Source organism: Actinoplanes rectilineatus (assembly GCF_000962825.1).
GTDB lineage: Bacteria > Actinomycetota > Actinomycetes > Mycobacteriales > Micromonosporaceae > Actinoplanes > Actinoplanes rectilineatus.
In genome coordinates, this window is sequence record NZ_JZKF01000073.1 from 1 (window position 1) to 46,703 (window position 46,703).

At 70.9% G+C, this 46,703-nt stretch carries 42 protein-coding genes and 1 pseudogene; 27 read left to right on the top strand and 16 right to left on the bottom strand.

What is annotated here, in order from left to right; translation table 11 throughout:
• Positions 1–112: 112 nt before the first annotated feature.
• From WH85_RS35650 to WH85_RS35660, 3 genes are read right to left on the bottom strand one after another with little or no spacing between them, the layout of a single operon-like run.
• A complete protein-coding gene (locus WH85_RS35650) occupies positions 113–1,357 on the bottom strand; it encodes an acetyl-CoA C-acetyltransferase (protein WP_045746524.1) in 1,245 nt (414 codons plus the stop codon).
• A 43-nt stretch (positions 1,358–1,400) separates the two neighbouring features.
• Positions 1,401–2,189 (bottom strand): SGNH/GDSL hydrolase family protein, encoded by a 789-nt coding sequence (locus WH85_RS35655; RefSeq protein ID WP_045746525.1) that lies wholly within the window; start codon positions 2,187–2,189, stop codon positions 1,401–1,403.
• Between the two features lie 23 nt (positions 2,190–2,212).
• A complete protein-coding gene (locus WH85_RS35660; RefSeq protein ID WP_052721034.1) occupies positions 2,213–3,286 on the bottom strand; it encodes an SGNH/GDSL hydrolase family protein in 1,074 nt (357 codons plus the stop codon).
• 109 nt (positions 3,287–3,395) lie between these two features.
• On the opposite strand from WH85_RS35660, the gene WH85_RS35665 reads away from it, so the two are divergent.
• Positions 3,396–3,740 (top strand): YkvA family protein, encoded by a 345-nt coding sequence (locus WH85_RS35665; RefSeq protein WP_045746526.1) that lies wholly within the window; start codon positions 3,396–3,398, stop codon positions 3,738–3,740.
• Positions 3,741–3,743: 3 nt separating this feature from the next.
• Complete coding sequence (locus tag WH85_RS35670; protein WP_045746527.1) at positions 3,744–5,102, top strand: cystathionine beta-synthase; 1,359 nt, start codon at positions 3,744–3,746, stop codon at positions 5,100–5,102.
• Between the two features lie 3 nt (positions 5,103–5,105).
• On the opposite strand, the gene WH85_RS35675 is transcribed toward WH85_RS35670, so the two are convergent.
• On the bottom strand, positions 5,106–6,125 hold the full coding sequence (locus WH85_RS35675) for a DUF695 domain-containing protein (RefSeq protein ID WP_157411429.1): 1,020 nt from the start codon (positions 6,123–6,125) through the stop codon (positions 5,106–5,108).
• Between the two features lie 145 nt (positions 6,126–6,270).
• On the opposite strand from WH85_RS35675, the gene WH85_RS35680 reads away from it, so the two are divergent.
• Together WH85_RS35680 and WH85_RS35685 are read left to right on the top strand one after the other, a co-directional pair.
• Positions 6,271–6,555, top strand: a complete 285-nt coding sequence (locus WH85_RS35680; RefSeq protein WP_045746528.1) for a hypothetical protein — start codon at positions 6,271–6,273, stop codon at positions 6,553–6,555.
• A 467-nt stretch (positions 6,556–7,022) separates the two neighbouring features.
• The gene (locus WH85_RS35685) at positions 7,023–7,334 is read left to right on the top strand and encodes a hypothetical protein (protein WP_045746558.1); all 312 of its coding nucleotides are present in this window, start codon (positions 7,023–7,025) and stop codon (positions 7,332–7,334) included.
• Positions 7,335–7,443: 109 nt separating this feature from the next.
• On the opposite strand, the gene WH85_RS51850 is transcribed toward WH85_RS35685, so the two are convergent.
• Positions 7,444–7,620, bottom strand: coding sequence for a hypothetical protein (locus WH85_RS51850; protein ID WP_169792529.1), 177 nt, complete (start codon positions 7,618–7,620; stop codon positions 7,444–7,446).
• Positions 7,621–7,713: 93 nt separating this feature from the next.
• Here WH85_RS51850 and WH85_RS35690 point away from each other — a divergent pair, with 93 nt between their 5' ends.
• The 4 genes from WH85_RS35690 to WH85_RS35705 all read left to right on the top strand — a co-directional run bounded on the left by WH85_RS35690 (position 7,714) and on the right by WH85_RS35705 (position 11,809).
• Positions 7,714–9,150, top strand: coding sequence for a CYTH and CHAD domain-containing protein (locus WH85_RS35690; RefSeq protein WP_045746529.1), 1,437 nt, complete (start codon positions 7,714–7,716; stop codon positions 9,148–9,150).
• Positions 9,132–10,100, top strand: coding sequence for a polyphosphate kinase 2 (gene ppk2 / locus WH85_RS35695; RefSeq protein ID WP_425394683.1), 969 nt, complete (start codon positions 9,132–9,134; stop codon positions 10,098–10,100). The genes WH85_RS35690 and ppk2 overlap by 19 nt, the downstream gene beginning before the upstream one ends.
• 291 nt (positions 10,101–10,391) lie before the next feature.
• Entirely contained in the window at positions 10,392–11,303 is a 912-nt protein-coding gene (locus WH85_RS35700) for a ribonuclease Z (protein WP_045746531.1), read from the top strand.
• A complete protein-coding gene (locus tag WH85_RS35705; RefSeq protein ID WP_045746532.1) occupies positions 11,300–11,809 on the top strand; it encodes a GNAT family N-acetyltransferase in 510 nt (169 codons plus the stop codon). The genes WH85_RS35700 and WH85_RS35705 overlap by 4 nt, the downstream gene beginning before the upstream one ends.
• Here the strand turns inward: WH85_RS35705 and WH85_RS52495 are convergent.
• Positions 11,799–12,158 carry a PIN domain-containing protein gene (locus tag WH85_RS52495; RefSeq protein WP_211275551.1) on the bottom strand — a complete coding sequence of 120 codons (360 nt, stop codon included), beginning with the start codon at positions 12,156–12,158 and terminating at the stop codon, positions 11,799–11,801. The two genes, WH85_RS35705 and WH85_RS52495, sit on opposite strands and share 11 nt — an antisense overlap.
• A 173-nt stretch (positions 12,159–12,331) precedes the next feature.
• Here WH85_RS52495 and WH85_RS49300 point away from each other — a divergent pair, with 173 nt between their 5' ends.
• From WH85_RS49300 to WH85_RS35725, 4 genes are all read left to right on the top strand, one after another.
• Complete coding sequence (locus tag WH85_RS49300) at positions 12,332–13,072, top strand: NAD-dependent epimerase/dehydratase family protein (RefSeq protein ID WP_245674224.1); 741 nt, start codon at positions 12,332–12,334, stop codon at positions 13,070–13,072.
• Positions 13,005–13,301, top strand: a complete 297-nt coding sequence (locus WH85_RS53370) for a hypothetical protein (RefSeq protein ID WP_245674225.1) — start codon at positions 13,005–13,007, stop codon at positions 13,299–13,301. The genes WH85_RS49300 and WH85_RS53370 overlap by 68 nt, the downstream gene beginning before the upstream one ends.
• Positions 13,302–13,520: 219 nt before the next feature.
• Entirely contained in the window at positions 13,521–13,736 is a 216-nt protein-coding gene (locus WH85_RS35720) for a winged helix-turn-helix domain-containing protein (RefSeq protein WP_045746534.1), read from the top strand.
• Between the two features lie 148 nt (positions 13,737–13,884).
• A complete protein-coding gene (locus WH85_RS35725) occupies positions 13,885–14,568 on the top strand; it encodes a hypothetical protein (protein WP_157411430.1) in 684 nt (227 codons plus the stop codon).
• Positions 14,569–14,610: 42 nt separating this feature from the next.
• Here the strand turns inward: WH85_RS35725 and WH85_RS35730 are convergent, their stop codons facing one another.
• The 3 genes from WH85_RS35730 to WH85_RS35740 are packed head-to-tail and all read right to left on the bottom strand — an operon-like array spanning position 14,611 to position 16,055.
• On the bottom strand, positions 14,611–15,264 hold the full coding sequence (locus tag WH85_RS35730; protein ID WP_045746536.1) for a nucleotidyl transferase AbiEii/AbiGii toxin family protein: 654 nt from the start codon (positions 15,262–15,264) through the stop codon (positions 14,611–14,613).
• A gap of 11 nt (positions 15,265–15,275) precedes the next feature.
• The gene (locus WH85_RS35735) at positions 15,276–15,599 is read right to left on the bottom strand and encodes a hypothetical protein (RefSeq protein WP_045746537.1); all 324 of its coding nucleotides are present in this window, start codon (positions 15,597–15,599) and stop codon (positions 15,276–15,278) included.
• Between the two features lie 36 nt (positions 15,600–15,635).
• Positions 15,636–16,055 carry an HIT family protein gene (locus WH85_RS35740; RefSeq protein ID WP_045746538.1) on the bottom strand — a complete coding sequence of 140 codons (420 nt, stop codon included), beginning with the start codon at positions 16,053–16,055 and terminating at the stop codon, positions 15,636–15,638.
• A gap of 24 nt (positions 16,056–16,079) precedes the next feature.
• Here WH85_RS35740 and WH85_RS35745 point away from each other — a divergent pair, with 24 nt between their 5' ends.
• From WH85_RS35745 to WH85_RS35760, 4 genes are read left to right on the top strand one after another with little or no spacing between them, the layout of a single operon-like run.
• Entirely contained in the window at positions 16,080–17,231 is a 1,152-nt protein-coding gene (locus WH85_RS35745; protein WP_045746539.1) for a cystathionine gamma-synthase, read from the top strand.
• Between the two features lie 27 nt (positions 17,232–17,258).
• Positions 17,259–18,614, top strand: a complete 1,356-nt coding sequence (locus WH85_RS35750; RefSeq protein WP_045746540.1) for an amidase — start codon at positions 17,259–17,261, stop codon at positions 18,612–18,614.
• A gap of 49 nt (positions 18,615–18,663) precedes the next feature.
• A complete protein-coding gene (gene ilvA, locus WH85_RS35755; protein ID WP_045746541.1) occupies positions 18,664–19,911 on the top strand; it encodes a threonine ammonia-lyase in 1,248 nt (415 codons plus the stop codon).
• A gap of 56 nt (positions 19,912–19,967) precedes the next feature.
• Positions 19,968–21,209 carry a M48 family metallopeptidase gene (locus WH85_RS35760; protein WP_045746542.1) on the top strand — a complete coding sequence of 414 codons (1,242 nt, stop codon included), beginning with the start codon at positions 19,968–19,970 and terminating at the stop codon, positions 21,207–21,209.
• Between the two features lies 1 nt (position 21,210).
• Here WH85_RS35760 and greA read toward each other — a convergent pair whose 3' ends face one another.
• On the bottom strand, positions 21,211–21,705 hold the full coding sequence (greA, locus tag WH85_RS35765; protein WP_045746543.1) for a transcription elongation factor GreA: 495 nt from the start codon (positions 21,703–21,705) through the stop codon (positions 21,211–21,213).
• Between the two features lie 211 nt (positions 21,706–21,916).
• Entirely contained in the window at positions 21,917–22,336 is a 420-nt protein-coding gene (locus WH85_RS35770; protein ID WP_045746560.1) for a DUF4307 domain-containing protein, read from the bottom strand.
• A gap of 112 nt (positions 22,337–22,448) precedes the next feature.
• On the opposite strand from WH85_RS35770, the gene mca reads away from it, so the two are divergent.
• The 7 genes and pseudogenes from mca to purE all read left to right on the top strand — a co-directional run bounded on the left by mca (position 22,449) and on the right by purE (position 31,029).
• Positions 22,449–23,330 carry a mycothiol conjugate amidase Mca gene (gene mca / locus WH85_RS35775; protein WP_045746544.1) on the top strand — a complete coding sequence of 294 codons (882 nt, stop codon included), beginning with the start codon at positions 22,449–22,451 and terminating at the stop codon, positions 23,328–23,330.
• Between the two features lie 16 nt (positions 23,331–23,346).
• Positions 23,347–23,697, top strand: a complete 351-nt coding sequence (locus WH85_RS35780) for a hypothetical protein (RefSeq protein ID WP_045746545.1) — start codon at positions 23,347–23,349, stop codon at positions 23,695–23,697.
• Positions 23,698–23,935: 238 nt separating this feature from the next.
• On the top strand, positions 23,936–26,422 hold the full coding sequence (locus WH85_RS35785; protein ID WP_045746546.1) for a putative bifunctional diguanylate cyclase/phosphodiesterase: 2,487 nt from the start codon (positions 23,936–23,938) through the stop codon (positions 26,420–26,422).
• Between the two features lie 132 nt (positions 26,423–26,554).
• Positions 26,555–27,160: pseudogene (locus tag WH85_RS35790) on the top strand (DedA family protein); the annotation flags it as partial.
• A gap of 93 nt (positions 27,161–27,253) precedes the next feature.
• Complete coding sequence (locus tag WH85_RS35795; protein ID WP_045746561.1) at positions 27,254–29,257, top strand: thioredoxin domain-containing protein; 2,004 nt, start codon at positions 27,254–27,256, stop codon at positions 29,255–29,257.
• A 131-nt stretch (positions 29,258–29,388) separates the two neighbouring features.
• Positions 29,389–30,531, top strand: a complete 1,143-nt coding sequence (locus WH85_RS35800) for a 5-(carboxyamino)imidazole ribonucleotide synthase (RefSeq protein WP_045746548.1) — start codon at positions 29,389–29,391, stop codon at positions 30,529–30,531.
• Positions 30,532–31,029, top strand: coding sequence for a 5-(carboxyamino)imidazole ribonucleotide mutase (gene purE / locus WH85_RS35805; protein ID WP_045746549.1), 498 nt, complete (start codon positions 30,532–30,534; stop codon positions 31,027–31,029).
• Between the two features lie 6 nt (positions 31,030–31,035).
• Here the strand turns inward: purE and WH85_RS35810 are convergent, their stop codons facing one another.
• Entirely contained in the window at positions 31,036–36,027 is a 4,992-nt protein-coding gene (locus WH85_RS35810) for an SCO7613 C-terminal domain-containing membrane protein (protein ID WP_045746550.1), read from the bottom strand.
• Between the two features lie 179 nt (positions 36,028–36,206).
• Between WH85_RS35810 and WH85_RS35815 the strand changes: the two genes are divergently transcribed.
• Positions 36,207–37,361, top strand: coding sequence for an acyl-CoA dehydrogenase family protein (locus tag WH85_RS35815; RefSeq protein WP_045746551.1), 1,155 nt, complete (start codon positions 36,207–36,209; stop codon positions 37,359–37,361).
• Between the two features lie 252 nt (positions 37,362–37,613).
• Positions 37,614–39,797 (top strand): NB-ARC domain-containing protein, encoded by a 2,184-nt coding sequence (locus WH85_RS35820; RefSeq protein ID WP_045746552.1) that lies wholly within the window; start codon positions 37,614–37,616, stop codon positions 39,795–39,797.
• Here WH85_RS35820 and WH85_RS35825 read toward each other — a convergent pair.
• From WH85_RS35825 to WH85_RS35835, 4 genes are all read right to left on the bottom strand, one after another.
• Positions 39,772–41,271, bottom strand: a complete 1,500-nt coding sequence (locus WH85_RS35825) for a hypothetical protein (RefSeq protein WP_052721037.1) — start codon at positions 41,269–41,271, stop codon at positions 39,772–39,774. The two genes, WH85_RS35820 and WH85_RS35825, sit on opposite strands and share 26 nt — an antisense overlap.
• A gap of 311 nt (positions 41,272–41,582) precedes the next feature.
• Positions 41,583–41,726 (bottom strand): hypothetical protein, encoded by a 144-nt coding sequence (locus WH85_RS51010; protein ID WP_157411431.1) that lies wholly within the window; start codon positions 41,724–41,726, stop codon positions 41,583–41,585.
• Between the two features lie 88 nt (positions 41,727–41,814).
• Positions 41,815–43,353 (bottom strand): multicopper oxidase family protein, encoded by a 1,539-nt coding sequence (locus WH85_RS35830; RefSeq protein WP_045746553.1) that lies wholly within the window; start codon positions 43,351–43,353, stop codon positions 41,815–41,817.
• Between the two features lie 455 nt (positions 43,354–43,808).
• Positions 43,809–44,474, bottom strand: coding sequence for a TetR/AcrR family transcriptional regulator (locus tag WH85_RS35835; RefSeq protein ID WP_045746563.1), 666 nt, complete (start codon positions 44,472–44,474; stop codon positions 43,809–43,811).
• A gap of 106 nt (positions 44,475–44,580) precedes the next feature.
• Between WH85_RS35835 and WH85_RS35840 the strand changes: the two genes are divergently transcribed.
• The gene (locus WH85_RS35840) at positions 44,581–45,501 is read left to right on the top strand and encodes an SDR family NAD(P)-dependent oxidoreductase (RefSeq protein WP_045746554.1); all 921 of its coding nucleotides are present in this window, start codon (positions 44,581–44,583) and stop codon (positions 45,499–45,501) included.
• Positions 45,502–45,884: 383 nt separating this feature from the next.
• Complete coding sequence (locus tag WH85_RS35845; RefSeq protein WP_045746555.1) at positions 45,885–46,529, top strand: Rossmann-fold NAD(P)-binding domain-containing protein; 645 nt, start codon at positions 45,885–45,887, stop codon at positions 46,527–46,529.
• Positions 46,530–46,703: the final 174 nt, after the last annotated feature.

The window sequence follows — 46,703 nt, forward strand, 5'->3', positions numbered from 1 at the left end:
TCTCGCGGGTTGGACGCGTAGCGGCCAGCGGGAGTCGCCGGGCCCTCGGCGGGAGCGACGGTCCGCACCACCCACCCCGCTACGACATCGATCCTCCGATTGTGATTCTGATCTAGGAGAGGCGCTCCACCACCAGCGCCATGCCCTGGCCGCCGCCGACGCACATGGTCTCCAGGCCGATGGTCTTGTCGTGCCAGGAGAGGGAGTTCAGCAGGGTGCCGGTGATGCGGGCGCCGGTCATGCCGAAGGGGTGGCCGATGGCGATGGCGCCGCCGTTGACGTTGAGCTTGTCGAGGGGGATGCCGAGGTCCTGGTAGGAGGGGATGACCTGGGCCGCGAACGCCTCGTTGATCTCGACCAGGTCGACGTCGCCGATGGACAGGCCGGCGCGGCGCAGGGCCTGCCGGGAGGCCTCGACCGGGCCCAGGCCCATGATCTCGGGGGAGAGGGCGGTGACGCCGGTGGCGAGGATCCGGGCCAGCGGGGTGATGCCGAGCTCGCGGGCCTTGGTGTCGCTCATGACGACGACCGCGGCGGCGCCGTCGTTGAGCGGGCAGCAGTTGCCGGCGGTGACCCGGCCGTCGGGGCGGAAGACCGGTTTGAGCTGGGAGACGGCGTCGAGGCTGACGCCGGGGCGGGGGCCGTCGTCGGTGGACACGACGGTGCCGTCGGGGAGGGTGACCGGGGTGATCTCCCGCTCCCAGAAGCCGTCGGCGATGGCCTTCTCGGCGAGGTTCTGGCTGCGGACGCCGAACTCGTCCATCTCCGCCCGGGAGATGTTCTTGATCTGGGCGAGGTTCTCGGCGGTCTGACCCATCGAGATGTAGATGTCCGGAATCTCGCCATAAGAGCGTGGATCGGTCCAGGTCTCACCGCCTTCAGCGAATCGGGCGGTACGGGCCTCGGCGCCGGAGAAATACGGATTCTGCCAGCTGCCGCCCACCAGCGCGGCCGCCTCGGACGGCAGACCGTCGGAGCTGCCGCGGGCGAAGCGCGACACCGTCTCGACGCCCGCGGAGACGAAGATGTCGCCCTCGCCGGCCTTGATCGCGTGGAACGCCATCCGCGTCGTCTGCAGCGACGACGAGCAGTAGCGGGTGACCGTCGCGCCGGGCAGGCCGTCCAGCCCCAGCTTGGTGGCGACCACACGGGCCATGTTGAAGCCCTGCTCGCCGCCGGGCAGCCCGCACCCGAGGTAGAGGTCCTCGATGAGCGTGCGGTCGAGCTGCGGCACCTTGGACAGGGCGGCGTCGACGATCGTGGTGGCGAGGTCGTCGGGACGCAGCTCCCTCAGGGAGCCCTTGTGGGCGCGGCCGATCGGGGAGCGGGCGGTGGCGACGATGACAGCTTCCGGCATCCCGCCAGTTTACTCATCGGTAACATGGTCGCCAGCCCCTCTTTCACACCCCGGCGCGCGCCGCCCGGTGCACGGCCGGATAGAGCGCGTGCGCCCACACCCGATAGCCGTCGGCCGATGGGTGGAAACCGTCGTAGCAGAGGGTGCCGGCGTCGGCGCGGAACACCGCGCCCGTCTCGGAGGCCAGATCGACCACCACGCCGCCGGCGTCGGTGACCGCCTTGGCCTGCGCGCGGGCCATCCGGCGGCCGAACAGCCCGGCGATCTGCCGCAGCGGCGGCGCCATCGAACGGGCCGCACCCAGATCGGGGCAGGTGCCGACGACGACCTGCACGCCCGCCGAACGCAACCGGCGGACCGCCTGGCCGAGATGACCGGAGGCGTCCTCGGGACTGCGGCCGGACGCCGCGTCGTAGGCGCCGATCAGCACCACCGCCACGTCCGGGCGCTCGCCGAGCAGCGCCCGGGCCACCTGGGTGGCCAGATCACTCGAACGGGACCCGGCGACACCCACGCTGGAGAGCAGCACGTGCCGCTTGCCGGACTGGGTGGTGCCGTCGGCGAGCAGACGGGCCAGCTGGCCGCCCACGGTGTCGGCCAGCCACTCCACACCCACGCCCACCGCCGCCGAGTCACCGAGCAGCACCAGGCGCAGCGGCGGCGCGTTCAGCGGGCCCATCGACGTGCGCAGCGCCAGACCCATGGTGGGTTTCGCGTAGCGCCGTGCCTTGGCGGCCAGCATCTCGCCGGCCAGCAGGGCGGCCCCGCCCACCGCACCGGCCAGCAGGCTGGTGGCTGCGGCCCTGCTCAGTCGTTCCGGCAGTCCGGCCATCGTCTCGCCTCCCTGCTGCGCGTTCAGCCGACCTGATGATCCTCTGGGGTATACCTTACGGCCCCGTCGCCGGTCGACCTCGAGCCGAACCAGTGCCGGGGTTCACCGAACCAGGGATGCCGCCGCAACTGGGCCCATCGGCCGGCCGGACCACGGTCGCGCCCGTTCACCCGGGTCGGGCTGACCTCGGTGCCCGGCGCGCGGACCGCCTCGTCGGCCGCCTCCGGCAGGGTGCGCACACCCTCCGCGAGCAGGCCCGGAACCCCGGCCACCCGGTCGTCCTCGCCGAGCGCCGCGAGCACCGTCGGCATCATCACGGCCGCTGCCCGGGCGTACCCCTCGGCGGACGGGTGGAAACGATCGGAGCTGTACATCCGGCCCGGATCGGCCTCGAACATCGGGCCCAGCAGGTTGCCCAGCGAGACCGTCCGCCCACCGGCCTCGACCACGGCGACCGTCTGCAGGGCCGCGAGCTGACGGCTCCAGCGCCGGGCCAGCCACCGCAGCGGCGGCTTGATCGGCTTGATCGCACCCAGGTCGGGGCAGGTGCCGACGACCACCTTGCAGTCGCTCTCCCGCAGTCGGCGGACCGCGTCGGCCAGGTGGCGCACCGCGGCCGGGCGCCCGGAGGCGTGCGTCACGTCGTTGCCGCCGATGAAGATGACCGCCAGGTCGGGCCGGTGCTCCAGGGCGGCGTCCACCTGCCAGGGCAGCCCGGCGGAGATCGAGCCGACCACGGCCAGCCGGTGCAGCCGGACCGGCCGGTGCAGACGCCGGGAGATACCGGTGGCGAACAGTGCCCCGGGGGTCTCCCGGGGGCGGTGCACGCCGTACCCGGCGGCCGTCGAATCACCCAGGATGCACAGGCTGAGCGGCTTGCCGGGGAACTTCGCGCCATACACCCCGTCGCCACGCGGCGGGGGCGCCTCGGCCATCGGGATCACCCGGCGGGCGTCGGCGGCCTGACGCAGCAGGATCCACGCGGAAACGGCGGTCAGACCCGCCACGGCTCCGCCGACCTGGCCGGTGATCCGGCCGGCCAGCTTGATCCGGCGGAGTTGCTCGGCGGAGAGGCTGGGTATATCGAGGCTGCTCACGGTCTCCCTCGCGGTCACAAGGCGGGTGGAATTCGAGGCTAACTCGCGACGGCGAGAGGCAATCATGGCGTGCCCAGGTCATGCTGGAGTGGCGGAGAGAGGAACAGAGATGGCCAAAACGTTGAAACGTGCTGCGGCGTTCAGTGCACTCGCCAAGGCGCTGAGCGCGAGCAACCGGGGTGGACCGTCACTCGGGCGGAGGATCGGCGCGATCCCCCGGATGATGAGTGCCAGTGCCCGGGGGCAGTACGACGGTGGCCTGCGCCTGGCCCTGATGGCCGCCGCCACGGCCTATGTGGTGTCGCCGGTCGACGCGGTCCCGGAGATGTTCTTCTGGGTGTTCGGCCTGGTCGACGACGCTGTCGTGGTCACCTGGCTGGCGGGCACGGTGCTCAGTGAGACCGAACGCTTCCTGGAGTGGGAACAGGCGGGCAAGCCCCTGGTCGTAAAGTAGGGCGTGCACTTTTACGACAACGTGGTCGAGATGATCGGCAACACCCCGCTGGTCAAGCTCAACAGTGTGACCGAGGGCATCAGTGCCACCGTGCTCGCCAAGGTCGAATATCTGAACCCCGGTGGTTCGGTCAAGGACCGGATCGCGCTACGGATGGTTCAGGACGCCGAGGCGGCCGGCCTGCTCAAGCCAGGCGGCACGATCGTGGAGCCGACCAGCGGCAACACCGGTGTCGGCTTGGCCCTGGTGGCCCAGCGGCGCGGCTACAAGTGCGTCTTCGTCTGCCCCGACAAGGTCAGCGAGGACAAGCAGAACGTGCTCCGGGCGTACGGCGCCGAGGTGGTGGTCTGCCCGACCGCCGTCGCCCCCGAGGATCCCCGTTCCTACTACAACGTCTCCAACCGCCTCGCCGCGGAGATCCCCGGCGCGTGGAAACCGGACCAGTACAGCAATCCGGCCAACCCGCGGTCGCACTACGAGGACACCGGCCCCGAGCTGTGGAAGCAGACCGAGGGCAAGATCACCCATTTCGTCGCGGGTGTCGGCACCGGCGGCACGATCAGCGGTGTCGGGCGCTATCTGAAGGAACAGGGTTCGGTCCGGGTGATCGGCGCCGACCCGGAGGGCAGTGTCTACTCCGGTGGCACCGGCCGGCCGTACCTCGTGGAGGGTGTCGGTGAGGACTTCTGGCCGTCGGCGTACGACCGGGACGTCACCGACGAGGTCATCGAGGTCAGTGACTCCGACTCGTTCGAGATGACCCGCCGGCTGGCCCGCGAGGAGGGCCTGCTCGTCGGCGGCTCGTGCGGGATGGCCGTGGTGGCGGCGCTCGAGGTGGCCCGCCGGGCCGGCCCGGACGACGTGATCGTGGTGCTGCTGCCGGACGGTGGCCGCGGCTACCTGTCGAAGATCTTCAACGACCGCTGGATGGCCCGGTACGGGTTCCTGAGGTCCCAGGAGGGCACCCCGACGGTGGCCGACGCCCTGGCCGGCAAGGGCGACGGGATCCCGCCGCTGGTGCACGTCCACCCGACCGAGACGGTCCGGGACGCCATCGACTACATGCGGGAGTACGGCGTCAGCCAGCTCCCGGTGCTGAAGGCCGAGCCGCCCGTGGTCACCGGCGAGGTGGCCGGCTCGATCTCGGAGAAGGCGCTGCTGGACGCGCTCTTCACCGGCCAGGCGCACCTGCACGACACGATCGAACGGCACATGGGGGAGTCCCTGCCGATGATCGGCGGCGGTGAGGCGGTGGCCGAGGCGGTCGCCCTGCTGGAGAAGGCGGACGCCGCGCTGGTGCTGGTGGACGGCAAGCCCGCCGGGGTGCTCACCCGGCAGGACCTGCTGGCGCACCTGTCCTAGACGCTAGGGGTTCAGGTGGGCGACCTCGTCCCACCGCGGGTCGGGCGTGACCGTCATCCGGACACGCCCGTCCTGCCATCCCGCGATCAGCGGCTCCAGCGCGTGTGAGGCTGCCGGGCGGTCCGCGTACAGGTGGGTGGTCCGGGTCCCGTCGGAGGTCTCGTGGGCGACCACGATGGCCCCGTCGGCGTGCGCGGAGATGTGGTCCTCCAAGGCGTACAGGGCGGGGAACGCCTCCGCCGAGGGGAACCCGTTCTCGTCCGCGTCCGAATACGGCACCTCGAGCCGGATGTGCAGGTCGTGGCCGGGCCAGCGGGCCGGCTTGAGCGGTGTCTGCGCCATCGCGACCAGCGGCTTGCCGGAGCGCATCCCGGTCAGGTTGCGCCAGCGTTCGGTGCCGTCCTCGGGGCGCATCCCGGCGGTCAGCGCGGCCAGTTCCACCGCGGTCAGTTCCGGTCCGGGGCCGGTGGCGGTGGCGATCTCGCCGACCCAGATCTCCACGGTGTCCTCGCCGAGCACCCAGTCGAGCGCCAGGAAGGTGATCTGGCCGCGGGCGTCCTCCGGCATGGCCGGGAACGCCGGATGCCACACCCGGACGTCGACGCAGTCGCGGTCCTCGTCCACGTCGGCGGCGAACCGCAGCTCGGACAGGTCCAGTTCGTGCCCGGCGATGGACAGGCGGGCGTCGGCCAGCGCGGCGGGGTCGCCGCGGCGCGACGAGGCGTACCCGAACACGTCGTCCGGGGCCGGACCGGCCCGGCGCCAGCGTTCGGCCAGCGAGCGCAGGGCGGGGTCGCCGCCGGCGCTGACCACGAGCAGGTGCCGTGACGTGTCCCCGGCGGTGAACTCCCAGTGCAGGTCGGGGTGGACGGCCTCGACGGCGTCGCCGAGTTCCTTGACCAGGTGGTCGTCCGGCGTCCCCGCGATCAGCTTCTCGACGCGCGGCCGCGCGGTGGCCCACCACTGCCAGAAGGCGTCGATCGCCGCCGATGGGTCGTTCTTCCTCCGCCGTTTGAAGATCACCAGCGGACGGTACCGCAGAACGGCCACCTCCAATGACCGTCACTGATAGTCGCCGCAATCGCACAGACAGTCCGACCGGCCGATGGGTGGTCGCGGTTGTATAGGTCGTGACGGAGCTATGAGCCACTCCCGGAAGGGGTAGGGAATGGTCGACGTCGACCAGGCAGCGCCCGCCGACATCGTTGATCGGCTGTTGTGGCGCGACGCGCAGCAGATGCTCGGCCGCCACTCGGCGGCCCGGGACGGAAACTGCGTCTGGTGTGGATGCCGCTGGCCCTGTTCGGCCCGCCGCCTCGCCGAACGCGCCGAGATCGTGGCGCGGCGCCCGTGGCGCGAGGCATGGACCCTGCGGCACGACATCAACAGCATGCGGACGGGCTACCGGTCCGACCACGGGTACAACGACAGCAGCCGGAGGTACACCGCCTGACCCAGAGCATCGACGTCGCCGACGAGCTTCGCCGTCCCCCGGCAAAGCGACGGCATTCCGGCCCGGTCGACGTCGCCCCAGCGGTGACGCCGTGGCACCCCGCCAGTGCCGCGGTATCCCGCGCCCAGACCCGCCCTTGAACCAGATCAAGGATCGGCACGCCTCCGTCGATCCGCGTCTCCGGCCAGACGCATCGGGTTCGGGCGGGGAGGTGGGCGGGAGCACGTGACTACAGGTTCCCCCGCATTCACTCGGTCACGTGTTCCCGCCCTACCGGTTCCTCTCCGTCTCACGCGCGATCACCTGCCCGGTTCGAGCCGCTGCGCGGCCGCCGGGCCGTATTGCATGGTCGCCCTCTTCGTTGGCAAGTACCCCGCCGTACTTTCACGCGCTCGGTCGAAAAAGATCGACATGTCGGGACATCGCGCCACAAAATCATAGGCAACCGCATGTGGAGGTGGGCCATGATGCCGGACTACCGGAACGACGACGAGCGAGCCGCCTGGGCGACCGCCGAGAACCTCGTGCAGAAGGCCCGGGCCATGCTGCTGGAAGCCGAGAAGGCCATGGAACAGTGGCGGACCGGCAAGGAGATGAACAAGCAGCGCTGCGCCCGCAAGGGCATCAGCGCCAGCGACGCCGAGATCCGCTGGTCGGCGTCATCGGTCGCGAAGGCCGCGATCAGCGGCAACACCTTTCACGTGGGCCTCGCCACGATGTACTACACCGCGGCGAACGCCCATTACGCCCGGGCGCTCTATCTCCGCGAGCGGGACTGACTCATTCCCGAGAGCGAGCGGGACTGACTCATTCCCGAGAGCGGGCGGGAATGACTCATTCCCGAGAGCGGGCGGGACTGACTCATTCCCGAGAGCGAGCGGGACTGACTCACTCCTCCGAGGCGTCGTGCTCGGCGACCGGTGACGGCGGGATGCGGGGTGTGTCGGCCTGAGCCGGAGCGGCGGGGACGGTGAGGGCCAGGCCGAGGACCGCGCCCGCTCCGATCAGGCGCAGGCCGTTGACGGCCGCGGCGAGGGACACGGGACGACGTTCCTGCTTCTCCATGCGATCACTCCAAACGCGCAAGGGCCACCCACGATGACAGTCGAACCTGAGACGGCGCTGTGTAGGTGAGGCGAACCCGGGCAGAATCAAAGGGTGGAGATCACCACCGAGACCGAGCGCAAGTACGACGTCCCCGAGAACTTCGAGCTTCCGGATCTGATCGGTGCGGCCGGTATCGCCGGCGTCGACGGCGCCGAGACACACGATCTCGACGCGACGTATTTCGACACCGACGACCTGCGGTTGATGAGAAACCGCCGTACCCTGCGTCACCGCACCGGCGGCCACGACGCGGGCTGGCACCTGAAGACGCCCGGTGACGGCACCGGGCGCAAGGAACACCGGCTCGCCGGCCAGGCGGCCGAGGTGGTGCCGGACGAACTGGTGGGCCTGGTGCGCGGCATCGTGCGCCGGCGCCCGCTGCTGCCGGTCGCCCGGCTGCAGACGCACCGGGTGGAGACCCCGCTGCGCGACAGGTCGGGGCGGGTCCTCGCCCTCGTCGCCCAGGACCAGGTCCGGGCCACCGACGAGAACGGCGTCCAGACCGCCTGGCAGGAGATCGAGGTCGAGCTGGTCGACGGCGACACCGCGGTCCTCGACGCCGTGCAGAGGAGACTGGCCAAGAAGGGCGCGCGCCCGGCGTCCGGCCCGTCGAAGGTGTCCCGCGCGCTTGCCGGCCGGCTGGCCGCCGCCACCACGACGGCCACGGTCAAAGGCAAGGTCAACCCCGTTTTCCGGTACGCGCGTGAGCAGCGCGACGCCATCCTCGAGCACGACCCGGCCGCCCGTCACGGCGAGGAGACGGCCGTGCACAAGATGCGGGTCGCCACCCGGCGGCTGCGCAGCACGCTGAAGACGTACCGGAAATGGTTCCCGGCCTCGCCGGTCCGTGACGAGCTGCGCTGGCTGGCGCGGCTGCTCGGCGCGGTCCGTGACCCGCAGGTACTGGAGGCGAGGCTGCTGGCCGGCGTCGAGGAGTCCGGGCCGGAGTTCGTGCCGGTGGCGCAGCGGATCCGGGAGAGCCTCGACGGCAAGGCCGCGGCCGGCAGGGCGGAGCTCGCCGCCGCCCTGGACTCGGACCGCTACCTCGACCTGCTGGACGCGATCGACGCCCTCGTCGACCGTCCCTCCAGGCCCGGCCCCGACCCGGCGAAGCGGGCCCGCAAGGTGCTCGACAAGGCCGACGGCGAGCTGAACGCGGCCCGCGAGTCCGGTGTCGACGAGAAGTTGCACGAGTCCCGGAAGACCTTCAAACAGGCCCGGTACGCGATCGAACTGATCGCCCCGGAACACGGCAAGCGGGCCGAGCGGCTGGTCGACGCGCTCACCGGTCTGCAGGACGGGCTGGGCGCACACCAGGATTCGGTGATCGCCCGCGAAACACTTCGTGAAATCGGTTCGGACAGTTTTCATTTCGGGGTTCTGTACGGCCGTCAGGAGCAAGTGGGTAAGGAGACTCTTGCGGAGGTGCCCGCTCTGGTGCGGGCGGCGCGGCGTAAGAGGGTGCGGCGGTGGCTGAAGAAGACATGAGCGAACAGGGCAGGGCGGGATACGAGGAGACCTCCACCCCGCCCTACGACGGGCCGGTCGCGGAGCTGAACGGCTACCGCGTGATGGACGACGAGGACGACGATCCGCGACTGCTGAAGGCCGACGGCAGTTCGGTCGACACGTGGCGGGAGGACTACCCGTACGACGAGCGGCTGCCCCGTCCCGACTACGACCACCACAAGCGGCTGCTGCAGATCGAACTGTTGAAGCTGCAGAACTGGTGCAAGGACACCGGCGAGCGGCTGGTGATCCTCTTCGAGGGCCGGGACGCGGCCGGCAAGGGCGGCACGATCAAGCGGTTCATGGAGCATCTGAATCCGCGCGGCGCCTCGGTGGTGGCCCTGGAGAAGCCGAACCCGCGTGAGGACTCCCAGTGGTACTACCAGCGTTACATCAAGCACCTGCCGGCCGCCGGTGAGATCGTGCTCTTCGACCGGTCCTGGTACAACCGGGCCGGCGTCGAACGGGTGATGGGTTTCTGCACCCGCCAGGAGTACCTGGAGTTCCTGCGGCAGACCCCGGAGCTGGAACGGATGCTGGTCCGTTCCGGGATCCGGCTGGTCAAGTTCTGGTTCTCGGTGACTCAGGGCGAGCAGCACACCCGGTTCGCGATCCGGCAGGTCGACCCGGTCCGCCAGTGGAAGCTCTCTCCGATGGACCTGGAGTCGCTGGACAAGTGGGGCGACTACACCGAGGCGAAGGAGGCGATGTTCTTCTACACCGACACCGCCGACGCGCCGTGGACCGTGGTGAAGAGCAACGACAAGAAGCGCGCCCGGCTGGAGGCGATGCGGCATGTGCTGCACCGTTTCGAGTACGCCGGCAAGGACCCCGAGGTGGTCGGAGTCCCCGATCCGAAGATCGTGGGCGGCGCCTCGCTCGTCGTCGAGGGAACCGAGATGTCCCCCCGGGTATTCCCGCGGCTGTAGTGATTCAAAAAGCGTTGGCGGGACCCGCTTCCGGTGGTTAACGTGGCCGTACACGTGAAGGGAGGTGGTCCGAAGTTGTATAGCAACGGGACTCGTGAGGTGGCTGTCCGCTAGCCGCTGTCCTCGACAGCTTCGAGATTGACGTCGAGACCGTGTGGCAGCGGCTAGGCGAATACCGAACAGCCACCCGACCCCAGGGGATCCGGCCTTGTCCGACCGGACCATGACCGTTCGCGGTCGTGGAAGTCCCCTGGGGTCGCTTCATGTCCGGCCTCGATTCCGGGGGAGATCATGCGGGAGCTGATCGTGCTCGGCACGGCCAGCCAGGTGCCCACCCGGCACCGCAACCACAACGGCTACCTGCTGCGCTGGGACGACGAGGTGATCCTCTTCGATCCGGGTGAGGGCACCCAGCGGCAGATGCTGATGGCCGGGCAGCCGGTCACCCCGATCCGGCGGATCTGCATCACGCACTTCCACGGCGACCACAGCCTCGGCCTGCCGGGCATCCTGCAGCGCATCTCGCTCGACAGGGTGCCGCACCCGGTGGCCGTGCACTATCCGGCCGGTGGGCAGGAGTTCTACGACCGTCTCCGGCACGCCACCAGCTACTGGGACAACGCCGAGATCGTGCCGGGGCCGGTGGGCGAGGGCTTCGTCGCGGAGACGTCCGCCGGGCGACTCACGGCGCTGCCGCTCCGGCACCCCATCGAGACGTACGGGTACCGCCTGGTCGAACCGGATTCCCGGCGGATCGTCCCCGCCCTGCTGGCCGAACACGGGATCGGCGGGCCGGCCGTCGGCGAGCTGCAGAAGACCGGGCGCCTCGGTGACGTGACCCTGGAGCAGGTGAGCGTGCCCCGCCCCGGCCAGGTCTTCGCCTTCGTGATGGACACCGGCCTGTGCGACGACGTCTACGCCCTGGCGGAGAACGCCGACATGCTCGTCATCGAGTCGACGTTCCTGGCCGCCGACGCCGACCTGGCCGCCCAGGTCGGCCATCTGACCGCCGGTCAGGCCGCCCGGGTGGCCCGCGAGTCGAACGTGCAGACCCTGGTCCTGACCCACTTCTCCCAGCGCTACCCCGACTCGTCGCAGTTCCTCGACGAGGCGCGCGCCGAGTTCGCCGGCACGATCGTCGCCGCCGAGGACCTGGCGCGGGTCCTCGTCCCGCCCCGCCGCCCGGCTACCGTCGACCGATGACCGTGCTGTTGCGCCCGGCCGACGACGCCGACATGGCCTCGATCGGCGCCCTGCACCACCGTTCCCGCGCCGACGCCTACGCCGGCCTGATCCCCGCCGAGACATTCGAGGTGTGGAGCGCGGACGGCCTCTCCCAGTGGTGGGTCGAACGCTGGACCTGGGAGAAGGACACCCACCGGATGACCGTCGCCGAGGACGGCGGCACCCTGATCGGCTTCTCTTACGTGGGCCCGAGCGAGACGGAGGGCGCGGTCGAGCTGTACGGCCTGCACGTGGCCCCGGAACGGGTCGGCACCGGCGCGGGCCGGCAGCTGATGATCGAAGCACTGCGGCAGATGGCCGATTTTGCCCAGCCCCTAGCGGTCCTGTGGGTGCTCGAGGAGAACCCGGTGGCCCGGCGCTTCTACGAACGCGGAGGCTGGACCCCCGACGGCGCCACCCGCACCGAGCCGGTCAACGGCCACCCGCTGCCGCAGCTGCGGTACGCGTACCCACTCAGCAATTGATCTTTTGTTTCCGGCGGAAACGGAGATCTTTTCCGGCGCCGAAAGATCGAAAAAGAAAACCCGGCTCCGCGAGGGAACCGGGTGGTGTATGCCGCAACAATACCACGATCAGGATCGCAGCGCTGCTCAGAGCCTTGAGGTAGATGTCTTGGTCGGTATATCCGGACGGGTTCGTGGCGGCGTCGATCAGAGCCGTGCAGTACACGACCCGGTGGATCGTGGAGCCCTGCCAGTTGGTGCGAGCGGCGACGAGGGATGTCGCCAGCGCGCGTATGTCGAGCCAGCGCCACCCGGGAGTTCCGCGGCCGCAGAGTCCTCGAGCGCCGTAATAAAGGTTGTAGCCGTCCACGTAAATACCCACTCGCACGGGGAGGCCCTTAGCAATACGCCGAGTTGAATATGTGAATTTTGTGGGCGCATTTTCAAGGATCATCTCGAAGGAGTGATAGCAGGTCGCGTTGATTCACCGGGGTGCCCTGTCAGGGTGTCTTTCGGAGCGGCCGCGATGGTTAGCGTGGCGGCATGCGCATCGTGGTGATCGGCGGTAGTGGGCATATCGGCACCTTCCTCGTTCCGCGTCTGGTCCGGGCCGGCCACGAGGTGATCAGCATCAGTCGCGGGCGGCATGCCGGTTACGGCGACGACCCGGCGTGGCGGCAGGTTCGGCAGGAGACCGCGGACCGGGCCGCCGAGGACCGGGACGGCGTGTTCGGCGACCGGGTGGCCGCGCTGCGACCGGACGCGGTCGTCGACCTGATCTGTTTCACCCCGGAGTCGGCGGCCGCCCTCGTGGAGCGGCTGCGCGGCGCGACCGGACACCTGCTGCACTGCGGTTCGATCTGGCGGGCCGGGCCCAGCCACCGCCTGCCGACCACCGAGGAGAACGCCGAGCCGCCGGTGGGTGGATACGGCATCGCCAAGGACGCCATCGCCCGCCTGCTGAAGGACGAGACCCGGTCGGGTGGGATGCCCACCACGACGCTGCACCCCGGCCACATCGTCGGCCCCGGCTGGCATCCGATCGGCCCGCTCGGCAACCTCGACCCCGAAGTGTGGCGCAAGCTGTCAGCGGGCGAGCCTCTGGAGATTCCGGGTCTGGGCGCCGAGTTCCTGCATCACGTCCACGCCGACGACGTGGCCCGCCTTCGAGGCCGCCGTCGAGCGCCCCGAAGCGGCGGCCGGCGAGGACTTCACCGTGACGGCGGCGTCGGCGTTGAACGTCCGCGGCTACGCGCACACCGCGGCCGGCTGGTTCGGCCGTGAGGCGGACCTGCGGTCGGTGGCGTGGGAGCAGTTCCGCGCCGCGACGGATCCCGAGGCGGCCGAGGCGAGTTGGGAACATCTGTCCCGCAGCCATTACTTCAGCGTGGCGAAGGCGCAGGCGCTGCTCGGGTACGCACCCCGGCACACCCCGGAGCAGGCGATCCTGGAGTCCGTCCGCTGGCTCGTCGACCACGGCGAACTCACCGTCCCCACTCCGCTGAAGGCCTGACCGCTAGTGCAGGATCTGTAGGTGATGGCCCGGAGCATCAAGGTTGCTCCGGGCCATCACCTTGACCACGGGCGGGACCAGCATGCGTCCGGCCACGCTGTCGAGGGCTTCCCAAGTGTCAACCGAGGCCGCCCTGACACCAAGCTCCCACAGGTACCGTTGGGTAGTCAATGGCTAGTCGTAGGTGGTCTACTCGGAAGTGTCAACCGAGGGGATGCCGTGCCGCCGCGTTACCGATATGAAGAGATCGCCGACGACCTGCAGAAGCGGATCACCGCCGGTGAGTTCCCGCCCGGAGCCAAGCTGCCGAGTCGCCGCGAGCTGATCGCCCACTACGAGGTCACGGAGCCGGTCATCGACCGCGCGATGCAGATCCTGCGGGTCAAGGAGATCATCGAAACGCTTCCGGGCGTAGGCGTCTTCGTCCGCGGCTGAACAGCCGGCCGCGCTTATCGCTGGCGCCTTTGCTGGATGGCGGTCGGGCCGATGCCGCAACCAGCGGATGCGGCGAGGGTCATCGTTTTCCCGGGAAGCCTGTGTGGGAGGCCGGTTCGATGCCGTCGAACGATCGACGGTGACGATAATGGGCGGAATGCTGGAGGAGTTGCGGAGCAGGGTCGAGCGGTGCCGGGCCGTCGCGGCGGAGTCGGAGCTGCCGGTGGAGATCGGGTCACCGGTCGCGTTGCCGGCGGCGCCCGCGGAGGCGCCGACGGCAGCTGTGGCGGTGTTCCGGCTGTTCGAGTGGGTGGAGGGGCCGCTGTTCCGGTTCGACTGTCCGGACGAGTTGCGGTCGGCCGAGGCGTGGCGGGACCTGCCCGACCTCGACACGTTGCGGCCCATGCCGATCGTTCTCGGCTGGGAGATGTGGTCGTGGCGGTCCACCGTCGAGGGGCGTCTCGGGGTGTGCGGCGGTGAGCAGATCGCCCTCGACCCGGTCGAGGGCGACGTCTACTACGTCGACGACTGGGCGTGGTTCCAGCGCAACATCGAGTGGGAGGCCGTCGCCGACGTGTACCACCCGATCGCGCCGGACGCGGTCACCTTCTTCACCGAGTGGGTGTTCGGCCCGCGTTATCCGGAGCTGGTGTCCCTCGTGCTCGGCCCCGGTCTCCTGGAGCAGCGCATCGGCAAGGGCCGGCACAAGGGCGAACTCAGCGACGCCTGGCTGCGGCTGCTCCAGCGTGCGGAGCTCGTCCAGGACCCGCTGCCGGTCATCCCGGAGGACCCGGTTCCGCTCGTCTCCGGCGACCGGGACCGCCCCGACTGAGACGAGGACGGACGGGATCATCGGCTGAACAGCCGACTGTGCTTATTGCTGGCGCAGCTCACTCTGCCACTGGGCGAACCGCCGGCGCATGTGCTGGACGGCGGTCGGGCCGGTGCCGTACGCCGCGAAGGCGGCATCGCTGATCTGGCCGATTGCTCCCAGCACGTCCGCGAAGGTCGCACGGTCGAAGCCGGGATCAGCGCTCTCCGCCAGGCGGATGAGATTCTCGGCGGAGTAGCGTCCGCTGGTGAGTACGGCGTCGATGTCGAGGAAGTCGCGAGCGACCGCACGGCCGTACAGCGCTGCCATCTTGTTGCCGACCGCGTCGTCCGGATGCAGGACCGGCCCGATGCTCATGATGACCGGCGGATGGGCGCGCCAGTCGGCGGCCAGCTCGACCTTCTGGGGTTCCGTGTCATGTTCGTCGGCCCGGGTCACCAGGAGCCGAGCGAAGGTTTCAGCTCGGGCGTCGATCTCCACCTGGAAGCCGTTGTCGGCCAGGGCCTGGATGACGAGATCCGCGACGGCGGGGAAGTCTGCTCGGCGCTGCCAGTCGGTGAACAGGTCGACGTCGCCGCTCGGCCGGTCGCCCATGCCGTGTTCCCGAACGGCATAGCCGTCGGCGAGCGCCAGGCCGTAGCCGGTTCCCGCAGCCCGTAGGGCGATCTCAGCCAGCTCTCGATGCCGTGGATCCACGCCCGTGAAGGTTACGCGGCGGCCGTCTCGGAATCGGGCCGTTGGAGAGTCGGGAATCGGTCTTCCCACGCCTTGCGGATGGCTGGCGGCAGCCACAGGGCGGGCCACAGCCGAGTGAGGACCGTCCGGTTGAGGAACGTGTGCAGATCGTCCGGCTTGGTGGCCTCGATCAGGACGGTGCGATACAGATCGACGATGCGGCCGGCCGCCTCCAGGTCGTAGTCGGCCGACCCCGACCAGTCCAGGTGCCGTGGCAGGGTGACCACACCGGTGGTCGGTCCGTTCAGCAGCGTGAGGTCGTCGGCGACGACGACGGGTTTGGCGTATCGGCGCATGACGGTCCCCTTCCTCAGACTCCATCGTTGCACGGTCTATTCCTCGCCGAGGGCCTTGGTGATGGTCTCGGCGAAGGTGGTGGCCTCCTCGTCGGAGGCGTACTTCGTGCGGGGCCAGAAGAAGCCTCGCAGGCCGTCGCCCTTGGTGCGCGGGACCACGTGGGTGTGCAGGTGCGGCACCGACTGGGAGACGATGTTGTTCATCGCGACGAAGGTGCCGGTGCAGCCCAGCGCCACCGGCACGGCGGCGGCAATTTGCTGGACAAAACCGAAATATCCTGGCAAATCGGCGACTGGTAACTCGGTGAGTTCGACGATGTGCGGACGTGGCACCACCAGCACATGACCCTTGAAGACCGGCCTCGTGTCGAGGAACGCCACACCGGCGGGGGTGGATGCCACCAGGAAAGCCGGGATCGATCCCGCCACGATGCCGCAGAACACACAGTCGGCCATCCCGTGAGACTAGCCTTGCCAACCATGACGGCTAATGCTTACGGGTTCGACACCCTCGCCATCCACGCCGGCCAGGAGCCGGATCCGCGGACCGGCGCGGTGGTGCCGCCCATCTACCAGACGAGCACCTATGCCCAGGACGCCGTCGGCGCCCCTCGCCTGGGCTACGAGTACAGCCGGTCCGGCAACCCCACCCGCGACGCGCTCCAGGAGTGCCTGGCCGCGATCGAGGGCGGCCGGCGTGGGCTGGCCTTCGCGTCCGGCCTGTCGGCCGAGGACACCCTTCTGCGTACGGTCTGCCGCCCCGGCGATCACGTGGTCATCCCGAACGACGCGTACGGCGGCACCTTCCGTCTCTTCTCCAAGGTCGCGGAGCGGTGGGGCCTGGACTGGACGGCCGCCCCGCTGGACGACCTGGACGCCGTGCGGGCCGCGTTCCGTCCCGGGCACACCCGGCTGATCTGGGCCGAGACGCCCACCAACCCGCTGCTGAACATCGCCGACATCGCGGCGCTGGCCGAGCTGGCCCACGAGTACGACGCGCTGCTGGCCGTGGACAACACGTTCGCCTCGCCGTACCTGCAGCAGCCGATCGCGTTCGGCGCCGACGTGGTGATCCACTCGACGACGAAGTACATCGGTGGTCACTCGGACGTGGTGGGTGGCGCGCTGATCACCGCGGACACCGGGCTCGGCGACGAACTGGCCTTCCACCAGAACGCGATGGGCGGGGTGAACGGGCCGTTCGACGCGTGGCTCACGCTGCGGGGCGTGAAGACTCTGGGCGTACGCATGGAGCGGCACTGTGACAACGCCGAGCGCATCGTCGCCTTCCTGAGTGAGCACCCGGCGGTCGCCGAGGTCCTCTACCCGGGCCTGGAGAGCCACCGCGGTCACGAGGTCGCGGCCAAGCAGATGAGCCGGTTCGGCGGCATGGTGTCGTTCCGCGCGGCCGGCGGCCAGGAGCAGGCCATCGCGGTCTGCAACCGGGCGAAGCTGTTCGTTCTCGCCGAGTCGCTCGGTGGTGTGGAGTCGCTGATCGAGCACCCGGGACAGATGACACATCTGTCGGCTGCGGGCTCGGCGCTTGAAGTTCCCGCCGATCTCGTGCGACTGTCTGTCGGCATCGAAACCGTTGACGATCTGCTCGCTGATCTGGAGCAGGCGCTCGGATAACCCGACCGACGCTGGAGAATCTGCGCGATGACGACGACCTGGGTGGGAGCCACCGCCAAGCAGATCGCCCGTGCGGTGCGCCGCGGTGATGCGAGCGCCACCCAGGTCGTGGCCGATCACCTCGAACAGATCGCCATCTCCGATCCGGCCCTGGGCGCGTTCCGGGTGGTCCGGGGCGGGGAGGCGATCACCGAGGCGGAGAAGGTCGACGACCAGGAGGATCTGGCCAATCTGCCGCTGGCCGGGGTGCCGGTGGCGGTGAAGGAGAACACGGCCGTCGCCGGACTGCAGACGTGGCACGGTTCGGCCGCCGCGCGTACCCCGGAGGTCGCGGAGGAGGACCACGAAGTGGTCCGCAGGCTGCGCGGAGCCGGCGCCGTGGTGGTCGGTGTGACCCGGATGCCGGAGATGGGCCTCTGGGCGCTCACCGACGACGACACCGGCCCGGCCCGCAACCCATGGGACCTCGATCGCACGCCGGGCGGCTCGTCCGGTGGTTCGGCCGCCGCGGTCGCCGCGGGGCTGGTGCCGATCGCGCAGGGCAACGACGGTCTCGGCTCGATCCGGATCCCGGCTGCCTGCTGCGGCGTGGTCGGTCTCAAGCCGGGCCGCGGCGTGGTGCCGGTGGACTTCGGCGACAAGGACTGGTTCGGCCTGGTGGAGAACGGCGTGCTGACCACCACGGTGGCCGACGCCGCGCTCGGGTTCAGCGTGCTGGCCGGCCGCGAGCCGGTGAAGCTGACCGAACCGGCCCGGCTGCGGGTGGGGGTGTCGCTGCGCTCGCCGGCCGCCGGTGTCAAGCCGGACGAGCCGAACACCTCGGCGGTCGCCGCGGCCGCCCGGCTGCTCGTCGACGCCGGGCACGACACGGTGACCGCCGACCCGACGTACCCCGCCGGGGTGGCCCTGGGCGTGCTTGCCACCTGGTTCGCCGGGGCCTACGTCAACTCGGAGGGCTTGGACGTGCGGCGGCTGCAGCCGCGGACCCGGCGGCACATCACGCTGGGCCGGGCCGCGATGAAGGCCGGCCTGGTCCGGCAGAAGCAGCGGGAGGCGTGGCGGGAGCGGTCCATCCGGTTCTTCGCCGACCGGTCGATCGACCTGCTGCTCACCCCGGCGCTGGCCAGCACCCCGCCGCCGGCCGAGCGGTTCTCCGGTCAGCCGTGGCGGCGCAACATGCTGGTGAACGCCGCCTACGCGCCGTACGCCGCGCCGTGGAACTACGCGGGCCTGCCCGCGATCGTGGTGCCGGTCGGGTTCCGGCCCGACGGTCTGCCGCTCGCGATCCAGATGATCGGCCCGCCCGACTCGGAGTTGCTGCTGCTCTCGGTGGCCGGTCAGCTCGAGGTCCTCAACCCGTGGCAGCGGCACGCCCTGGTGTGATCATCGGCATGTGAGCCGGTCACCCGAACGGGTGGCACGATAGGTGTCCATGACCCCCGCTACACCGCTCGACCTGCTCACCCTCGCAGACGTCGAATCCGCCCGTTCCCTGCTCGACGGGGTCGCCAAGACCACCCCGCTGATCACGTCCCGGCCGCTGACCGAGATCACCGGTGTGCCGGTCTGGCTCAAGTGTGAGAACCAGCAGCGGGCCGGCTCGTACAAGGTGCGGGGGGCGTACACCCGCATCTCCCGGCTGTCCGACCAGGAACGCGAACGTGGGGTGGTCGCCGCCAGCGCCGGCAACCACGCCCAGGGTGTGGCGCTCGCGGCGGGCCTGCTCGGCACCCGGGCGACGGTGTTCATGCCGGAGGGCGCGCCGCTGCCCAAGGTTTCCGCCACCAAGGGGTACGGGGCCGCGGTCGAATACGCCGGCACCAGCGTGGACGACGCTCTCGAGGCGGCGCACGAGTTCGCCCGGGAGACCGGCGCGATCCTGATCCACCCGTTCGACCACCCGGACGTGATCGCCGGGCAGGGCACGGTCGCGCTGGAGATCCTGGAGCAGTGCCCGGAGGCGACCACGATCGTGACCGCGGTCGGCGGCGGCGGGCTGATCTCCGGGTTGGCGGTGGCGGCGAAGGCGTTGCGGCCGGACATCCGGATCGTCGGGGTGCAGGCGAGCGGTGCTGCCGCGTACCCGCCTTCGCTGGCTGCCGGCGCGCCCCGCAAGCTGGCCTCCTGCGCCACGATCGCGGACGGCATCGCGGTGATGCGCCCCGGCGACCTCACGTTCGCGCACGTGGCGAAACTGGTCGACGAGGTGGTCACGGTCTCCGACGAGGACCTGTCGGCGGCGCTGCTGATCCTGCTCGAACGGCACAAGATGGTGGTCGAGCCGGCCGGTGCGGCCGCGGTGGCCGCGCTGATGACCGGCGCCTACGCCCCGCCGGAGGGCGGACCGGCGGTGGCGATCCTGTCCGGCGGCAACATCGACCCGATGCTGCTGCTGCGGGTGATCGAACACGGTCTGGCCTCGGCCGGGCGGTTCCTGCGGCTCGCGGTCCGCTGCACGGACCGGCCGGGGCAGCTGGCCCGGCTGCTGGGGGAGATCGCCACGCAGCGGGCGAACATCGTCGACGTGTCGCACTCGCGGCAGAGCCCGCGGCTCAGTTTCGGCGAGGTGGAGGTGGCGCTCTCGGTGGAGACCCGCGGTCCGGCCCACTCGTCCGCGCTGATCAGTGCGTTGCGCGACGCCGGTTACCGGGTGGCCCTGCTGGCCGACGCGACGCCCTGATCCCGTCCCGGAACCGGGTTGCCGGCCCGGCCGGACATCCAGGATGATCATCCGCCGTGCCTGAAGATGATCTTTGTCCACGTTGTTCGACCGCGACCGTCAGCGAGCGGTCCGCCGAACCCTGGTGCCCGTCGTGCGAAGAAGGCCTGGACCGGTTCGGTGACCACGGGCGGCACCTGGGCTGGGTGTGGACCGACCGTCTGCTCTACCGGGCGGCGTACCGGCTGACCGCCCGGCAGTTCACCGCGATGGCCGGGCGCCCGGCGTCCGCCTCGCCGGTGTCCGCGGCCCGGATCGTCACGGTCGGCGTGTCGGTGCTGCTGCTCGCCGGTGTCCTGGCCATGGCCGGTGCCGGCCTGTGGCTGCTCCTGTACGACTTCTTCAGCCCGGTCAACCTGATCGGCGCGCTGCTGCTGGTGACCGCGGTCGTACTGCGCCCGCGGCTGGGGCGGCTCTCCGCGCTGACCGCGGACGCCTGGGAGGTCGACCGGGACGGCGCGCCGGAACTGTTCACCGTGATCGAGCGGGTCAGTGCCGTGGTCGGGGTTCCGATGCCGGACGTGGTGCTGGTGGGGGCGGAGCAGAACGCGTACACGACGACGGTCGGTCTGCGGCGGCGCCGGGTGCTCTGTCTGGGCGCACCGCTCTGGGCGGTGCTCGACCCGCAGGAACGGGTCGCGTTGCTCGGCCACGAGCTGGGGCACTTCGTGAACGGCGACGTCCGGCGGGGTCTGCTCACCCAGGCGGCCACCACCACCCTGGGGCGCGTGGCGTACCTGCTGAGCCCGGAGCGCGGCGTCACCCTCCTCGAGCAGATCGTGGAGCTGATCTGCTGGATGTCGTCCCGGCTGGTGATGGGCGTGCACCTGGTGCTGGTCGCCACCAGTCAGCGTGACTCGCAGCGGGCCGAATACCTCGCCGACGAACTCGGGGTGCGGGCCGGCGGAAGCGCGGCGGCCGTACGCCTCAACGACCACTTCCTGATCATGGACGCGATCGACACGGTGATCCGGCGGGAGGCCCGGGCGCAGCACGGCGCACCGGAGTGGCGGGCGGCGTCGGACATCGCCCGGGCCAACCTGGTGCCGCGTGTGCCGGCGATGCGGCAGCTCAGCCGCCGGGTCGAGGCGTCGTTCTTCGCATCGCACCCGCCGACCGGGTTGCGGGCCGCTCTCATCGAGACGCGACCCGCACAGCCGGCCGGGGTGGAACTGAGCGGGCCGGACTCGGCCCGCATCGACGGGGAACTCACGGCGATCTACGAGAAGGCGCGCCGCGAGCTGGCCGTCAGCCCGTGAGTCAGCCCTCGAAGGCGCCGAACTTCACGACGGTGACCTTGATGTCGGAGCCGCTCGGGGCGGTGTAGGTGACCGTCTGGCCGGGGCGTGCGCCGAGGATCGCCTGGCCCAGCGCCGACTCGGGGCTGTAGACGGTGAGATCGGTCGTCGACGAGATCTCCCGCGAACCGAGGAGGAACGTCTCGGTGTCGCTCTGGTCGTCGTCGAAGTAGATCGTGACCACGGAGCCCGGGGTGACCGAGTCGGCGACCTGGGCCTCGCCGACCTCGGAGTTGCGCAGGAACTCCTTCAAGTAGAGGATCCGGCCCTCCTGGCGGCTCTGCTCCTCGCGGGCGGCGTGGTAGCCGCCGTTCTCGCGGAGGTCACCCTCCTCGCGCCGGGCGTTGATCTCCGCAGCTATCGCCGGCCGGTTCGCGATCAACTCGTCGAGCTCGGCCTGCAGCCGGTCGTGAGCGTCCTGGGAGAGCCAGGTCTTCGGCGCCTCGGAACTGGGCACGGTCGATCTCCTTGCTGGAACTGGGCAGTGTCTTGGCCTGCTAGCTGAGTGGTGGCCTAGCAGTGTCTTGGCCTTGCCGGAATCCGGCATGCTCAACGCAGCGAATCACCAAGCTTACCAGCGGTATGCATGCCGCCGGGATCGCCAGATCCTGCCCCATCCGGAACGCGAAACCGGCCGTTTGGCGTTTTCGCAGGTCGGAGCGGCCGTGTCAGGCAGTGGCGCGGCAGCCCATCACGTCACCGACCGAGCCGCGCTCCTTGGTGGGGATGGATTCACTCACCTCGACGCTTCCACCGCCCGCCGGCGCCGGAATCCGCACCGACCGGCGACCCACCTCGAACCCGTCGTAGTCGCGGGCGCGCAGCATGCAGGTGGCGGTGCCGCCCTCGGGCACCTGGACCCGGAACTGGATCACCAATTCGGTGTCGGACGGCTCGTTCCACCCGATGATGTCGGCGGTGTAGTCGGTCTGACCGAACTTGTCGTAGTACTGCATGGTGATGCCGATCAGGCCCGCACCGAACAGGACCGCAGCGGTGATCGGCAGCCATCGGCGCGGCCTGCCGTCGCGGCGCCGGCCGTATCGTCCGGGCGGGAAGACCGCGGTTGTGGCGTGCGTCTCGCTCACCTTGCGACCTCTCGTGCGTTTGTTGTCGGTGGGATCGGCCAGAATGGCAGAGTCCATCTTCGCAGCCGATCCCGGCCCGCCGACGGCAGGCCTGGTCGAGAGGGTAGTTAACGTGGCCGAGCAGTTGCGCCTCATGACCGTGCACGCGCACCCCGACGACGAGTCGAGCAAGGGTGCCGCCACGATGGCGAAATACATCGCCGAGGGGACGAGCGTGCTCGTCGCCACCTGCACGGGTGGTGAGCGCGGCAGCGTGCTCAACCCCAAGATGGACCGGCCCGAGGTGCTGGCCGACATCACCAACATCCGCCGTGCCGAGATGGACAAGGCCCGCGAGATCCTCGGCGTGGACCAGGCCTGGCTCGGGTTCGTCGACTCCGGCCTGCCCGAGGGCGACCCGCTGCCGCCGCTGCCCGAGGGGTGTTTCGGCCTGCAGGACCCGCAGGAGGCGGCCAAGCCGCTGATCAAGCTGATCCGCGAGTTCCGGCCGCACGTCATGACCACCTATGACGAGAACGGCGGATACCCGCACCCGGACCACATCATGTGCCACAAGATCTCGGTGGTGGCGTTCGACGCGGCCGGCGACCCGGAGCTCTACCCGGAGCTGGGGGAGCCGTGGCAGCCGCTGAAGCTGTACTACAACTCCGGCTGGACCCGGGCGCGGATGCTCGCGCTGCACGAGGGCATGCTGGCCGCCGGCCTCGAGTCGCCGTACGCGGAGTGGCTGGAGAAGTGGTCGGACCGCCAGGACCGCGGCGACAAGATCACCACGCGGGTGGAGTGCGGGGAGTACTTCGGGATCCGCGACGACGCGCTGCGGGCGCACGCGACCCAGGTCGACCCGGACGGCTTCTGGTTCCACATCCCGCTGGAGATGCAGCAGAAGGTGTGGCCCACCGAGGACTTCGAGCTGGCGCGTTCCCTCGTCGACAGCCCGGTCCCGGAGTCCGACCTGTTCGCGGGCATCCGGGAACGGGTCGGCGCCGCCTGAGCAGTACCCTGGGCGCGTGGACATCTTCGCGGTCAACAACTTCGGTGACACCCGGTCGGGCGGCCTGGCCGGTCCGATGGGACTCTTCGTCATCCTCCTGATGTGCATCGGGACCGTGCTGTTGATCCGCAACATGAACAAGCGCTTGCGTCGGCTTCCCGACAGTTTCCCGACTCAGGCTGAGCAGGACCGTGTGGCGGAGATCGCGCGTCGCGACGCCGATCCCGCCACCGCCGGCCTCCCCGCGGGCGCCGACGTCGAGGCGAATCGATCCCCGGCGGGCGCGTCCGCCGAGGATGCCGAGGTCGCAGCGGTGCCCCAGCAGAAGAAGGACGCTGCCGCGGGCGACGCCGCAGACCGCGCCTGAGCGATGCGGAACCGGCCGGGCATCGACCGGTTCCGGCCCGCGGGCGCGAAGCATCCCGTCCGGGGTCCGTCAAGCCCTGTTGCGTTCATCGCGATTGATTTAGCCTTCCGCCCGGGGGCCGCTCGGTTCCTGGACCCTGCGCGGAAGGGGGCGCCGACATGCACACTGTCCGGCGCCGACTCTCCGTGACGAGGATGCACGTGCATCCTCCCGTGCGCCCTGCTGCCGGGGCCCTGTCGTGACCGCACCCGTGCGTGCCGCGCCGGTCCGTCTCCTGACCGCCGCCGTGGTCCTCGCCGCGCTGACGACCGTGGTGCTCGGCGCCCTGCAGCCGATCGAACACTCGGCCGTGCGCCCCCTCGCCACGCTCGACGGCATCTCGGTGGCCGTCGTCCTCGCCGCCATCGCTCAACTGGCCGGCCTGCGGTTCCGGCTCGGCCCGGACGCGGTCTCGGTGAGCTGGGCGGAGGCCGCCGTGGTGGTCGGCTTCGTGGTCGCCCCGCCCGGCTGGCTCCCCGGCGCCACCCTGGTCGGCGCCGGCGTCGCCTGGCTGCTGCTCGCCTGGTTCACCGGCATCCGCAACGTCGCCGAGATCGTCCACCTGGTCGCCTCGATGACCCTCGGCGCCGCCGGCGCCGCCCTGGTCACCACCCTGCTCGCCGGCGACGCCCCGATCCAGAGCGCCCGCCTGCCGCTCGCCCTGGTGGCCGGCGCCGCGGTCTACCTGCTCATCACGTTCGGCCTGGTGGTGCTCACCCTGGTGCTGCACCGCGACGCCGAACCGGCACAGATCGCCGCCCGGGTGCTCTACGCGAAACTGCCGATGTCGGTCGGCAACGTGCTGGTCGGCCTCTGCGCCGTCTTCGCGCTCTCCCGGCAGCCGCTCTGGCTCCTCGCGTTCGGCCCGGCCCTGTGGCTGCTGCACCGCACCTACCGCTTCCACCTGCGCGCCGCCGAGGAACGCCGGATGTGGGAGGCGTTCGCCACGGCCACCGCCCGGCTGCCCGGCACCAGCGAGGCCGAGGTGGCACACGCCGGACTCCGCGGCGCCCTGGACGTCTTCGGCGCCCGCCGCGCCGAACTGGAGGTGCGGCTCGAGGGCGGCCACCGCCGGTACGCCCAGGACGGCCCCGGCCTGGAGGACACCCTCGCCGCCCGCTCCGGACCGGCGATCACGCGCAGCATGGCGGTCGCCGGCCGGCCGGTCGGTGAGCTGACCGTGTGGCTCGGCGAACCCAACCTGCCGGTCCCGCAGGACGAGGCGGCGATCACGGCGTACGGCGAGGCACTCGCCGGAGCGCTGCACGACGCGGCGGCCCACCAGCGCATCGAGGAACTGGACACCCGCGCGGCGTGGTACCGGATCCGTGACCCGCTCACCGGGCTGCTCAACCGGGGCGCGTTCGGCACCGAGGGCGACCCGCTGCTGGACTCCCTCGAACGTGACCGGCAGGTCGCCGTGCTGCTGCTCGACGTGGTCGACTTCCGCGAGGTCAACAGCACCCTCGGGCACCGCGGCGGCGACGAGGTGCTCCGGCTGGTCGGCCGGCGGCTCACCGACCTGAGCCGCGTCGGCGAACTGCTCGCCCGCACCGGCGACGACGAGTTCGCGCTGCTGCTGCCGACCATCACCGCCGTCGCCGACGCGGGCCGCCCGCAGAGCAGCGCCGGTCAACTGCCGGCCGCCCTGCGCCGGGCCCGCGAACTGGTCGAACAGTTGCGTCTGCCGATGGAGGTGGCCGGGGTGCGCCTGGCCGTCGAGGTCACCGTGGGCGTGGTGGTGGCCCGGGCCGGCCAGGTCGAGGCGGGCGAACTGCTGCGCCGGGCGTCGCTGGCCGTCGGCAAGGCCAAAGAGCTGGGCCTCACCGTCGGGACGTACGACAGCGGCCAGGACGCGAGCAGCACCGACCAGCTGGCCCTGCTCGCCGAGCTGCAGGACGCGTTCGCCGCCGACGACCAGATCGTGCTGCACCTGCAGCCCGCGGTGGACCTGGTGACCGCCGCGCCGACCGGGGTGGAGGCGCTGGTCCGCTGGCGGCACCCGCGGCGCGGCCAGCTGTCCCCGGGCGACTTCCTGCCGGCCGTGGAACGCAGCGAACTGCTCATCCCGTTCACCCGCCGCGTGCTCGACCTGGCACTCTCCTCGGCCGCGGACTGGGCGGCCAGCGGCATCGACGTCCCGGTCTCGGTCAACGTCTCGGCCCGCAGCCTCACCGACCCGACCTTCCCGGTGCAGGTGGCCGAGGCGCTGCGCCGGCACCGGACCCCGGCGTCCCGGCTGGTCCTGGAGATCACCGAGTCGGTGGCGGTCAGCGAACAGGAGATCGTCGACGAGGTGCTGGCCCGCCTGCGCGCCCTGGACGTGCAGATCTCCCTGGACGACTTCGGCACCGGCTTCTCGTCGCTCTCCTCGGTCACCCGGATGCCGTTCGACGAGATCAAAATCGACCGCTCCTTCGTCGACGAGATGATCGACTCGGCGGCGGCCGGCGCGGTGGTCCGCGGCGCGGTCGAGCTGGGCGCCCGCCTCGGCGTACGCGTGGTGGCCGAAGGCATCGAGACGGTCGAGCAACGGGCCGCGCTGATCGCGCTCGGCTGCCCGACCGCCCAGGGCTACCACTTCTGCAAGCCGATGCCCGCCGACAAGATCGTGCAGGCGCTCTCCCAGCTGGCCGAAGCGGCACCGGCCCCGGTGACCCGCCTGCGCGCCGACGACGCCTCCTGACCTATTCACAGGAGATGTCCAGGCCGGAGCCGGTCCCGGTTCAGGTAGCCCGGGAACAGTGGTCCGGACACCGCGCAGGGCGGTTCGGCCGCCGGTGCGCTTCCCCGGGGCCGTCACGGGAGGAGTGGACCGCTGGATCTCACCGGTTGGGCCGTCGGCCTGATGGACAGCCTCGGCGGTGTCGGCGCCGCCCTGATCATCGGCCTCGACAACCTGTTCCCGCCGATCCCCAGCGAGCTGGTGCTCCCCCTGGCCGGGTTCGCCGCCAGCCGGGGCGTGTTCAGCCTGCCCGAGGCGCTGTTCTGGACCACACTGGGCTCGGTCGTCGGCGCGATCATCGTGTACTGGGCGGGAGCCCTCCTCGGCCGCGACCGTGCCCGCGCGCTGATCGCCCGCCTGCCCCTGGTGCAGGTGACCGACTTCGATCGTTGTGAGGCGTGGTTCGCCAAGCACGGCGCCAAGGCGGTCTTCTTCGGCCGGATGGTGCCGCTGTTCCGCAGCTTCATCTCGTTCCCGGCCGGCGTCGAGCGGATGAGTTTCGGACTGTTCCTGCTGCTCACCACCGCGGGCAGCCTGATCTGGAACACCCTCTTCGTGACCGCCGGCTACCAGCTGGGAGCGAACTGGCACGTCGTCGAGGATTATGCCGGCGTCTTCCAGAAGGTCGTGATCGTCGGCGTGGTGATCGCTATCGGTCTCTTCGTCTATCAGCGGGTGTGTGGCCGGTCCCGCCCGGCCGCCGACCCGGACGCCACCGTGCTCCTGCCGGTGATCGAGGACCGCCGGCGCTGATCCGGGCCGTCTCCCGGGCGTTGTGTCAGAGTGGGCGGTATGGCCAACCGTCTTGCCGATGCCACCTCGCCCTATCTGCAGCAGCACCGGGACAACCCGGTGGACTGGTGGCAGTGGTCGCCCGAGGCGTTCGAGGAGGCCCGGCGGCGGGACGTGCCGGTGATCATCTCGGTGGGCTACGCCGCCTGCCACTGGTGTCATGTGATGGCGCACGAGTCGTTCGAGGACGCGACGGTCGCCGGGCTGATGAACGACGGGTTCGTGGCGATCAAGGTGGATCGTGAGGAACGGCCGGACGTGGACGCCGTCTACATGACCGCGACGCAGGCGATGACCGGGCAGGGCGGCTGGCCGATGACGGTCTTCGCCACGCCGGACGGGGAGCCGTTCTTCTGCGGGACGTACTACTCCCGGGAGCGGTTCACCGCCCTGCTCGGCTCGGTCTCGACCGCCTGGCGTGACCAGCGGGAGGCGGTCGTCCAGCAGGGCGCGGCGGTGGTCCAGGCGGTCGGCGGCGCCCAGCTGGTCGGCGGGCCGACCGCGCCGATCTCGGCGGAACTGCTCACGGCCGCGGCGCAGGGCCTCTTCAAGGACCAGGATCCGATGTACGGGGGATTCGGCGGCGCCCCGAAGTTCCCGCCGCACATGAGTCTGCTGTTCCTGCTCCGGCACCACGAGCGCACCGGGTCTCCGGAGGCGCTGGAGACGGTCCGGCACGCGGCCGAGCAGATGGCCCGGGGCGGCATCTACGACCAGCTGGCCGGCGGGTTCGCCCGGTACGCGGTGGACAACACCTGGACCGTGCCGCATTTCGAGAAGATGCTCTACGACAATGCTCTGCTGCTGCGTGTCTACACCCAGCTGTGGCGGCTGACCGGGGACGACCTGGCCCGGCGGGTCGCCGGCGAGACGGCCGCGTTCCTGCTGCGCGACCTCGGCACCGCGGAGGGTGGGCTGGCGTCGGCACTGGACGCGGACACCGACGGGGTGGAGGGGCTGACCTACGCGTGGACGCCCGCCGAACTGGTGGAGCACCTCGGCGACGAGGACGGCGCGTGGGCGGCCGACCTGTTCCGGGTCACCGCGAAGGGCACGTTCGAGGACGGCAGGAGTGTCCTGGTGCTGGCCCGCGACATCGACGCCGCCGACCCGGCGCTGATCGCCCGCTGGCAGGACGTCCGGTCCCGGCTGCTGGCCGCCCGGTCCGCCCGCCCGCAGCCGGCCCGCGACGACAAGGTGGTCGCCTCCTGGAACGGCCTGGCCGTCACCGCCCTCGCCGAACACGGGGTGCTGACCGGCACCGCGGCCTCCCGGGACGCCGCCGTGGCGCTGGCCGGGGTGCTCGCCGACCGGCATCTGGTGGACGGCCGGCTGCGCCGGGTGTCCCGGGACGGTGTGGTGGGGGAACCGGCCGGGGTGCTCGACGACCACGGGTGCGTGGCCGAGGGGTTCCTCGCCGTGCACCAGATCACCGGTGATCCGCGCTGGCTCGGGCTCGCGAAGCAGCTGCTGGATGTGGCGCTGGCGCACTTCGGCACCGGCGAGGGCGGCTTCTACGACACCGCCGACGACGCGGAGAAGCTGCTGACCCGCCCGGCCGACCCGACCGACAACGCCACCCCGTCGGGGGCGTCGTCGATCGGTGCGGCGCTGGTGGGCTACGCGGCGCTGACCGGGGAGACGGCCTACCGGGAGGCGGCCGACGCGACCCTGGCCACCCTGGGGCCGCTGATCGGCGGGCATCCGCGGTTCGCGGGCTACTCCGCGGCGGTCGCCGAGGCGGCGCTGAGTGGGCCGCTGGAGATCGCGGTCGCGACGGACGACCCGGCGGATCCGCTGGTGGCGGCCGCGTTCCGGTACGCCCCGGCCGGCACGGTGATCGTCGCGGGCGCGCCGGGCGCGGACGGCGTGCCGCTGCTCGCGAACCGTCCCCTGATCGGGGGAGCCGCGACTGCCTACGTGTGTCGTGGGTTCGTCTGCGAACGACCCGTCACCACGGAAGATGATCTGCGCGGACACGTCGCCCCGGCACACCGGCGGTAGCGCCCGGAGGGCGGGGACGGGTCGGCTGCTTCTGGGGAGTGGTGGCTCGTACCCCCGCAGAATGATCTTGGGTCGCGGAGCGTGGCTCGGCCGCCGGGGTCGAATCCCGCGGAGAGTAGGCTGTTCGGGCGATGGATACCCGAACCGGTCTGCCTGTAGTCGGCATGGTGGGGGGCGGGCAACTGGCCCGGATGACCCACCAGGCCGCCATTTCCCTCGGCCAGTCACTGCGTGTGCTCAGTGAGCGACCCGACGACAGTGCCGCGCTTGTCGCGTCGGACGTGCCGATCGGCACGCACACCGATCTGGCCGCGCTGCGTGAGTTCGCCAAGGGCTGCGACGCCGTCACCTTCGACCACGAGCATGTGCCGACCGAGCACATCGAGGCGCTCGAGGACGAGGGCGTCAAGATCTTCCCGGGGTCGAAGGCCCTGGTCTTCGCCCAGGACAAGGGCATGATGCGGGAACGCCTGGCGGCTCTCGGCGCCCCGGTCCCGCGCTGGGCCCGGGTCGGCACCGCCGACGACATCGAGGCCTTCGCGGCCGGGTCGTGGCCGGTGGTGGCCAAGGCGACCCGCGGCGGCTACGACGGTCGCGGCGTCTGGATCGTCGGCTCCCGCGAGGCCGCCGACGACCTGGTCTCGACCGGTGTGCCGCTGATCGTCGAGGACAAGGTCCCGCTCAAGCGTGAGCTGGCCGCCCTGGTGGCGCGTTCCCCGTTCGGGCAGGTCGCGGCCTACCCGGTGGTGGAGACCGTGCAGCGCGACGGCATCTGCGTCGAGGTGCTCGCCCCGGCGCCCGGCCTGAGCGAGCAGCGTGCGCTCGAGGCGCAGCAACTCGCCATCGACCTGGCCACCGAGCTCGGCGTGGTCGGCCTGCTCGCCGTGGAACTGTTCGAGACCGACGAGGGCATCGTGGTCAACGAGCTGGCCATGCGCCCGCACAACTCCGGTCACTGGACCATCGAGGGTGCCCGGACCTCCCAGTTCGAGCAGCACCTGCGGGCCGTCCTGGACTACCCGATGGGCTCGACCGCTCTGACCGCGCCGGTGGTCGTGATGGCCAACGTGCTCGGCGGCGAGCCCGGCGGCATCAGCGTCGACGAGCGCCTGCACCACCTCTTCGCCGAGGTGCCGGACGCGCGGGTGCACCTCTACGGCAAGCAGGTCCGCCCCGGTCGCAAGATCGGCCACGTGACCGTGCTCGGCGACGATCTGGCCACGGTGCGGGCACGGGCCGCCCGGGCCGCCAAGTGGCTCCAGGAAGGTGTGTAGATGTCTCCGCAGGTCGGCATCATCATGGGCAGCGACTCCGACTGGCCCACCATGGAGGCCGCCGCGATCGCCCTCGCCGAGTTCGACGTGCCCTTCGAGGTCGGCGTCGTCTCCGCCCACCGCACGGTCCGCAAGATGGTCGACTACGCCGAGGCCGCGGCCGGCCGCGGCATCAAGGTGATCATCGCGGGTGCGGGCGGCGCGGCCCACCTGCCCGGCATGGTGGCGTCGCTGACCCCGCTGCCGGTGGTCGGCGTGCCGGTCCCGCTGAAACACCTCGACGGCATGGACTCCCTGCTGTCCATCGTGCAGATGCCGGCCGGCATCCCGGTGGCGACGGTGTCGATCGGCGGCGCGCGCAACGCGGGCCTGCTGGCGGTCCGGATCCTCGGCGCTGCCGACCCGGTGATCCGCCGGCGGATGGCGGACTTCCAGGTCGGCCTGGAGAAGATGGTCGAGGAGAAGGACGCCGCCCTCCGCGACCGCCTTCTCGGCTGATCTCTTCTAGCGCATCCGGAAGACCACCTCACGCAGCTCCTGGGCGCGCCGGCGGCTCTCGTTGGTGGCGCCCAGGAACAGCAGGATCACGCCGACCGGCACCAGCGCCAGCCACGGCCCGCCCAGCGTGAACGCGAACCGGAACGCGGCGATCACCGTCGCGGCGGCGCCGACCACCACCGGGGCCTGCTGCCGGGTACGCGTGCCGACCAGCAACGTGGCCACCGCGCCCAGCAGGAGCAGCACCCCGCGCAGGTCGCCACCGTTGCCGGCCAGGACGATCCCGATCGTCGGCACGAAAGCGGCGAGCAGCGCGGGGCCGTAAGCCGCCCAGCTGCTCAGGTCGGGCCGGTGATGCGCCTCCACCACACCGACCGCCAGCGCCAGACCGGCGAACGGCAGGGTGTACGCCTCCGGCAGCCCCACGTCGGCGAGCGCGATGAACAGCCACCAGCCGACGATCTCGAAGCCGACCGCCGTCCAGAACAGGGTCCGCCGCTGGCCGGGTGTCCGGTCCGGGCGGGACGCGGCCAGCCCCAGCACGGCACCCCACGCGGCCAGCAGCGCGGCGAGGTGCGCCGGGGAGTCGAAGGCGAGCGCGCCCGCGATCAGCGCGGACGCGTAGCCGCACCACTCCACCGTGGTGGCCTCGACCCGGTACTGCGGCATACCCAGCCGCGGCATCAGCGTCGACAGTGACAGCAGCACCGTGCCGACGGCCAGCACCCCGAACGCCGCCCAGTGCCGCGGCAGACCGGCGGAGATCGCCACCGTCAACACGAACATCTGGCCCATCAAGGCGGCGAAGACCCAGCCCAGAAGGCGTGCGCCCTGGGTACGCCCGGCGAGCGCGGCCACCAGCCCGACGCCCACGGCGGAGCCGACGGTGAGCAGGGTCAGCGGTTCCGTGGCGAGGCTGCCGGCGAGACCGGCGCCCCCGGCGAGCAGGCCGACCGCGAAGACCACCGACCGGGTGCCGCGCAGCAGCGGCGCCCGGGTCTCGATCGGCGGCGGGGTGAGCGCCAGGCCGAGCATCGCGATGGTGAAGACGACCAGGGCGGCACCGGTGGCCGCCGGGAAACCGGCGTGCAGCGCGATCGGCGTGATCAGCAGGGTGAGCGCGACGCCGGGAAGGATCACCGGGACCGCCTCGGACACCCGGCCGCCGAACCCGATCGCGGCCAGCGCGGCGGCCCCGGTGAGCAGGACCGCGGCGAGCGCGCTGGTCCCGTCGACGGTGCCCGCGGCGGGGTTCGCCAGGGCCGGGATCGGCCCCTCCCAGATCGCCCGGATCTGCCCGAGCGGGTCGATCAGGGCGGCGCGCAGGGCCGGCGCCAGCGAGAACAACGCCACGATGGTGGGCAGCAGGGCCAGGATCACCGCTCCGGTGGCCGGGTCGGAGAGCCAGCGTTCGCTGAGCCGGCTGCCGGCCAGGCCACTGGAGCGCAGCGCACCACGGCGCATCCGGGTGTACCGGCCGCGGCCGGGCACCTCGTCCGGGTCGACCGGCGCGGCCGGGGCCGGGGTGGCACCGCGCAGCATCTCGGCGAGGACGCCGAGCAGGGCGGCGGCGGCCGCGTACAGGGCGGTGGGGAAGTCCGACGGGATCGACGCGAGCGCGGTGACGGTGGCGCCCAGGACCAGGCCGATGGTGGCCCAGGGAAGGTATTGCGGGACGCGCCTGCCGAGCGCGGCGAGAACGGCCAGGCCCAGACTGGACGCGGCGAGACCGGCGGTCAGCACCACCTGCGCGCCGTGCCCCAGGTCGGCGGCGGTCGCGGCGAGCGCCCCGGGCAGCGCGAGCAGGATCGCCGCGGTGGCCGCCCCGCCGATCTGCGCCCGGTGCGGGGGAAGCACGTCCTCCGCCTCGAAGCCGGCTCGGCGCAGCGGGATCCGCGCGGTGACCGCGGCCAGCGCGCCGACCAGCACCACCGCGCCGAGCGCGATCGCGGTCGACCACGGGCGGGCCAGTCCGGTGGCGGCGCTGTGCACCAGCACCACGGCGGCGACCGCGGCGCGGGCCCGGGCCGCGGCCGGGACCGGGGTGGCGACGGCGGCGAGCACGTAACCGACGGCGACGGCGGTGCCGACCAGCAGCGGCGACCACCAGGGCATGCCGAAGGCGAACGGGGCACTGATGGCGGCCAGTGCGGCGGCCAGGCCGGAGACGTACGGCCCGTAGGTGCGGGGCATCGCGACGGCGGCGGTGACCGCGATCATGGCCAGCGCGAACGGGGCCTGCCACGCGCCCGGCGGCGGGGTGGTGACGTACCCGCTGAGGTCCGCGTACCACAGCGGACCGGGTGCGGAGAGGATCCGCAGGGCGTAGTCGAGCGCCTGGGCGCCGGCGAACAGGCCGATCACGGTGGCGGCGATGGCCAGGCCGCGGGACGGGCCGCGCCGCCAGTCGTCGGCGAGCAGGCCGACACCGACACCGACCAGCAGCACGACGACGCCGGCGACGGCGAGCGGCGCGCTCGGGAACGCCAGCGCGGCGACCCGGGCCAGGGCGCCGCAGATGGCGACGGTGGCGGCCGCCGCGGCGATGTCCGGGCCGTCCAGCGCCCGGTCGGTACGCCCCCGCGCGTCGATCGACTTGGCCAGGAATAGCAGCCCGGCCGCGCAGAGCAGCAGCGCGCCGACCCACAGGTCGGGTGCGGTGGCCCCGGGTGCGAACAGTGCCGCGGCGGCCATGGCCAGCGCGCCCAGCCCGGTGCCGGCCGTCACCGGCAGGCTGATCTCCCGGCGGGCCACCTGGAAGACGGCCGCGTAGCTGAGGGTGCCGGCCACCGCGAGGAAACCGGCGGCCAGCGCGGGGACGGTGGCCGCGGCGGTGGGCGGCGGCCCGCCGCCGGCGTCGGAGATCGCGAGGGCGGCGGTGACCGCGGCACCCGGAATGGCCAGCGCGGCGGCGCCGGCCGCCCACTCGCCGACCATCCAGGCGAAGATCCGGACCACGATCTGCCGGGCGGCGATCGCGACCATCACCCCGGCGCCGGCGATGGCGGTCAGCACCGCGGCGGTCAGCCAGGAGGCGCTCAGCGCCGCGCCCGCCCCGAACAGGCCGACCACCCCGGCCGCGACGACATGCGTGATCGCGATCCGCCGGGTGTTCGCCCACAGGCCGGCCGCACCCAGCCCGATGGCCGCGAGCACCAGCGGCCACGGCGCCTCCGACCAGGGCAGACCCAGCGAGGCGGGCACCGCCAGGGCGGTCATGGCCACCCCGGCGACCGCGCCTTCGTGCCGGATGCCGGCCGGCAGCGCCAGTGCGGCCGCGACGGTCAGGACCAGGGCGCTGAGCGCGAGCAGCTGGCCGGACGGGCCGACGGCCTCGGCGAGCTGCAGCGCGTACGCGGTGGTGTCCGCATTCCAGATCGGCCGGGCCGCGGCGACCGGGGCGATGGCCGCCCGCAGCGCGTCCACCCCGACGATCAGGCCGATCAGGGCGAGGGCGGCGGCCGACGCGAGCTGCGGACCGCGCCGGATCTCCTCGGGCAGGTTCCGCACCACCGCACCGGCGGCCGCGACGGCGACCGCGGCGAAGATCAGCGTCCAGTGCTGCGCGAGCACGTCGATGATCCGGGCGGTCGCACCGATCACGGCGAGGGTGAGGACCGCACCGGTCACGTTCACCGCGAGCGGGTGGCGCAGCAGCCGGGCGGCGGCGACTCCGGTCAGCGCGGCGGCGACCAGTATCAGGCCGGAACGCAACGCGTCCCCCAGCACCTGCGCCTGCAGCAGCGCCACCGAGGAGTAGAGCAGCGCGCCCGTGCAGGCCAGGCAGAGCAGGGCGAAGGTCAGTTCCCGCAGCCAGTTCGCCGAGGGTGGGGTGGCCGGCGGGGCGAGCGGCACCGAACCGGCCGGCGCGGCTCCGGCCGGACGCGGACCGGGGAAGATCCGGGTGGGCAGCCAGCGACTGCGCCGCGGGCGCATCCCGGAGATGATCAGATCCGGTTCCTCCGGGTGCGACTCCGGCCGGATCTCCGGGTTCACCTGCGCGGCCCGGTCGGCGGGGGTCGGGCGTCCCAGCGGCCAGCTCGGCACCAGACGGCCGGCCCGGATCACCGTGGTCAGAAGCAGAAGATCCAGCACGGCCACCACGGTCAGGGCCAGGCCCCACCCTGCCGGGCTCTGAATCAGCGGGTACGCCAGAAGCGGCGCGACCGGCTGTGCGGCGATGACCGTCGCGTACCGCGGGGTGGCGAGTCGCGTGACCCCGGCGTAGACGAAGGACGCCACCGCGGTGATCGCAAACGTGATGCCGAGGTAGAGCGCGACCGGCACGTCCGGTCCACCGGTGAGCGCACTGCCGTGCAGGGCGAACAGCGTCACCGGAAGCATGGCCAGGCCGATCGCGGCGATCGTCTCACCGGTCGAGGTCAGCCCGCGGCGGGCGGTGCCGGGCGCGACGGACAGCGCGACGCCGGTGGCCAGCGCCAGGATCAGGGTCCGGGCGAACGGGTTGTCGACCGCCACCCCGGCGAAGGTGACCGCGGCGACGCCGAGCAGCAGCGCACCGAGCACCAGCAGGATGTTCTGCACCGACTGGGTGGAGGCCTCCGGCGGATGCTCCATGGTGGCCAGCGGCGGGCGGCGCGGCGCGGGCGGCGGTTCCTCCCGGAGCAGGGTCGCGCCGTCGTCGACGATGACCCGGGGCTGCCGGCGGGGGCGTTCCTGCTCCGCGGCGGGGGGCCGTTCGGGCCGTTCGGGCCGCTCCGTTTCGGCGGCGGGGCTCTCCGCGCGGGCGCCCGGTGGCGGCGGCGGGGGGAAGTCACCCGGAGCCGGCGGCCGGCGGCGGGTGCTGCGCTTGCTCTTCGCACCCTTCGCCTTCTGCGCGTGAGCCAGGATGTCCCGCTGGAACTGCGCCGCCTGGATCTTGCTGGCGATCTGCGTGCGCTGGTTCGCGGCCGACATGTCCTCGACCTTCAGCGCCGCGATCGAGGCGTCGATCCGAGCCAGTTCGTCCGCGTAGTCGGGATCGTCAGCCTTCGCCACGAGACCTCCTTGGCCAGCCGGCCGCTCTGTGTAGTTAGAGCATGCCGGTACGACACCTCATTAGAACAGTCTCAAGCGGGCAGAGAGATGCCCGAACCCGGCAAGTCCTCTTCTGTTGCCAAGCGCACGCTACGCGCCGGTAACATAGCGGCGGGACCGGCTGAGGGAAGGTTAAGGTCATGCCTGCATTCGATGTCTACCAGCTTCCGGAGGACCACGAGACCATCCGCGCCGCCGTGCGCGAGGTCTGTGACGCGCGGGTCGCACCGCACGCCGCGGAGGCCGACGAGACGAGCGACTTCCCGAAGGCCTCGTACGACGCTCTGCGCTCCTCCGACTTCCACGCCCCGCACATCCCCGCGGAATACGGCGGTGCCGGCGCGGACGCCCTGGCCACCGCCATCGTCATCGAAGAAGTGGCCCGCGCCTGCGCCTCCTCCTCACTGATCCCGGCGGTCAACAAACTCGGCACCATGCCGCTGCTGATCGCCGGCTCCGAGGAGCTGAAGCAGAAATACCTGTCGAAGGTGGCCGCCGGCGAGGGAATGTTCTCCTACTGCCTGTCCGAACCCGAAGCCGGCTCGGACGCCGCCTCGATGACCACCCGAGCCGTCCGCGACGGCGACCACTGGGTGCTCAACGGCGTCAAGCGGTGGATCACCAACGCCGGAGTCTCGGAGTACTACACGGTCTTCGCGGTCACCGACCCGTCGGCCCGCTCCCGCGGCATCTCCGCCTTCGTGGTGGAGAAGAGCGACGAGGGAGTGAGCTTCGGCGCCCCGGAGAAGAAACTGGGCATCAAGGGTTCCCCGACCCGCGAGGTCTACTTCGACAACGTCCGGATCCCCGCCGACCGCATCATCGGCGCGGAAGGCACCGGCTTCGCCACCGCGATGAAGACCCTCGACCACACCCGGGTCACCATCGCCGCCCAGGCCGTCGGCATCGCGCAGGGCGCCCTCGACTTCGCCAAGGGGTACGTGAAGGAGCGCAAACAGTTCGGCAAGCCCGTCGCCGACTTCCAGGGCATCCAGTTCATGCTCGCCGACATGGGCATGAAGCTGGAGGCGGCCCGCCAGTTGACGTACGTGGCGGCCGGAAAGAGCGAACGCGGCGACGCCGACCTGACGTACTTCGGAGCGGCGGCGAAGTGCTTCGCCTCCGACGCGGCCATGGAGATCACCACGGACGCGGTGCAGTTGCTGGGCGGCTACGGCTACACCCGCGACTACCCGGTCGAACGCATGATGCGCGACGCCAAGATCACGCAAATCTATGAAGGCACCAATCAGGTTCAGCGGATTGTGATGGCGCGGCAGCTCCTGAAAGATTGAGAAAGCAAGTTTTTGCAGTTCAGAGCGGGGTTGACTCTTCGGAGTCGGCCCCGTTTCGTTTACCGGCCTGCTCAGCGACCACTACGTCCGGCGCACCACCTTGTTCGTGCTTGCCGCCTACGGCACGCCGCCATAGCGAAGGAGGGAAGGCCTACCGGTGACGGTAGGCCTTCCCTCCACCGTCGGTTGTCTGTCCTTTTTGGGTATCGCGCTGTGTTAGCGTCCGGTGACCACAGGGGAAAGGGGCGGCCCATGTCGATGCTTGAGGTCGTCGCCTCGGAAGCGGTCCGGGTTCTCACGCCCGGGATCGCCGGCGTCGCCGCCGGTGCGCTGGCGCGGCTGCGGCACCTCGTTCTCGGTGGCGGGAGCCTGCCGAAGGACCGGGACGCGCTCGTCGCCGCTGTCGTGCGCCGGTCCCGCGACGACGCGGAGTTCGCGGCGCGGCTGGTGCAGGAACTGGTCGCGGTGGAGAACGTCGACATGGCCGCGAGTGTCCCGCCGGCCTTTTTCGTCGACCGGGTCGAGGCACGTGCCCGCCTGTGCAAGCCTGGTCTGCACCTGCTGGCCGGGGCCTTCGGCACCGGCAAGACCGCGTTGGTCCGGCAGGTGGTGCACGACATCCACGATCAGATTCAGGGGTACGCGCAAGTAGACCTCGACGACTACCGGGACGGCCCGGTGCTGCGGATCGTCGAGGTGCAGCAGGAGATCCTCCGGCAGCTCGGCGTCCCGCTCGCCGGTGACTCCGCCGCGGTGGTGGCCGACCAGTACCTCCGTGCGCTGGTGCACCGGCGGATCGCGGTGGTGTTCGACAACGTGGTGGGCGCCGAGGAGGCCCGGGTGCTGGCCCACGGCTGGCCGGCCGCGACCGTGCTGATCACCACCCGGGTGCTGACCGCCGAGCTGCGTGCCTGGTGCCCGTCCGAGCCGATGGTGCTGCGGGGCCTCGACGACGACGGGGCGCGGGAGCTGCTGGTTGCGAAGTGCGGTGCGGCGGTGCTCGCGGCCGAACCTGCCGCCGTCGATGCTCTGATCGGTGTCAGTGCCGGGATTCCCGCGGTGCTGCTGCAGTTCTCGTCCCGGTTGCAGGCTCGCCGGGGCGAGCCGGGTGTGGTCGCCGACCTCGTGCGGCAGCTCGGCGACGGCGGGGACGGGGCCGGGGTGCTCGAGACGTCGGTGGGCCGGAGCCTGGACGGGCTCTCCGCCGCGGCGGTCGATGATCTCGCGTTGCTGGCCCGGTTCCCCGGTGACGACTTCACCCGGTTGTCGGCGACCGTCTGGCTGGGGAGTTCCGGCGACGCGCTGCTCGACAGTCTGCTCGAGGCCGGACTGCTCTTCCACGGGGTCGGCGGCCGGCTTCGACTGTTGTGGCCGGTGTGGCGCCGGGCGTCCGCGCTGCCGGTCGGCGACGCCCGGCACGACGAGGCGTTCAACCGGTACCTGCTCTGGTTCCGGGACATGGCCGGCGCCGCCGACCTGGGCATGGACCCGGCCGGGGTCACCGACCGGGCCCGGCAGGGGCGGCTGCGCCGCTATCCGGCACCGCCCGTGGTGGCCTGGCCGCTGCCGTACCTGACTCCGCTGGACTGGCTGCAGGGCGAATCCCCGGGGGTGATCGGCCTGCTGGCCGAGGCGCACCGGCGGGGCCGCCACCTCGAGGTGCTGCAGATCTGCGGCGCCCTGGAGGCCTTGTTGACCTCGCGCGGCCACCACCTGCTCTGCGCCACCGTCAACACCTGGGGCATTGCCAGCGCCGGTGCGGCCGGGCTGCCCGCGGCGGCGAGTCGCCTGCACTCGCTGCAGGGGCGGATCAGCTACCTGATGGGCCAGGTGGACCGCGCTGATGGGGAGCTGCGGGCCGCGGAGGAGTTGCGGCCGCCGGACGACCGGCAGCTGGCGTCGTCGCTGCTGGAGTTCCGGGCCGGCTGGACCCTGGAGCAGGGCCGGCAGAACGGCACGGAGAAGGAGGCCCGGCTCCGGGCCGAGGAGTCGTTGCGAGCGGCGGTCCGCATCGATCGGGAGGCCGGCGACCAGCGTGCGCTGGCCCTGCACCTGCGGATGCTCGCCAACGTCCTGACCGGCGCCGGCCGGGACCGGGAAGCGCTCGCCCTGCTGACCACGGTGCCGGTGCTGGACGGGGACGCGCGGAACGCGGCCCGGGTGCACACCGTGCGGGCCAAGGCGTACCTGGGTCTGGGCGAGGCGGACGCGGCGGCCGGTGAACTGCGCCGGGTGCGGGTGCTGATCGGGGCGGGCGGCGCGACGCAGTACGAGATCGAGATCGTCGACCTGGAGGCCCGGCTGGAGCTTCTGCGCGGCGACGTCGAGGCGGCCCGCGCCCGGTGGGGCTGGATCGCCGGCCAGTACTTCCGGTCCGGTCATCCGGCTTTCGCCCACGTCGCGCAGCGGCTCAGTGAGCTTCCGCCCGCACCGTGATCTCCCGGTCGCCCAGCCGCAGCAGTCCCGGGCCGGTCAGCGGTTCACCCCGGCGCAGCCGCCGGTAGGCCCACGAGGCCGCCGCCCAGCGGTCGACGCCCGGCTCGGTCCGGATCACGACGTCGTCGCCGGAGCGGGTCCGCACCCGGCAGCCGCCCTCCAGCGGGGAAGCGGCGATCACCGCGTGCGGCCACTGGGCCAACAGGTCGCCGGACGCGGTGCTGCACACCACCGTCGCGCCCGCCACCTGGGTCAGCGTGGCGTGTTCCACGTCGGCGACCACGTGCCGCATCGGCAGGTCGTCGTGCACCGTGCCGCTGTCCGGGAACCGGGTCAGCCGCCCTTCCTCGTCGATTCCCGCCACCCATGCCCCGACCGTCGCCGGCAGCTCCGCGGGAACGGGCAGGGGTGGAAACTCCGCGGGTTCGCCCGGTTCGTCCAGGCCGAGCATGCGGTACATCCGGCGTCGCAGGGGTGCGGCCGCAGCCGGATCGTCCGGTGCGATCTGGTGGTTGATCCGGTTTCGTGTGAGCGTGCGGAAGTCGTCGGCGGCCATCGCGGTGTCGATCTGTTTGCGGAGGTCGCTGTCCGGGTCGAGCCGTGGGCACCGGTCCGCCAGGTCGGACACCACGGATCCGGGCACGGTCGTGTCACTCACGGCCGGCCCGAGGATCAGGGGTACGCCCCAAGCCGCCGCGTAGGCGCTCATCGACCCGTGGTCGGACAGCACGCAGTCCGCCGCGATGACGGCGGCCTGCCACTCCCCGGCGGGCGGCACGACGCGTACCCCCGATCTCGTCGCTCGTCCCAGCCAAGCCCGCACCTGCCAGTCGCTGTGCCGGGCGCGGATTCCCGGGTGCAGGACCACCGCGACCGTGTACTCGTCCATCGGCAACTGCCCGCACAGCCGTTCCGGAAGGAGGGGCAGGCTGCCGTAGAGCGAGTCCGGACCCCACGTCGATGCGATCACGACCAGTCGCCGTCCGTCGGCGCCGAGAGCAGCCCGGTAATGATCACGTCGGTGGGTGCTCGCCGCCATCCGACCCAGGGCGGGGTCGCCGACGACAGCCGCGCGACGTTCCTGGTCGGCGTTCAGGTGGCGCTGCTGGTCCGGATGGGACAGTCCGATCGTGGTGGTCGCCGGTGACCGTTCCGGGTCGAGTCCGGCGATCACCCGGGTGCCGGGGTAGAACTTCTGGAATCCCAGCCCGTGCGACAGCAGCAGGATCGGCGGCGACAGTTGGTGCAGCCGGTCGTTCTCGCTGGCGGAGAGCACCAGGCCGAAGTGCCGCGTCCGGGCCTCGTCCCAGGTGAGCGTCAGGATGCCGAGGCCACCGACGAGCGCCGGGAATCCGTCCCCGAGCATGGCCGGGTTCTCCGCGTCATGGGTGAGGTAGATCTGCAGCCGGGTGTCGCCCGCCAGCAGCGTCACCACGTCGAGCAGCCGGTTCAGTGCGGTAGCGGTGCGCGCCACCAGCAGAACGTCCCGTTCACAGGAGACGGTCGACCAGGGGTCCGTGGTCCGTGGTCCGTGGTCCGTGGTCCGTGGTCCGTGGTCCGTGGTCCGTGGTCCGTGGTCCGTGGACCAACGGAGGAACGGCTTGCCGGGTTACGCCCCATGGCACCGGCTCACCCATCTCGCCGAATCCGGCTTACCACCGGGGGAGCGGCCGTGATGCGGGGCGGTTCCACGGAAGGCATCCGGCCACGGTAGTCAATCCGTCGCTGCCGTGGACCCGCCCGGGTCCACGGCAGCGACGGCCAGAGTGTGACGGAATGCGGCTGTCAGGAGTTGACCATCCCCGCGCCGTAACGCTGTGCCACGAAGACTGTCACCGCGGCCAGGAGCAGAACCGCCACGATCACTGCCAGATGCCGTGCCCGCAGCCGGTCCTGCTGCTGCTCGTCACGTCCGGTCCGCTCGCTCATCGTTCCCCCAAGTCAGGGCCGCATCGTCGCAGCCGCCTACTGGTACTGACGCAGCGTGCCGAACGTTCACTGGTTATGCCGGACTTAATCAGGACATAACCATGAGCCCGAGCATCATCCCGTCGTCCTCGTGCACCACGTTGTGACAGTGAAGCATGTACATGTACTCGTTGTCCGCGTAGTCGGTGAACTGCATCTTGATGACGACGCTGGTGCCGGGCGCGACCTCGATGGTGTCCCGCCAGCCCAGGTTCGCGCCGGTCGGGGTGGCGCCGGCGACCGAGACCACCTGGAACGGCACGTCGTGCAGGTGGAAGTTGTGGTAGATGTTCGTGCTGGCATTGGTGATGGTCCACTTCTCGACGGCGTCGAGGGTGGTCATGATCGCGTTGGCGTCCATGATGTCCATCGTGGTGGCGGCGATCCCGTTGATCAGCATGCTGGCGCCGCTGTTGCTCAGCGTGAACGTCCGGGTGGTCGCGTCGGTGGTGTCCAGGTCGGTGATCGTGTTGAGGGTGCCGGGCAGCGCGTCCGGGGTGTCCGTGCCGGTGCTGCTCACCTCCAGCATCGACACGGTGTACCGGGTTCCGTTGGTGGTGTTGCGCACGGTGGCCCGCAACGTCACCGTGCCGGACGGCTCCAGCACGATCTCGGCCCGTTCGCCGGGGCTGATCCGCAGGCTGGTGATCGAGAGCGGTTCGGGCAGCAGCGCCGCGTCGCTGGCGACCTGGGTGAAGGCGCCGCCGTCGGAGAGGGCCACGGTGATGCTGTCGGTCAGCGAGGCGTTGAGCAGGCGCAGGCGTACCCGGCTGTAGGCGACCGACAACGTCGGCGTCTCGTCCGTGGCGCTCATCCCGTTGACCAGGAACTTCAGCGTAGCGCCGGAGGCGGTGAAGGCCGCGTTGGTGGCCGCGAACGAGCCGGCCGAGCTGACCGAGGTGGACTGCATGATCAGCGGGATGTCGTCGGCGCCGTACGCGGTGGGCAGCGCCGCGTTGGCCGCCGAGCCGTCGTCGACGATCAGCATGCCGGCCAGCCCGAGGGAGACCTGCTCGGCGGTGGTGCCGAGGCCGTGCGGGTGGTACCAGAGGGTGCAGGCCTCGCCCTGGTTGATCGTGGTGGCCGGTGACCAGGTGCCGCCGGCCTCGATGATGTTCTGCGGTCCGCCGTCCTCGGACGGGGCGATGTGCAGCCCGTGCCAGTGCACGGTGGTCTCGTCGTCGAGGGTGTTGGTGATGTCGAACCGGACCGCCTGCCCGTCGGTGACCTGGATCGTCGGGCCGAGGAAGGTGCTGTTGAACCCGGCCGTCGTGATCGTCTTGCCGCTGATCAGGGTGGTGTTGGTGCCGGCCTGCGTCTCGAGGGCGAAGACCGAGACGCCGCCGTCGTCGGTCGCGGTGAGCAGGTCGGGGATGGGCAGGGTGCCGGTGGCGGCGGTGGCGTTCGTGGTGGCGGTGGTCGTCACGGTGGTGTCGGTCGCGGTGGTCTCCTCGGCGAACGAGGTGCCACTGCCGATGCGGGCCAGGGCCGCCAGGGCGCCGAAGCCGAAGGTTCCGGCGAGCACCTGACGCCGAGTGGGGAACCGGGAGGGTTTGCGGTGGTTGATGATGTTCCGCGCATCTGCCATGGATCGGAAGATTCAATGTGGATCATGGTAGGAAGCTGGGCGGAATCTATCGGGAAGCTATGTATCTGAATATTCGCTTAAAGCGATGACGCGACCGCTAACGATCACGCTCTCACGCTGGCGGGGTCTTGCGGGAGGCCGAAAATGATCAGACACGCAGCGTGTTCGGCATGCCGAGCAGCCGGGATGATCCCGCAGGGCGCGATCCTGCAGACCGGCACTCCCGAGGGTGTGGTCCACCGGCCCCGGACACCCGCCAGCGGTTCCTCGGGTTCATGGAATGGGCCGGCAGCCTCGGCACCAACGCCGACTCGGTCGTCACCCGCGCCGACGGCCTCGGACAGATCTTCACCACCATCACCGCCGGGCAGCGCGCCGAGACTGAATGACTCCTCACCCACCGCCTCGACCTGCCCCTTGGTCGCACCGGTGAGGGGCGATGTCGTCCTATGCCGTCAGCGGCGGGCGAGTACGCCAAGGAAGGTCACGGTCAGCGCCTGCGTCAAGTAGTCGCGGGGGTCCAGGCGGGAGCGGGCAAGGTCGGGCTCGGTGTGGTACGCGGCCTCAAGGCTGGGTGGCGGTGTTCGGTACGGCGACAGCGCGCCGGCGGTGAGCATGGTCTGCAGGCTGCAGAACACTGCATCATCCCCGAGTTCCGGCAGACACTTCTGCAGGAGCTCGGCCATGGTCGCCAGCCGGGTCAGGGAGGCGCGCTTGTAACGCGCGACGACCTCGACGGAGACGTTGTGCTCCAGGACGCTTGCCTGCGCGCCGAAGAGCTCGCACAACACGACCCGGCCGGACAGTGATCGGCTGAGGGTCTCGGCCACTGCCACCGCCCGTTCGGCCGGTGGCAGCGTGTCGTCGACGCCGGTCGTCAGTTCGCCCGCCAGCTGCGTCAACCACTCCTGCAGGAAACGGTCCAGCAGATCCAGCAGCACCGCTTCCCGCGACTCGAAGTAGCGCAGCACGTTCGGCTTCGCCAGGCCGACCCGGCGGCTGAGTTCGTTCAGGGTCACCGCGGCGACCGGCATCTCGTCGAGCATCGCCGATGCCCCGTCGAGGATGGCCCGCCGGCGGATCTCCCGCTGCTCCTCGGTGCGTGCCCGCTGAAACGTCATGACCACCACCCTAACTTAAGTACCCTCGGTACGTTGACAACCATACCGGCGGTACTTTAACGTCGTCGCTGCAAGATACCTGCGGTACTTAAGTGAGGGGCGCGACATGAGCGACAAGTGGACGACGGCGAACATCCCCGGCCAGCGCGGACGGGTAGCCGTGGTGACCGGCGCCAACACCGGACTCGGGTACGAGACCGCCAAAGCACTCGCCGAGCGCGGGGCAACCGTCGTGCTCGCCGTGCGCAACGTCGAGAAGGGCGAACAAGCCGCGGCCCGCATGACCGGCGACGTGAGAGTGCAGGCACTCGACCTGACCTCGCTCGACTCCGTCCGTACCGCGGCGGCTGAGCTGCGGAACCGGCTCGACCGCATCGACCTGCTGATCAACAACGCCGGCGTCATGTACAACCCGAAGCAGACCACCCGCGACGGCTACGAGATGCAGTTCGGCACCAACCACCTCGGACACTTCGCCCTCACCGGACTGCTGCTCGACCTGCTGCTGCCCGTACCCGGCTCCCGCGTGGTCACGGTCAGCAGCACCGGCCACCGCATCCGCGCCGCGATCCACTTCGACGACCTGCAGTGGGAGAAGTCGTACAGCCGGGCCGGCGCCTACGGCCAGTCCAAACTGGCCAACCTCATGTTCACCTACGAGCTGCAACGCCGGCTCGCCACGCACGGCACCACCGTCGCGGTCGCCGCTCACCCCGGACTGTCCAGCACCGAACTGGCCCGCAACAGCCCCGCCGTCTTCCGGCTCCCGATCACCCTGGTCGCACCACTGGCCACCCAGACACCCGCCATGGGCGCGCTGCCGACCCTGCGCGCCGCCACCGACCCCGCCGCACTCGGCGGCCAGTACTACGGCCCCGGCGGAAACTTCGAGATCAAGGGCCACCCCCGGCTGGTCACCTCCAGTCCGCAGTCCTACGAGGTGGCCATCCAGCAGCGGCTGTGGACCATCTCCGAAGACCTCACCGGCGTGCGGTTCCCCGTCATGGCTACCGGCATCCAGAACTAGACACCTAATGAGTCAGTCAGGGTCTGCCTTTGTGGTGATTTCGGGCGCTCAGCGCGCCCGTATTCACCACACCCACAACAGCGTGGTGATTTGGGGCGTCCAGCGCGCCCGTATTCACCACACCCACAACAGCGTGGTGATTTGGGGCGTCCAGCGCGCCCGTAATCAACACACCGCCACGGGTGTGGTGACTTCGGGCGTCCAGGGCGCCCGAAATCATCACGCGGATGGGATTCGCGCCCTGACCACGAAACGTTTCTAGTCCCTCAGATCAATCGGGCTCCGGTGGGCGGCCTCACCTGGCCCTTGGCCCTGGCCCTCATCGAGATCAAGCCGACGACGCGTCCTTGAGGCACAAGAACGCCCACCGAAGGGGAACAGACATGAATGTGATCATTTTCGGCGCGACCGGCATGGTCGGCCAAGGCGTGCTGCACGCGAGCCTGCTGGATCCGGACGTCGATCAGGTGCTCACTGTGGTGCGCACGCCGACCGGGATCAGGCATCCGAAAGTGCGCGAGGTGCTACTGGACGACTTTGCCGACCTGACACCGATCAAGCACGAGACGGCCGGGTACGACGCCTGTTTCTACTGCCTCGGGGTGTCCTCGGTCGGTCTGGACGAGGCTGCTTACACCGAGGTCAACTACGAATACCCGGTCGCCGCCGCACGCACGCTCGTCAAGATCAACCCTGACATGACCTTCGTGTACATCTCGGGAGGCGGCACCGACCCCGACAGCCGGCAGATGTGGGCCCGCGTCAAGGGCCGAACCGAGAACGCCGTCATCGCTACCTTTCGGAACGGCTACGCATTCCGTCCCGGTATGGTCCAGCCCACATTCCACGCCACCTCGAAGACCAACTTGTTCCGCACCGTATACGCGTTCACCGCCCCGGTATTTCCGTTGCTCGAGAGAATCGCCCCGCAGTACGCGATCACCACCGAGCGACTCGGCCGCGCCATGCTGCGCGCCGCCCGCACCGGGTTTCCCCACCGTATTCTGGAGAACCGCGACCTCCGCTAGACACCTAATGCAGTCAGGGTCTGCCTGCGTGGTGACTTCGGGCGTCCAGCGCGCCCGTAATCACCACACCCCCACGGGTGTGGTGAATTGGGGCGTCCAGCGCGCCCGTAATCACCACACCGCCACGGGTGTGGTGAATTGGGGCGTCCAGCGCGCCCGAAATCACCACGCGGA

Bases quoted from the DNA above. Each gene is read 5' to 3' on its own strand.
- WH85_RS35650 (WP_045746524.1), bottom strand. From the start codon at position 1,357: ATGCCGGAAGCTGTCATCGTCGCCACCGCCCGCTCCCCGATCGGCCGC.
- WH85_RS35655 (WP_045746525.1), bottom strand. From the start codon at position 2,189: ATGGCCGGACTGCCGGAACGACTGAGCAGGGCCGCAGCCACCAGCCTG.
- WH85_RS35665 (WP_045746526.1), top strand. From the start codon at position 3,396: ATGGCCAAAACGTTGAAACGTGCTGCGGCGTTCAGTGCACTCGCCAAG.
- WH85_RS35680 (WP_045746528.1), top strand. From the start codon at position 6,271: ATGGTCGACGTCGACCAGGCAGCGCCCGCCGACATCGTTGATCGGCTG.
- WH85_RS35685 (WP_045746558.1), top strand. From the start codon at position 7,023: ATGCCGGACTACCGGAACGACGACGAGCGAGCCGCCTGGGCGACCGCC.
- WH85_RS51850 (WP_169792529.1), bottom strand. From the start codon at position 7,620: ATGGAGAAGCAGGAACGTCGTCCCGTGTCCCTCGCCGCGGCCGTCAAC.
- WH85_RS35700 (WP_045746531.1), top strand. From the start codon at position 10,392: ATGCGGGAGCTGATCGTGCTCGGCACGGCCAGCCAGGTGCCCACCCGG.
- WH85_RS35705 (WP_045746532.1), top strand. From the start codon at position 11,300: ATGACCGTGCTGTTGCGCCCGGCCGACGACGCCGACATGGCCTCGATC.
- WH85_RS49300 (WP_245674224.1), top strand. From the start codon at position 12,332: ATGCGCATCGTGGTGATCGGCGGTAGTGGGCATATCGGCACCTTCCTC.
- WH85_RS35725 (WP_157411430.1), top strand. From the start codon at position 13,885: ATGGGCGGAATGCTGGAGGAGTTGCGGAGCAGGGTCGAGCGGTGCCGG.
- WH85_RS35735 (WP_045746537.1), bottom strand. From the start codon at position 15,599: ATGCGCCGATACGCCAAACCCGTCGTCGTCGCCGACGACCTCACGCTG.
- WH85_RS35740 (WP_045746538.1), bottom strand. From the start codon at position 16,055: ATGGCCGACTGTGTGTTCTGCGGCATCGTGGCGGGATCGATCCCGGCT.
- WH85_RS35745 (WP_045746539.1), top strand. From the start codon at position 16,080: ATGACGGCTAATGCTTACGGGTTCGACACCCTCGCCATCCACGCCGGC.
- WH85_RS35750 (WP_045746540.1), top strand. From the start codon at position 17,259: ATGACGACGACCTGGGTGGGAGCCACCGCCAAGCAGATCGCCCGTGCG.
- ilvA (WP_045746541.1), top strand. From the start codon at position 18,664: ATGACCCCCGCTACACCGCTCGACCTGCTCACCCTCGCAGACGTCGAA.
- WH85_RS35795 (WP_045746561.1), top strand. From the start codon at position 27,254: ATGGCCAACCGTCTTGCCGATGCCACCTCGCCCTATCTGCAGCAGCAC.
- WH85_RS35800 (WP_045746548.1), top strand. From the start codon at position 29,389: ATGGATACCCGAACCGGTCTGCCTGTAGTCGGCATGGTGGGGGGCGGG.
- purE (WP_045746549.1), top strand. From the start codon at position 30,532: ATGTCTCCGCAGGTCGGCATCATCATGGGCAGCGACTCCGACTGGCCC.
- WH85_RS35815 (WP_045746551.1), top strand. From the start codon at position 36,207: ATGCCTGCATTCGATGTCTACCAGCTTCCGGAGGACCACGAGACCATC.
- WH85_RS35820 (WP_045746552.1), top strand. From the start codon at position 37,614: ATGTCGATGCTTGAGGTCGTCGCCTCGGAAGCGGTCCGGGTTCTCACG.
- WH85_RS51010 (WP_157411431.1), bottom strand. From the start codon at position 41,726: ATGAGCGAGCGGACCGGACGTGACGAGCAGCAGCAGGACCGGCTGCGG.
- WH85_RS35830 (WP_045746553.1), bottom strand. From the start codon at position 43,353: ATGGCAGATGCGCGGAACATCATCAACCACCGCAAACCCTCCCGGTTC.
- WH85_RS35835 (WP_045746563.1), bottom strand. From the start codon at position 44,474: ATGACGTTTCAGCGGGCACGCACCGAGGAGCAGCGGGAGATCCGCCGG.
- WH85_RS35840 (WP_045746554.1), top strand. From the start codon at position 44,581: ATGAGCGACAAGTGGACGACGGCGAACATCCCCGGCCAGCGCGGACGG.
- WH85_RS35845 (WP_045746555.1), top strand. From the start codon at position 45,885: ATGAATGTGATCATTTTCGGCGCGACCGGCATGGTCGGCCAAGGCGTG.